At 50.3% G+C, this 57671-nt stretch carries 58 protein-coding genes and 4 pseudogenes (1 of these 62 running past the window's edge); 37 read left to right on the top strand and 25 right to left on the bottom strand.

Annotated features, from left to right (window positions below):
- From L3556_RS12460 to L3556_RS12470, 3 genes and pseudogenes are all read left to right on the top strand, one after another.
- The coding region (locus L3556_RS12460; protein WP_277867664.1) for an IS3 family transposase at positions 1-699 on the top strand (699 nt) is incomplete at its 5' end.
- Positions 680-1021, top strand: coding sequence for a transposase (locus tag L3556_RS12465; protein WP_277867665.1), 342 nt, complete (start codon positions 680-682; stop codon positions 1019-1021). The genes L3556_RS12460 and L3556_RS12465, both read left to right, overlap by 20 nt.
- An 18-nt stretch (positions 1022-1039) precedes the next feature.
- Positions 1040-1726, top strand: a pseudogene (locus L3556_RS12470) (IS982 family transposase); the annotation flags it as partial.
- A gap of 22 nt (positions 1727-1748) precedes the next feature.
- Here the strand turns inward: L3556_RS12470 and queC are convergent.
- Positions 1749-2447, bottom strand: a complete 699-nt coding sequence (queC, locus tag L3556_RS12475; RefSeq protein ID WP_277867667.1) for a 7-cyano-7-deazaguanine synthase QueC — start codon at positions 2445-2447, stop codon at positions 1749-1751.
- Positions 2448-2635: 188 nt separating this feature from the next.
- Between queC and L3556_RS12480 the strand changes: the two genes are divergently transcribed.
- From L3556_RS12480 to L3556_RS12490, 3 genes are all read left to right on the top strand, one after another.
- Positions 2636-3742 (top strand): Gfo/Idh/MocA family protein, encoded by a 1107-nt coding sequence (locus L3556_RS12480; RefSeq protein ID WP_277867668.1) that lies wholly within the window; start codon positions 2636-2638, stop codon positions 3740-3742.
- Between the two features lie 93 nt (positions 3743-3835).
- Entirely contained in the window at positions 3836-5563 is a 1728-nt protein-coding gene (locus L3556_RS12485) for a succinate dehydrogenase/fumarate reductase flavoprotein subunit (protein ID WP_277867669.1), read from the top strand.
- 172 nt (positions 5564-5735) lie between these two features.
- Positions 5736-6482: a DUF1350 family protein gene (locus L3556_RS12490; protein WP_277867670.1), complete on the top strand. Its 747-nt coding sequence runs from the start codon at positions 5736-5738 to the stop codon at positions 6480-6482.
- Positions 6483-6503: 21 nt separating this feature from the next.
- Here the strand turns inward: L3556_RS12490 and rsmA are convergent, their stop codons facing one another.
- From rsmA to L3556_RS12515, 5 genes are all read right to left on the bottom strand, one after another.
- Positions 6504-7298, bottom strand: coding sequence for a 16S rRNA (adenine(1518)-N(6)/adenine(1519)-N(6))-dimethyltransferase RsmA (rsmA, locus tag L3556_RS12495; RefSeq protein ID WP_277867848.1), 795 nt, complete (start codon positions 7296-7298; stop codon positions 6504-6506).
- A 17-nt stretch (positions 7299-7315) separates the two neighbouring features.
- The gene (gene eno, locus L3556_RS12500) at positions 7316-8596 is read right to left on the bottom strand and encodes a phosphopyruvate hydratase (protein WP_277867671.1); all 1281 of its coding nucleotides are present in this window, start codon (positions 8594-8596) and stop codon (positions 7316-7318) included.
- Between the two features lie 131 nt (positions 8597-8727).
- Entirely contained in the window at positions 8728-9042 is a 315-nt protein-coding gene (locus tag L3556_RS12505) for a DUF6439 family protein (RefSeq protein WP_277867672.1), read from the bottom strand.
- A gap of 59 nt (positions 9043-9101) precedes the next feature.
- Positions 9102-9938: a 1,4-dihydroxy-2-naphthoyl-CoA synthase gene (menB, locus tag L3556_RS12510; protein WP_277867673.1), complete on the bottom strand. Its 837-nt coding sequence runs from the start codon at positions 9936-9938 to the stop codon at positions 9102-9104.
- On the bottom strand, positions 9935-11521 hold the full coding sequence (locus L3556_RS12515; protein WP_277867674.1) for a hypothetical protein: 1587 nt from the start codon (positions 11519-11521) through the stop codon (positions 9935-9937). The genes menB and L3556_RS12515 overlap by 4 nt, the downstream gene beginning before the upstream one ends.
- 345 nt (positions 11522-11866) lie before the next feature.
- Between L3556_RS12515 and psaA the strand changes: the two are divergent.
- Both psaA and psaB read left to right on the top strand, forming a co-directional pair.
- Positions 11867-14135, top strand: a pseudogene (gene psaA, locus L3556_RS12520) (photosystem I core protein PsaA).
- Between the two features lie 24 nt (positions 14136-14159).
- On the top strand, positions 14160-16385 hold the full coding sequence (psaB, locus tag L3556_RS12525; RefSeq protein ID WP_277867675.1) for a photosystem I core protein PsaB: 2226 nt from the start codon (positions 14160-14162) through the stop codon (positions 16383-16385).
- A 141-nt stretch (positions 16386-16526) separates the two neighbouring features.
- Here the strand turns inward: psaB and L3556_RS12530 are convergent, their stop codons facing one another.
- The gene (locus L3556_RS12530) at positions 16527-17360 is read right to left on the bottom strand and encodes an IS630 family transposase (RefSeq protein ID WP_277867676.1); all 834 of its coding nucleotides are present in this window, start codon (positions 17358-17360) and stop codon (positions 16527-16529) included.
- Positions 17361-17419: 59 nt separating this feature from the next.
- A pseudogene (locus L3556_RS12535) lies at positions 17420-18298 on the bottom strand (IS982 family transposase).
- A gap of 134 nt (positions 18299-18432) precedes the next feature.
- Between L3556_RS12535 and L3556_RS12540 the strand changes: the two are divergent.
- Together L3556_RS12540 and tadA are read left to right on the top strand one after the other, a co-directional pair.
- Positions 18433-18846, top strand: a pseudogene (locus tag L3556_RS12540) (transposase); the annotation flags it as partial.
- A complete protein-coding gene (gene tadA / locus L3556_RS12545) occupies positions 18821-19375 on the top strand; it encodes a tRNA adenosine(34) deaminase TadA (protein ID WP_277867677.1) in 555 nt (184 codons plus the stop codon). The pseudogene L3556_RS12540 and the gene tadA, both read left to right, overlap by 26 nt.
- On the opposite strand, the gene folK is transcribed toward tadA, so the two are convergent.
- Positions 19293-19838, bottom strand: a complete 546-nt coding sequence (gene folK / locus L3556_RS12550; protein WP_277867678.1) for a 2-amino-4-hydroxy-6-hydroxymethyldihydropteridine diphosphokinase — start codon at positions 19836-19838, stop codon at positions 19293-19295. The genes tadA and folK overlap by 83 nt on opposite strands.
- Before the next feature lie 201 nt (positions 19839-20039).
- On the opposite strand from folK, the gene btpA reads away from it, so the two are divergent.
- The 6 genes from btpA to L3556_RS12580 all read left to right on the top strand — a co-directional run bounded on the left by btpA (position 20040) and on the right by L3556_RS12580 (position 27508).
- Positions 20040-20969, top strand: a complete 930-nt coding sequence (gene btpA / locus L3556_RS12555; protein ID WP_277867679.1) for a photosystem I biogenesis protein BtpA — start codon at positions 20040-20042, stop codon at positions 20967-20969.
- Positions 20970-21143: 174 nt separating this feature from the next.
- On the top strand, positions 21144-21965 hold the full coding sequence (gene psbO, locus L3556_RS12560; protein WP_277867680.1) for a photosystem II manganese-stabilizing polypeptide: 822 nt from the start codon (positions 21144-21146) through the stop codon (positions 21963-21965).
- 19 nt (positions 21966-21984) lie between these two features.
- Positions 21985-23640 (top strand): dipeptide ABC transporter ATP-binding protein, encoded by a 1656-nt coding sequence (locus L3556_RS12565; protein ID WP_277867681.1) that lies wholly within the window; start codon positions 21985-21987, stop codon positions 23638-23640.
- 99 nt (positions 23641-23739) lie between these two features.
- A complete protein-coding gene (locus L3556_RS12570) occupies positions 23740-24960 on the top strand; it encodes a GNAT family N-acetyltransferase (RefSeq protein WP_277867682.1) in 1221 nt (406 codons plus the stop codon).
- 49 nt (positions 24961-25009) lie between these two features.
- Complete coding sequence (gene lepB / locus L3556_RS12575) at positions 25010-25684, top strand: signal peptidase I (RefSeq protein ID WP_277867683.1); 675 nt, start codon at positions 25010-25012, stop codon at positions 25682-25684.
- A gap of 3 nt (positions 25685-25687) precedes the next feature.
- Positions 25688-27508, top strand: a complete 1821-nt coding sequence (locus L3556_RS12580) for an FAD-dependent oxidoreductase (RefSeq protein WP_277867684.1) — start codon at positions 25688-25690, stop codon at positions 27506-27508.
- A gap of 3 nt (positions 27509-27511) precedes the next feature.
- Here L3556_RS12580 and L3556_RS12585 read toward each other — a convergent pair whose 3' ends face one another.
- A complete protein-coding gene (locus L3556_RS12585) occupies positions 27512-27676 on the bottom strand; it encodes a metallothionein (protein ID WP_277867685.1) in 165 nt (54 codons plus the stop codon).
- Between the two features lie 84 nt (positions 27677-27760).
- Here L3556_RS12585 and L3556_RS12590 point away from each other — a divergent pair, with 84 nt between their 5' ends.
- Positions 27761-28162 (top strand): ArsR/SmtB family transcription factor, encoded by a 402-nt coding sequence (locus L3556_RS12590; protein ID WP_277867686.1) that lies wholly within the window; start codon positions 27761-27763, stop codon positions 28160-28162.
- 20 nt (positions 28163-28182) lie between these two features.
- Here L3556_RS12590 and L3556_RS12595 read toward each other — a convergent pair whose 3' ends face one another.
- The gene (locus L3556_RS12595) at positions 28183-28488 is read right to left on the bottom strand and encodes a hypothetical protein (protein ID WP_277867687.1); all 306 of its coding nucleotides are present in this window, start codon (positions 28486-28488) and stop codon (positions 28183-28185) included.
- Between the two features lie 44 nt (positions 28489-28532).
- Between L3556_RS12595 and ggt the strand changes: the two genes are divergently transcribed.
- Positions 28533-30347, top strand: coding sequence for a gamma-glutamyltransferase (ggt, locus tag L3556_RS12600; RefSeq protein WP_277867688.1), 1815 nt, complete (start codon positions 28533-28535; stop codon positions 30345-30347).
- Between the two features lie 73 nt (positions 30348-30420).
- On the opposite strand, the gene L3556_RS12605 is transcribed toward ggt, so the two are convergent.
- The 10 genes from L3556_RS12605 to L3556_RS12650 all read right to left on the bottom strand — a co-directional run bounded on the left by L3556_RS12605 (position 30421) and on the right by L3556_RS12650 (position 39818).
- The gene (locus tag L3556_RS12605) at positions 30421-31005 is read right to left on the bottom strand and encodes a J domain-containing protein (protein WP_277867689.1); all 585 of its coding nucleotides are present in this window, start codon (positions 31003-31005) and stop codon (positions 30421-30423) included.
- Positions 31006-31140: 135 nt separating this feature from the next.
- Positions 31141-31917, bottom strand: a complete 777-nt coding sequence (gene fabI, locus L3556_RS12610; RefSeq protein WP_277867690.1) for an enoyl-ACP reductase FabI — start codon at positions 31915-31917, stop codon at positions 31141-31143.
- Between the two features lie 341 nt (positions 31918-32258).
- Positions 32259-34901, bottom strand: a complete 2643-nt coding sequence (locus tag L3556_RS12615; protein WP_277867691.1) for a restriction endonuclease — start codon at positions 34899-34901, stop codon at positions 32259-32261.
- Entirely contained in the window at positions 34898-35242 is a 345-nt protein-coding gene (locus L3556_RS12620) for a HepT-like ribonuclease domain-containing protein (RefSeq protein ID WP_277867692.1), read from the bottom strand. Before L3556_RS12620 ends, L3556_RS12615 begins: the two co-directional genes overlap by 4 nt.
- Entirely contained in the window at positions 35229-35564 is a 336-nt protein-coding gene (locus tag L3556_RS12625) for a nucleotidyltransferase family protein (RefSeq protein ID WP_277867693.1), read from the bottom strand. Before L3556_RS12625 ends, L3556_RS12620 begins: the two co-directional genes overlap by 14 nt.
- Positions 35565-35566: 2 nt before the next feature.
- Positions 35567-37444, bottom strand: a complete 1878-nt coding sequence (locus tag L3556_RS12630; protein ID WP_277867694.1) for a site-specific DNA-methyltransferase — start codon at positions 37442-37444, stop codon at positions 35567-35569.
- 176 nt (positions 37445-37620) lie between these two features.
- Positions 37621-38361, bottom strand: coding sequence for a TPM domain-containing protein (locus tag L3556_RS12635; protein ID WP_338405743.1), 741 nt, complete (start codon positions 38359-38361; stop codon positions 37621-37623).
- A 207-nt stretch (positions 38362-38568) separates the two neighbouring features.
- Positions 38569-39219, bottom strand: a complete 651-nt coding sequence (locus L3556_RS12640; protein WP_277867696.1) for an energy-coupling factor ABC transporter ATP-binding protein — start codon at positions 39217-39219, stop codon at positions 38569-38571.
- Positions 39220-39244: 25 nt separating this feature from the next.
- On the bottom strand, positions 39245-39526 hold the full coding sequence (locus L3556_RS12645) for a UPF0367 protein family (protein ID WP_277867697.1): 282 nt from the start codon (positions 39524-39526) through the stop codon (positions 39245-39247).
- A gap of 4 nt (positions 39527-39530) precedes the next feature.
- The gene (locus L3556_RS12650) at positions 39531-39818 is read right to left on the bottom strand and encodes a Nif11-like leader peptide family natural product precursor (RefSeq protein WP_277867698.1); all 288 of its coding nucleotides are present in this window, start codon (positions 39816-39818) and stop codon (positions 39531-39533) included.
- Positions 39819-40089: 271 nt separating this feature from the next.
- Between L3556_RS12650 and L3556_RS12655 the strand changes: the two genes are divergently transcribed.
- From L3556_RS12655 to mutL, 6 genes are all read left to right on the top strand, one after another.
- Positions 40090-40272 carry a hypothetical protein gene (locus tag L3556_RS12655; RefSeq protein ID WP_277867699.1) on the top strand — a complete coding sequence of 61 codons (183 nt, stop codon included), beginning with the start codon at positions 40090-40092 and terminating at the stop codon, positions 40270-40272.
- Positions 40273-40481: 209 nt separating this feature from the next.
- Entirely contained in the window at positions 40482-40697 is a 216-nt protein-coding gene (gene isiD / locus L3556_RS12660) for a protein IsiD (protein ID WP_277867700.1), read from the top strand.
- A gap of 43 nt (positions 40698-40740) precedes the next feature.
- Positions 40741-41919 carry a bifunctional phosphopantothenoylcysteine decarboxylase/phosphopantothenate--cysteine ligase CoaBC gene (coaBC, locus tag L3556_RS12665; protein ID WP_277867849.1) on the top strand — a complete coding sequence of 393 codons (1179 nt, stop codon included), beginning with the start codon at positions 40741-40743 and terminating at the stop codon, positions 41917-41919.
- 53 nt (positions 41920-41972) lie between these two features.
- Positions 41973-42266, top strand: a complete 294-nt coding sequence (locus L3556_RS12670) for a nucleotidyltransferase family protein (protein ID WP_277867701.1) — start codon at positions 41973-41975, stop codon at positions 42264-42266.
- A complete protein-coding gene (locus tag L3556_RS12675; RefSeq protein WP_277867702.1) occupies positions 42256-42408 on the top strand; it encodes a ribonuclease HepT family protein in 153 nt (50 codons plus the stop codon). The genes L3556_RS12670 and L3556_RS12675 overlap by 11 nt, the downstream gene beginning before the upstream one ends.
- A 92-nt stretch (positions 42409-42500) precedes the next feature.
- Positions 42501-44186 carry a DNA mismatch repair endonuclease MutL gene (gene mutL / locus L3556_RS12680; protein WP_277867703.1) on the top strand — a complete coding sequence of 562 codons (1686 nt, stop codon included), beginning with the start codon at positions 42501-42503 and terminating at the stop codon, positions 44184-44186.
- Here the strand turns inward: mutL and dnaG are convergent.
- Complete coding sequence (gene dnaG / locus L3556_RS12685; protein ID WP_277867704.1) at positions 44183-46237, bottom strand: DNA primase; 2055 nt, start codon at positions 46235-46237, stop codon at positions 44183-44185. The two genes, mutL and dnaG, sit on opposite strands and share 4 nt — an antisense overlap.
- Before the next feature lie 25 nt (positions 46238-46262).
- On the opposite strand from dnaG, the gene L3556_RS12690 reads away from it, so the two are divergent.
- The 3 genes from L3556_RS12690 to arsB all read left to right on the top strand — a co-directional run bounded on the left by L3556_RS12690 (position 46263) and on the right by arsB (position 48598).
- Positions 46263-46679 (top strand): sll0565 family protein, encoded by a 417-nt coding sequence (locus L3556_RS12690; RefSeq protein ID WP_277867705.1) that lies wholly within the window; start codon positions 46263-46265, stop codon positions 46677-46679.
- Between the two features lie 97 nt (positions 46680-46776).
- A complete protein-coding gene (locus tag L3556_RS12695; RefSeq protein WP_277867706.1) occupies positions 46777-47358 on the top strand; it encodes a thioredoxin family protein in 582 nt (193 codons plus the stop codon).
- Positions 47359-47440: 82 nt separating this feature from the next.
- Entirely contained in the window at positions 47441-48598 is a 1158-nt protein-coding gene (gene arsB, locus L3556_RS12700; RefSeq protein WP_277867707.1) for an ACR3 family arsenite efflux transporter, read from the top strand.
- Between the two features lie 10 nt (positions 48599-48608).
- Here arsB and L3556_RS12705 read toward each other — a convergent pair whose 3' ends face one another.
- Both L3556_RS12705 and L3556_RS12710 read right to left on the bottom strand, forming a co-directional pair.
- Positions 48609-49037, bottom strand: coding sequence for a nuclear transport factor 2 family protein (locus tag L3556_RS12705; protein ID WP_277867708.1), 429 nt, complete (start codon positions 49035-49037; stop codon positions 48609-48611).
- 112 nt (positions 49038-49149) lie between these two features.
- Positions 49150-49647, bottom strand: a complete 498-nt coding sequence (locus L3556_RS12710; RefSeq protein WP_277867709.1) for an orange carotenoid protein N-terminal domain-containing protein — start codon at positions 49645-49647, stop codon at positions 49150-49152.
- 208 nt (positions 49648-49855) lie between these two features.
- Here L3556_RS12710 and L3556_RS16350 point away from each other — a divergent pair, with 208 nt between their 5' ends.
- The 10 genes from L3556_RS16350 (at position 49856) to L3556_RS12750 (ending at position 57306) form a co-directional block, all read left to right on the top strand.
- Complete coding sequence (locus L3556_RS16350; protein ID WP_479682449.1) at positions 49856-50089, top strand: DUF3800 domain-containing protein; 234 nt, start codon at positions 49856-49858, stop codon at positions 50087-50089.
- A 264-nt stretch (positions 50090-50353) separates the two neighbouring features.
- Entirely contained in the window at positions 50354-50572 is a 219-nt protein-coding gene (locus tag L3556_RS12715) for a type II toxin-antitoxin system HicA family toxin (protein ID WP_277867710.1), read from the top strand.
- Positions 50559-50780, top strand: a complete 222-nt coding sequence (locus L3556_RS12720; protein ID WP_277867711.1) for a type II toxin-antitoxin system HicB family antitoxin — start codon at positions 50559-50561, stop codon at positions 50778-50780. The genes L3556_RS12715 and L3556_RS12720 overlap by 14 nt, the downstream gene beginning before the upstream one ends.
- Before the next feature lie 8 nt (positions 50781-50788).
- The gene (locus L3556_RS12725) at positions 50789-51106 is read left to right on the top strand and encodes a hypothetical protein (protein ID WP_277867712.1); all 318 of its coding nucleotides are present in this window, start codon (positions 50789-50791) and stop codon (positions 51104-51106) included.
- Between the two features lie 27 nt (positions 51107-51133).
- Entirely contained in the window at positions 51134-53824 is a 2691-nt protein-coding gene (locus L3556_RS12730; protein WP_277867713.1) for a PAS domain-containing protein, read from the top strand.
- Between the two features lie 12 nt (positions 53825-53836).
- Positions 53837-55087 (top strand): EAL domain-containing response regulator, encoded by a 1251-nt coding sequence (locus L3556_RS12735; RefSeq protein ID WP_277867714.1) that lies wholly within the window; start codon positions 53837-53839, stop codon positions 55085-55087.
- A gap of 86 nt (positions 55088-55173) precedes the next feature.
- Entirely contained in the window at positions 55174-55374 is a 201-nt protein-coding gene (locus tag L3556_RS12740) for a hypothetical protein (protein ID WP_277867715.1), read from the top strand.
- A complete protein-coding gene (locus L3556_RS16355) occupies positions 55374-55652 on the top strand; it encodes a ParE family toxin-like protein (RefSeq protein WP_422110786.1) in 279 nt (92 codons plus the stop codon). Before L3556_RS12740 ends, L3556_RS16355 begins: the two co-directional genes overlap by 1 nt.
- A 111-nt stretch (positions 55653-55763) precedes the next feature.
- A complete protein-coding gene (locus tag L3556_RS12745; protein WP_277867716.1) occupies positions 55764-55961 on the top strand; it encodes an EAL domain-containing protein in 198 nt (65 codons plus the stop codon).
- 10 nt (positions 55962-55971) lie between these two features.
- Complete coding sequence (locus tag L3556_RS12750) at positions 55972-57306, top strand: hemolysin family protein (RefSeq protein ID WP_277867717.1); 1335 nt, start codon at positions 55972-55974, stop codon at positions 57304-57306.
- Positions 57307-57346: 40 nt separating this feature from the next.
- On the opposite strand, the gene L3556_RS12755 is transcribed toward L3556_RS12750, so the two are convergent.
- On the bottom strand, positions 57347-57671 hold the 3' portion of the coding sequence (locus L3556_RS12755) for an EF-hand domain-containing protein (protein ID WP_277867718.1). 278 nt of this gene lie beyond the right edge of the window; 325 of the gene's 603 nt are visible here — the last part of the coding sequence; its start codon lies off the right edge, out of view — the gene reads right to left on this strand; the stop codon is at positions 57347-57349.

The raw sequence follows: 57671 nt of genomic DNA on the forward strand, positions 1-57671 counted from the left end.
AAAAAAAGCCGCAGCCTTCTTTGCACGGGAAAGTTCAGACCCTATGAGCTAATCGATGCCCAGAAGGCACATTTTCCCATCAGCCTGATGTGCCAGGTCTTAAAGCAATCGAGAAGTGGCTATTATGCCTGGTGCAACCGACCATTATCACCCCGAGGTAAGGAGAATGAGACATTGAGCCAAATGATTCAACAGATTCAGCAAGAGAGCCGTCAAACCTATGGCTCACCGAGGATACAAGCAGCCTTAGCTGCTCAAGGCTTCCCGATCAGCCGTCAACGGGTGATCCGATTAATGGCAAACTTGGGGATCAATGCCCATCTGCGACGGAAATTTAAGGGAACAACGGATTCAAATCATCGGCTACCGATAGCAGAGAATACCTTAGATCGTTGCTTTAAGACAGATGCCTCAGACCAAGTGTGGGTGGCCGATATCACCTATATCTGGACAGCCGAAGGATGGGTCTATCTAGCGGTCATTCTCGACCTATTCTCTCGTAGGGTGGTGGGATGGTCTATTGCCGAGCATTTGCGCACCGAACTGGTTTTGACCGCGTTGTCTGCCGCCTTGGGACACCGGAAACCGTCAAGCGCTGGTTTATTATTTCACCCAGACCGGGGGGCACAATATGCCAGTCACGACTATCAACAGGCACTATCGCACCCAACGCATCAGTATGATTGCAGGTTGGTGTGATCGCCAAATACTAGCCCCGATGACCTTTGAGGGATATTGCAACAGTGACCTATTCGAGAACTGGGTAGAGCAGTTTTTAGTGCCTGAACTGAACGCAGGTCAACTCGTTGTCCTTGACAATGCGAGCTTTCATCAATCGCAGCGGACTCAAGAGTTAATTGAACAGGGTGCATCCAGCCTGTTATTTTTGCCGCCTTACTCCCCTGACTTGAACAAGATAGAGAAATTTTGGGCACGGTTAAAGCAGTATTTGGGTCAGACCCTGAATCGGTTTGATCTCTTGTGGGATGCCGTCGATGAAGCTTTCAGATATATGTCCTAACTATCACTTCATTTGCAATACTACACCAAGCACGTTTGTCGCTACTGGCACAAGGCATTCCCGAATTTGGTGAGCTATCCCCGCTTTATCAGTTGGTTGCCTTCGCTGTTATTGCCATTGTCTGCCTACCTGCGGTCTTGCTTTGGGCAATGCAGTGGGATTAGCTTCATGGACTCAACCAGCCTGAAGGTTTGCCACAATCACTGCATCAAGCAGCACAAAGTGTTTGATTTGTTCGCCGAGCGGGGCAAGACTTCGGTGGACTGGTTCTTCGGTTTCAAACTCCATTTAGTTGTGAATGACAAAGGGGAATTGCTCAACTTTACCCTGACTCCTGGCAACACCGATGATCGGACTCCTGTCCCCAAGCTGCTGCAACGGCTCTTCGGCAAGGTATTCGCCGACAAAGGCTACGTCTCGCAAACGTTGGCAAAACAACTCTTGCAGCAGACCGGGGTGCAGTTCATCACCAAGTTTCGGCGCAATATGAAGAATCGCTTCCTCAAGCTCAATGACCGTTTGCTGTTGCGAAAGCAAGCCATTATCGAGATCATTATCGACCAGTTAAAGAACATTTCCCAGGTCGAGCACTCCCGGCATCGCTCCCCGGTTAACTTCCTGGTCAACCTTGTTGGGGGATTAATTGCCTACTGCCACCAGCCGAAAAAGCCCTCGATTGCACTTGACTCAAACTTGCTCCCCTAGGCTTATCCGTAACTGACGTTAACTAAGCTAGGGCGTAGGGTAGGGGATCCTTGAGTCCCAACGCAGCAAAGGCAGCTAAACGCAATTGACAGGAATCACAAACCCCACAGGCCCGCACCGGATTTTCTCCTACCCCCTGGCTATAGCAGGACCAGGTTTTTTCCCAGGGAACCCCTAGCTCATTGCCCAGTTGAATAATATCCCCCTTGGAGCGATCGATCAGGGGGGTAATAATTTGAATGGGTCGCCCTTCCCGTCCCTGTTTTGTCCCCAGCTCATAGACCCGTTGCATTGCTTCAATGTAGTCGCCCCGGCAGTCAGGATAGCCAGAATAGTCCAGGGCATTCACGCCAATATGAACCTCCGTCGCGGCGATCGCCTCCGCGTAGCCTAGGGCAAAACTTAAGAAAATCGTATTGCGGGCAGGTACATAGGTGACGGGAATCCCTTGGCCCATGGTTTCCAAACTGCGGTGTTCCGGTAGAGCAATGGCTAAATCCGTTAGGGCTGAACCACCCCATGCCCCCAAGTCAAAGCGAACCACCTGATGCTCAACCACCGACCCTAACTGGGCGATCTCCTGGGCTGCCATTAATTCACGGCGATGACGCTGGCCATAATCAAAGGAAAGAGCATAACACGAATAACCCGCCGCAATGGCCCGAAATAATACCGTTGTTGAGTCTAGTCCACCGGAAAGAAGAATGACCGCTTTTTTCATAGCGAAATGCCCCCCTGATCTGGGAGGCTGAAAATTTCATTGTTCATAAAAAACTTCACAATACTCAATGCTGTGGTAACATCTCCTTGAACAATACTTCCGTGATGTTCGTCAAGGGAAGGATTGAAAACTAAAGCCATTGGCATCATCCGTTAGAGTCAGTATTGCGCGTTAGGGGAAACAGAGGAGTGACAAATCAGACGACTTCCCTGGGTTCAGGGGGACATCGGAGCCAACCGGAACCGCTTCGGATTGGTGTCATTGGTGTCGGCAACATGGGCCAGCACCATACTAGGGTACTGAGCCTACTCAAAGATGTCGAGTTAGTAGGTATTTCCGATCTTAACCTGGAACGGGGTATTGATACCGCCAGTAAATATCGAGTCAAATTCTTTGAAGACTACCACGATCTCCTTCCCCATGTGGATGCGGTATGTATTGCCGTTCCCACGCGCCAGCACCATGAGGTAGGGATTACCTGCCTGCGTCAAGGCATTCATGTGTTGGTAGAAAAACCTATTGCCGCCAGTATTGCCGAGGCAGAATCCTTAGTTAATACCGCCGCTGACTGCCAGTGTATTTTACAGGTGGGTCACATTGAGCGGTTTAATCCCGCCTTCCAAGAGCTAACCAAAGTTCTACGTACCGAAGAAATCTTGGCCCTAGAAGCCCACCGCATGAGTCCCTACTCCGGTCGTGCCAACGATGTGTCCGTGGTATTGGATTTGATGATCCATGACATTGATTTACTCTTAGAACTGACCAATTCCACCGTCGTTCGTTTAACCGCAGCGGGCAGTCGCGCCCCCCAGTCCAACTACCTGGATTACGTCACCGCAACCCTCGGATTTGCCAATGGGGTCATTGCCACCCTCACCGCCAGCAAGGTCACCCATCGGAAATTACGGCGGATTGCCGCCCACTGTAAAACATCCCTGACGGAGGCAGACTTTCTCAAAAATGAGATATTAATTCATCGGCAAATGAGTGCCAGTTGCATGGCGGATCACGGCCAGGTTCTCTATCGTCAGGATGGCTTAATTGAGAAGGTGTATACCAGTAATATTGAACCCCTTCATGCCGAACTAGAGCATTTTGTGAACTGTGTCCGGGGTGGAAAGCCGCCCTCTGTGGGGGGTGAGCAAGCTCTGAAAGCCCTGCGCCTAGCTAGTTTAATTGAGCAAATTGCCCTAGATGGCCATGCCTGGAATTCGGAGATCATCCAGGGTGTGGAGCATGGCCTCCTCTATCCGGATGCCCTTGGCGATCGCCCCAGCTATCCAACTACAGCCTAGAGGGGGGGAGGTAGCCATCTCTTTCCCTGTTCTTTCAGGAACTCCGCCGATAAGATAATGATCAACTAAGATTCGTGGGGTTTCTGGTTATCGATGATTGATCATGATGTTGTCATTGTTGGCGGTGGCTTGGCCGGATGTCGAGCCGCCCTAGAGATTTGTCGGCTGGCCCCTGATCTGACCATTGCCCTCATTGCCAAGACCCACCCCATTCGCTCCCATTCCGTTGCTGCCCAAGGGGGAATTGCCGCTACCTTAAAAAATGTCGATGATCAAGATTCCTGGGAGAGTCACGCCTTTGATACGGTCAAGGGATCGGATTTTTTAGCGGATCAGGATGCCGTGGCCATTTTGACCCAAGAGGCCCCGGATGTGGTGATCGATCTGGAGCATTTGGGGGTTTTATTTTCCCGTTTAGAGGATGGTCGCATTGCCCAGCGGCCCTTTGGCGGCCATAGTCACAATCGCACCTGCTATGCGGCGGACAAAACGGGCCATGCCATTCTCCATGAGTTGTATTGCAATTTATTGAAGTATGGGGTGAATTTCTACGAGGAGTGGTATGTTCTCCGCCTCATCCTCGAAGATCAGCAGGCCAAGGGAGTGGTGCTGTACCACATTGAAACCGGGGAAATTGCCGTGATCCGGGCCCGGGCTGTCATGTTTGCCACCGGCGGGTATGGTCGGGTGTTTAATACCACCTCCAATGATTTTGCTTCAACCGGGGATGGTTTAGCGATGACCGCCTTGGCGGGCCTACCCCTAGAAGATATGGAATTTGTCCAGTTTCACCCAACGGGACTGTATCCGGCCGGGGTCTTAATTTCCGAAGCGGTGCGGGGCGAAGGTGCCTACTTAGTCAATGCCGTCGGCAATCGCTTTATGGTCAACTATGCCCCCAGTCGGATGGAGCTTGCCCCTAGGGATATTGTGTCCCGGGCCATCACCACAGAAATTCGTCAGGGACGGGGGATTCACCTGGATGGCAGTGGCGGCGGCCCCTTTGTCCATTTAGACCTACGGCACATGGGTCGGGAAAAAATCATGAGTCGGGTTCCCTTTTGCTGGGAAGAAGCCCATCGCTTGGCCGGTGTAGATGCGGTGGTGGAACCCATTCCAGTGCGGCCCACCGGGCATTACTCCATGGGTGGGATTCCGGTGACCACATCGGGTCAGGTGCGATTGAACCAGGATCAGGTGGTGACGGGTTTTTTTGCAGCGGGTGAAACAGCCTGTGTGTCGGTGCATGGGGCAAACCGCCTAGGCAGCAATTCCCTGCTCGAATGTGTGGTCTATGGCCGCCGCACTGGTGCAGCGATCGCCCAGGATGTGCGTCAACGAAAATTTCCCCAGATTAATTACAGTCGCTACGTTCAGGAAGCCCAGGAACAGATCCAGCAGCTTTTGGATCAACCGGGAACGCTGCGGATTGCCGAACTCCGTAATCAAGTACAAGACTGTATGACCGATCACTGTGGCGTTTTTCGCACCGCAGAGCTATTGACCGAGGGGGTAAACCAGTTAGAGTCTCTACAACAACAGTATGGAAACATTCGCCTAGATGATCACAGCAAGGTCTGGAATAGTGAACTCATTGAAGCCCTAGAATTGCGGAGTCTGCTGGTGGTAGCAACGGTCATTCTCAGTAGTGCCCTGAATCGCCAGGAAAGCCGGGGGGCCCACTACCGTGAAGATTATCCCCAACGGGACGATCAGCGATTCCTACAACACACCTTTGCCAGCTACTCGCCCACGGGGATGGATATTCGCTATGTTCCGGTCACCATCAATCTTTTTGAACCGGAAGAGCGACGCTACTAGTACGCTACTAGGGGGTTTGGTGCTACCTTAAAATTACTTTATAGCTATGTTGCTTAGTTTAGGACGGGGTGCAGGGGTGGAACCCCTGACTGGGGGCGAGAGCCAACACACCCCCCTTATCCGAATTGTCCTAAGAAAATAGGAATCATTCTTTCACGATGGAGTAACCCCTTTGGACTGGCAAGAGGTGCGGGGAAACTGGCTACTCATTCCGCCGCGATCGCGGGGGATCATTCATTTTTTGGGTGGAGCATTTTTAGCTGCCGCTCCCCAAGTGTCCTATCGTCGTCTTTTGGAATTTTTAGCCGAGCATCGCTATGCCATTGTCGCCACCCCCTTTGTCAATACCTTTGATCACCTGGCGATCGCCCGGGATGTGTTGACTAAGTTTGAGTATGGCCTCGACTGGCTAGAGCAACGTTCCCGCTGCCGGCCCGGCCTACCGATCTATGGACTTGGCCATAGTATGGGGTGCAAACTACAACTCTTGATTGGCAGCACCTATGAGGTGGAGCGGGCGGGTAATATTTTTCTAGCATTTAATAATTATGCCGCCAACCAGTCCATTCCCTTTATGGAAAACGTGAATGTCTCCGGTATGGAGTTTATCCCCAGTCCCCGCGCCACGGAACGCCTCATTGAACAGGCCTACCCCATTCGCCGCAACCTCCTGATTCGCTTCCAAAACGATGATATTGATCAAACCGGACGGCTCAGTCGAATTCTCAAGGAGCGGTTTGATCACATGGTGACCACCTTGCAGTTACCGGGCAATCACCTCACCCCCCTTGGACAAACCCTCAGTTGGCAACCGGGGGCAGAGTTTTCCCCCCTAGATGCGGTGGGGCAATGGTTACGCCAGGGCCTATTTCCCGAATTAACCCAACTGGAACAGACCCTTATAAAGTGGTTGATTTGATGTACTCATTCGAGGTATTTCCTAGTTTGGCTCTAGGACATCACTCAGTTGAATCCATTGGTCTAAATTGAGATCTTCGCCCCGACATTTAATGGAAATCCCTAAGCTCTCTAGGCAATGACGAACCAGATCGGGGTTTAGGATCGGTTTGAGGGCGGTTGCTAACATTTTGCGACGGGTGGAAAATCCCTGTTTAATGAGGTGATCTAACCAACGGGGATCTTTGACAGTGGGCAGGGTGGCATGGGGCCGCAGGCGAATCACCGCAGATGCCACCTTCGGCACGGGATGGAAGGCGGTGGCGGGTACGGGGCAAATCAATTCACAGGTGGCTAAATATTGCACCCGCAGGGAAAGGGCACCAAAGGCGCGGCTGCTAGGTTGGGCGGTGAGGCGATCGGCTACTTCCCGCTGAACCAAGAGAATTAAACGTTCAAAGGGCGGACGGCGGGGGGCATCCATGGTACCCAGGAGCTTCATTAAAATCGGCCCGGTAATGTTGTAGGGAATATTTGCCACCACCTTATCGGGACAACCCCGCGGCAGGGTGTCTAAATCTAGCTCTAAAATATCCCCTTGAATCAGGTGCAGGTTGGGTTGGGTTAGGGTTTTTGTCAATGTGCCATAGGCACGAGGATCTAGCTCAACACTCACTACTTCCTGGGCTTGGGCTAAAAGAGGCTTGGTTAATACGCCAGTGCCGGGGCCAATTTCCAGAATGCGATCGCCCCCGCTCAGGTCGGCTGCCCCTAGAATCTCTCCTAAGACCCTAGGACTTCTCAGCCAATGCTGGCCAAGCTGTTTACGGGGACGAATCATTTAGGACAGGTCAATTAACGCGGGCCTAAGCCAACCATACCTGCATAAACCGCCTGATCCCCAAGTTCATCTTCAATGCGTAGCAGACGATTATATTTGGCCACCCGCTCACTACGGCAAAGGGATCCCGTTTTAATTTGCCCCGCCCGGGTCGCCACTGCCAGATCCGCAATGGTTGTGTCCTCCGTTTCCCCAGAACGGTGACTAATGACGCAACGATAGCTATGGCGAGTTGCTAGGGCAATGGTTTCCAGGGTTTCGGTGAGGGAACCAATTTGATTGAGCTTAATGAGAATGGCATTGGCAGATCCGTTCTCGATACCCTTTTGCAGGCGATCGCGATTGGTGACAAACAAATCATCCCCCACCAACTGCACCTTACTGCCTAGCTGAGCGGTCAGGGCCTGCCAACTCTCCCAGTCATCTTCGTAGAGGCCATCCTCAATGGAAACAATCGGGTAGCTGGCAACCAATTCCCCTAGGTAGGTGATGAAGTCTGCCGGACTCTGGGGTTTGCCATCATAAACATATTGACTATCTTTATAAAATTCATTGGCGGCCACATCTAGGGCAAGGGCCACCTGTTCCCCTGGTTTGTAACCTGCTAATTCAATGGATTTCATTAGAATATCTAGGGCCGCCTGATTCGAGGGTAAATTGGGGGCAAATCCACCTTCATCCCCCACCCCCGTCAGTAAGCCCTGATCCTTGAGAACCTGACTCAATGCCGCAAAAATTTCCGCACCCCAACGCAGGGCCTCTTGGAACGTACTGGCACCAACGGGCATGACCATAAACTCTTGAAAATCGATATTGTTGGCCGCGTGGGCACCACCATTAATCACATTCATCATCGGCACTGGCAAGACATTGGCTAAGGGGCCCCCCAAGTAACGATAGAGGGGCAAACCCAGGGCCTCAGCGCAGGCCTTTGCAGCGGCCAAGGACACGGCCAGGATTGCATTTGCCCCGAGAACAGATTTATTAGCGGAGCCATCCAATTCGATCATGATCTGATCCAGGGCAATCTGGTCATAGGAATTAAAATCTAAAAGCTGTTGGGCAATTAGGGTATTGATATTGTCCACAGCTTTTAAGACCCCCTTACCGCCGTAGCGACTGGGATCCCCATCCCGGAGTTCATGGGCTTCAAAACTGCCGGTGGAGGCCCCACTAGGAACTTGGGCTAACCCCACGATGCCGCAATCTAGTTCTACTTCTGCTTCCACGGTGGGACGACCGCGAGAGTCTAGAATTTCCCGGGCCCGAATGGCAGCGATCGCCGTATCCATCATTCACGTTTCCTATCTATTCTCAAGATGCAGCCCAATTCTACTGTGATTCGGGAGCCAGCAATAGTAGTCTAGCCATCAGTGAACCCAGGTTTTAGGTTTACTTAACCTTTGGGGAGTTTGAGGTGGTGGGTTTAATCTGGGGCCACCTCATGATGGCCGTGGCTGGGACAGGGGGGAGCCTTAATGGAGCGATCCAGCCAGCCCGTAGCCTGTTCTAACCGCAGCAGAGCTTCCTCCGGTTGATCCTTCAGAAGGTAAACTAGGGCGGCTGCCGTTTGTTCTAGGGCCCGGGCCCGCCGATTCCCCTTGAGACGGTGCCAATCCTGGGAATCAATGGTGAGGGCATTCATCAGGGCGATCGCCAGTTCTTCGGGAGTGGTGGATGATGAAGCAGGTAAGGATGATGGAGTAGGTACTGAAATGGGTATAGAAGGGGGGACAGTCATAGGGGTACTCGTAAATACTCTCTTGCTGATACGCTGAATTTTTTGAACCCCTAAACGCCCTAGGGCAGCCAGGGAAATTGCTGAAAATTGGGGGGACGCTTTTCCAGAAAGGCCTGTTTGCCCTCGGCACTTTCCTGGGTTAAATAATAAAGGAGTGTGGCATTTCCTGCTAATTCTTGTAGCCCCGCTTGACCGTCGCAGTCCGCATTAAAGGCAGATTTCAGACAACGAATGGCTAAGGGACTTTTTTGGAGAATCTCTTCGGCCCAGCGCACCCCCTCCGCCTCTAGGTTTTCTACTGGGACAACACAATTTACTAATCCCATGGATAAGGCTTCATTGGCAGGATACTGGCGACAGAGAAACCAAATTTCCCGCGCTTTTTTCTGCCCCACAATTCGAGCCAGGTAACTCGCCCCAAACCCACCATCAAAACTACCCACCTGGGGCCCCGTCTGGCCAAAGATGGCATTTTCGGCGGCAATGGTGAGATCACAGACTAGGTGCAATACATGGCCGCCACCAATGGCATAGCCCGCCACTAGGGCAATCACCACCTTGGGAATTGTGCGAATTAAACGTTGCAGGTCTAACACATTCAAACGGGGAACCCCGGCCCCATCCACATAGCCGCCGACCCCACGCACGGTCTGATCTCCGCCAGAGCAAAAGGCATACTTACCATCGGTGTGGGGGCCGGCCCCCGTGAATAGGATCACGCCAATTTTCGGATCATCCCGGGCATCCAAAAACGCCTGGCATAGTTCCATCACCGTTTCGGGACGAAAGGCATTCCGTTTATGGGGCCGATTAATGGTAATTTTGGCGATTCCCCCAGCCTTGTGATAAAGAATATCTTGATAATCCTGCTGGGGGTTCCAGACAATGGCGGTCATAGCCCCTCTCTCGTTGGTTCAGGAGATTCGGGTTCTGGCGTTGACCCAGGGATTTGCTCCGACGAATTCTGACCCGATTGATTCTTAAAGTAACGACTGGGAATTCCTGTATTTAGAAGGGGCCCATCCGTCTCTGGTTCAGGAGTATGGGATGTCCCTGACTCATCCGACTTGGGCGTTGCCTCAGACCCAAACGTTTTAGAACTAGAGGCTTTAGGCCCATGTGTTGATGTTCTCTCCATGCCTAGGGGCACTTCTGGGGACTGATCCCCAGGCTTTAGAGCTTTGGGGGACGGCGTAGGTTTGGGAAAAGCCGTAATTTCAGGGGTTTGCTCAATCTCTACTGAGTCAGGGGGAGTAGGGGATCCGTCCTTCTGGAAAAAGCGTAAAAAATTCCGTCCTCTGGTGTTTTTTCCAGAAGATTCTGCCCCAGGTTTAAGGGGTGCAGGGGCGATCTCGGTTTCCATCGAAGGAATAGGAGGGGAAGATTCAGCCCCAAGAGCGCCATTTGTTTCTATGTCTTGTTCTACTTTTGGTTCTGCTAGCTTTGCTGGCGTTGGCTCTGTTGGGATGGGTGCAGGGGTTGGCTCGGCAGGAATTGCCGGTGCTTCTTTAACTGGAGGCAACTGGGCCGGAAAATTTCGACTTAAAAGACTCTGGACATTTTTTGCGGTTAACTCCCCTCGAAATAGCCGCGATCGGGTGTCATTTCCCTCTGGCTGATAATCTACGACCTGGGTCACCGTATTAAAGGCATTATCAATGGGTCGGCCCTGGCCATCCAGAAGCTCTAGGCGTACCCAGTTGGTCCCTGGCTTCATGCCAGTTAAATAAATCGACTGCCAACGATCCAGGTTAAAGCTTTGACCATTGACCGTCACCCGAATCTGCCAGGCTCGATTACCCTCCATGGACTGGGGATCAATTATTGTCTGTAGGGGAGCATTGGTTAAATAAAAGTCTAAAAGTACCGACTCACTCCCATAGGCCCCCTGGGGTTGGTTATAGGTGATCAGGGGTAGGCTTGCTATCGGATTATTTTCATCGCTGGGCGTTAAAACATTAAACGTCACCTGGTCGAAGGCTCCCGCATTCTTGAAGCTTTCATCCCAGGGATACAGAGCAAAGGCTCGCAGGGTATGGGTTCCAGGGGCTAGATGTTCAAAATGAATCGGCTCCCTTAGATCGTAAATGTCTTGGGAGGCTTGATTATCCAAAATTAAATGGAGGTGGGGCCCCAGCCCTGTTTTTTTATCCTGGAAAATCTCTAGGTTATCTACGGACAGTTCCACATCTAGGGCCGTTTCCCCTAGGGTTTGGTTGGGGCGAGGGCTAAGGATATTTACTTGGGGTTGGTAGCGATCCAGCCAGGCCTTCAAGTCATCTAGGGCGATCGGAGGAGACACCTCTTGCAAATTTGCCCCTAAGGGCGTTGCCCTCTGGACACCCGTTAAATTATTACCTGCGGGGCGATCGCTCCGGTCTTGTGACCCTTGACTGCTACAGGCAACTAATCCCCACAGCAAAATAATACCAAGAGCAAGGGATACAACTTTTTGAAATAAACGATTCCAGATCTTCATTGCCCCCTCGTGTGCCAACTTTTACCAATTTACAATTGTCTTGGCGGGGCGGATGACTATAAAGTTTTGTTAAATATCTGATCATGGCTGTAATAACCTATCTCAGGAAAGGCGGGATTCCATTCCCATAAACCCGTCAACAATTCAAGCATCTTAAATAATGTTAATTATCGGCAAAGCCTGAGGAAGCCTTCTATAATGCTGAATTGAGCATTGCTCGCCCTGAGGGGACTTAATTGTTCCTAGCCTGTTATAAGCATTGAGGATCCTTTACTCTTTGCAACATAATCATCAGGGTAGAGAATGTACTCGTTCCTTCCTTGCCTAAGAGAGAGGAGAGACTCGATGACCATCAGTCCACCGGAGCGAGAGCAAAAAGTCAGAGTTGTGGTCGATAATGACCCGGTTCCTACCTCTTTTGAGAAATGGGCCAAGCCGGGACACTTTGATCGAACTCTAGCGAGAGGTCCCCAAACCACAACTTGGATTTGGAATCTCCACGCTCTTGCCCATGATTTCGATACACATACAAGCGACCTCGAAGATATTTCCCGTAAAATCTTCAGTGCCCACTTCGGCCACCTGGCCGTCGTGTTCATCTGGCTCAGCGGGATGTACTTCCATGGTGCGAAATTTTCTAACTATGAAGCTTGGCTAGCGAACCCAACTGGGATCAAGCCAAGTGCTCAGGTTGTCTGGCCCATCGTTGGTCAAGGCATTCTCAACGGTGATGTCGGTGGTGGTTTCCACGGCATCCAAATTACCTCTGGTCTGTTCCAACTGTGGCGGGCCTCTGGAATCACCAACGAGTTTCAGCTATACTGCACCGCCATCGGTGGTTTGGTTATGGCTGGCTTAATGCTTTTTGCAGGTTGGTTCCGACTACCACAAGCGTGCCCCCAAGCTGGAATGGTTCCAAAACGTAGAATCCATGCTGAACCACCATCTGGCTGGTTTGCTGGGTCTAGGTTCCTTGGGTTGGGCAGGGCATCAAATCCATGTTTCCCTCCCAATCAATAAACTTCTAGATGCGGGTGTCGCAGCTAAAGATATTCCCTTGCCCCATGAGTTCATTCTGAATCCAAGCCTCATGGCTGAACTCTATCCAAAGGTTGATTGGGGTGTCTTTAGCGGTGTTATTCCCTTCTTTACCTTCAATTGGGGTGCTTACTCTGATTTCCTCACCTTTAAGGGTGGACTGAACCCGGTAACTGGTGGTCTATGGCTATCTGATACGGCTCATCACCATGTGGCGATCGCCGTGTTGTTTATCATTGCCGGTCACATGTACCGCACCAACTGGGGAATCGGTCACAGCATCAAGGAAATCCTAGAAGCCCACAAAGGGCCCTTCACCGGCACAGGTCATAAAGGCTTGTACGAAGTGTTAACCACCTCTTGGCATGCCCAATTGGCGATTAACCTGGCGATGGTGGGTTCTTTGAGCATCATTGTGGCGCAGCATATGTACGCCATGCCCCCCTATCCCTACTTGGCAACAGACTATCCGACCCAGTTGTCACTGTTTACCCACCACATGTGGCTCGGCGGTTTCTTCATTGTCGGTGGTGCTGCCCACGGGGCTATCTTCTTCGTGCGCGACTATGATCCAGTCGTCAATCAAAACAACGTTCTGGATCGGGTATTGCGTCATCGGGATGCCATTATTTCCCATCTCAACTGGGTCTGTATTTTCCTTGGCTTCCATAGCTTTGGTCTATATGTTCACAACGATACGATGCGGGCCTTTGGTCGTCCCCAGGATATGTTCTCGGATACGGGCATTCAATTGCAGCCCGTGTTTGCCCAATGGATTCAGCATCTGCACACCCTAGCCCCCGGTGGAACGGCCCCCCATGCGGCCGCTACCGCTAGTGTTGCCTTTGGTGGTGATGTTGTTGCCGTGGGTGGCAAGGTCGCCATGATGCCGATCGCCCTAGGCACGGCAGACTTCATGGTGCATCACATCCATGCCTTCACGATCCATGTGACGGTCTTAATTCTGCTCAAGGGCGTGCTCTTTGCCCGCAGTTCTCGCTTGATTCCTGACAAAGCCAATCTCGGTTTCCGGTTCCCCTGCGATGGGCCCGGTCGGGGTGGTACCTGTCAAGTATCCGGTTGGGATCACGTCTTCCTGGGCTTGTTCTGGATGTATAACAGCATCTCGGTGGTTATTTTCCACTTCAGTTGGAAGATGCAATCGGATGTTTGGGGTGCAGTGTCTCCCGATGGCACCGTATCCCACATTACGGGCGGTAATTTTGCCCAAAGTGCCATCACCATTAATGGTTGGCTGCGTGACTTTCTATGGGCGCAGGCTTCTCAGGTGATTGGTTCCTATGGTTCAGCCCTATCTGCTTACGGTTTACTCTTCCTCGGTGCCCACTTTGTCTGGGCCTTTAGCCTCATGTTCCTCTTTAGTGGACGGGGTTACTGGCAAGAGTTAATCGAGTCGATTGTTTGGGCCCACAACAAGCTAAAAGTAGCTCCGGCTATTCAGCCCCGCGCTCTGAGTATTATTCAGGGTCGGGCCGTGGGTGTGGCTCACTACCTCCTGGGAGGAATCGCTACTACTTGGGCGTTCTTCCTGGCTCGAATTATTTCTGTAGGATAGGGGCGAGGAGGACTTTACCTAACTATGGCAACTAAATTTCCTAAGTTCAGCCAAGACCTCGCACAGGATCCGACCACACGGCGGATTTGGTACGCCATTGCGACTGCACACGACTTTGAAAGCCATGATGGCATGACCGAAGAGAATCTTTACCAAAAGATTTTTGCTTCTCACTTTGGTCATCTGGCAATCATTTTCCTGTGGGTTTCTGGCAGCCTTTTCCACGTAGCCTGGCAAGGCAACTTTGAGCAATGGATTCAAGATCCGCTCAATGTTCGTCCCATCGCCCATGCGATTTGGGATCCCCAATTTGGTAAGGCAGCGGTCGATGCCTTTACCCAGGCGGGTGCTTCTAACCCCGTCGATATTGCCTATTCCGGTGTTTATCACTGGTGGTACACCACAGGTATGCGTACCAATGGTGATCTCTACCAAGGCGCAATCTTCCTGTTAGTGTTGGCCTCCCTCGCTCTCTTTGCGGGCTGGCTCCACTTGCAACCTAAATTCCGTCCCAGTCTGTCCTGGTTCAAGAATGCCGAATCTCGCCTTAACCACCACTTAGCGGGTTTGTTTGGCGTGAGTTCCTTAGCTTGGGCCGGACACTTGATCCACGTTGCCATTCCCGAATCTCGGGGACAGCATGTGGGTTGGGACAACTTCCTGAGTACGATGCCTCACCCAGCGGGTCTTTTACCCTTCTTTACGGGTAATTGGGGTGTCTATGCTCAAAATCCTGATACCGCTAGTCATCTTTTTGGTACGTCTCAAGGTTCGGGAACTGCGATTCTCACCTTCTTGGGTGGGTTTCATCCCCAAACTGAGTCCCTGTGGCTGACGGATATGGCTCACCACCACTTGGCGATCGCCGTGATCTTCATTGTTGCAGGTCACATGTATCGCACCCAGTTTGGCTTGGGCCATAGCATCAAAGAAATGATGGATGCCAAGGACTTCTTTGGTAGCAAGGTGGAAGGGCCCTTCAATATGCCCCACCAAGGGATCTATGAAACCTATAACAACTCACTGCACTTCCAATTGGGATGGCACCTGGCTTGTTTAGGGGTGATTACCTCTCTAGTGGCCCAGCATATGTATTCCCTGCCGCCCTACGCCTTTATTGCCCAAGATCACACCACAATGGCGGCCCTGTATACCCACCACCAGTACATTGCTGGATTTATTATGGTGGGGGCCTTTGCCCACGGTGCCATTTTCTTGGTGCGGGACTACGATCCTGTGCAAAATAAAGGCAACGTCTTGGATCGGGTGCTGCAACACAAAGAGGCGATTATCTCCCACTTAAGCTGGGTGTCCCTCTTCTTGGGTTTCCACACCTTAGGTCTGTACGTTCACAATGACGTGGTGGTTGCCTTTGGTACCCCCGAAAAACAAATCTTGATTGAGCCGGTCTTTGCCCAGTTCATTCAGGCAGCCCACGGTAAGCTGCTCTACGGTTTTGATACATTGTTGTCAAATCCCGATAGTATTGCTGCCACCGCTTGGCCCAACTACGGTAATGTTTGGCTCTCTGGTTGGTTAGATGCCATCAACAGTGGCAAGAACTCCTTGTTCCTCACCATTGGCCCTGGCGACTTCCTAGTTCACCATGCCATTGCCTTGGGTCTGCACACCACTACCTTGATTTTGGTCAAAGGTGCCCTGGATGCCCGTGGTTCCAAGCTCATGCCCGACAAAAAAGATTTCGGCTATGCCTTCCCCTGTGATGGCCCCGGCCGTGGCGGTACCTGCGACATCTCTGCATGGGATTCCTTCTACCTCGCCATGTTCTGGATGCTGAATACCATTGGTTGGGTTACGTTCTACTGGCACTGGAAGCATCTAGGTGTTTGGGAAGGAAATGTGGCTCAGTTCAATGAGTCGTCTACCTACTTGATGGGTTGGTTCCGAGATTACCTCTGGCTCAATTCGTCCCAGTTAATTAATGGGTATAACCCCTTTGGAACCAATAACCTGTCGGTTTGGGCCTGGATGTTCCTCTTTGGACACCTGGTTTGGGCAACGGGCTTCATGTTCCTGATTAGCTGGCGTGGGTATTGGCAAGAGTTGATTGAAACCCTTGTCTGGGCCCATGAGCGCACTCCGTTGGCTAACTTGGTGCGTTGGAAAGATAAGCCCGTGGCACTTTCTATCGTTCAAGCTCGTTTGGTTGGCTTAGCTCACTTCAGTGTGGGGTATGTCTTGACTTACGCAGCCTTCTTGATTGCTTCAACGTCGTCGAAGTTTGGTTAACTAAGCTAGTTGATTAGACGTTAAGTTACATCCCCTGCCAGTATTGGTGGGGGATTTTTTGTGCTATAGAAAAATTCGATTCTGTTATTGCAAATGAAGTGATAGTTAGGACATATGCCTGAAAGCTTCATCGACGGCATCCTACAAGAGATCAAACCGATTCAGGGTCTGACCCAAATACTGCTTTAACCGTGCCCAAAATTTCTCTATCTTGTTCAAGTCAGGGGAGTAAGGCGGCAAAAATAACAGGCTGGATGCACCCTGTTCAATTAACTCTTGAGTCCGCTGCGATTGATGAAAGCTCGCATTGTCAAGGACAACGAGTTGACCTGCGTTCAGTTCAGGCACTAAAAACTGCTCTACCCAGTTCTCGAATAGGTCACTGTTGCAATATCCCTCAAAGGTCATCGGGGCTAGTATTTGGCGATCACACCAACCTGCAATCATACTGATGCGTTGGGTGCGATGTCCTAGCCTCAGAGCATGAAAGCGTTCAGACTGATGGCAATACCCGTAAGGATAGTCTATGGTATTGTCCACTCCAGCTTCATCGAGATAAACAATCTCGGCTGGGTCATAATGAGCCAGTTGCGTCAAGAAGGCTTGGCGGCGATCTTCATTGCGCTCGCGGTAGCCGTAAGTTTTTTTACGGGTGAATTGAATGCGTTTCAAGGCTTTACCGATGGTACGATTACTGATCGCTTCCGGCCAACGCTCGGCCATTTGCTGTTGGGTGAGATGACCGTGTTCTTGGGCAAAGGTGCCAAAGGCATCTAAGTCATTAACTTTGGGGGCAGGACCTCGACGATAGTGGGTGTTTGGGGCGACACTACCGGTCTGCTGACGACGCTTGAGCCACAAATCAAGGGTGTTGCGACTGATATTGAACAGGCGACAGACCTGTGTTTTTTTCTCTCCTTGGTCGATGGCACGCAAGGCTTTGTGACGGAGGTCGAGGCTATAGGGTAAAGGCATAGGGGTGAGAAGACATCTGGGGTTCGATTTTATTTTGTCCTAATCAACGTGAGTTCGGTTTAAGCAACTGTGAGCAAATGGTGATCAATGGCAATGGAGGGCTTCTTCGGTTGGTGAGTATAGGCAATTAGCCCACAGACAATGTTCACTAAGCAATTGATCGGGGAACGGTGACGAGAGTGTTCAATTTGAGAAATGTTCTTCAACTGATCAATTACTGTCTCGATAATGGCCCGTTTTCTCAGCATCAAGCGATCGCTCAATCCCAACAAACGATTCTTCATGTTGCGTCGTAGCTTCGTGATCAGTTGTATCCCCGTTGCCTCCATCAACTATTTTGCCAATTTCTGGGAGATATAGCCCTTGTCTGCAAACACCTTGCCAAAGAGGTGTTTCAGCAGTTGAGGGACAGGTGTACGGTCATCTGTGTTACCTGGTGTGAAGGTGAAGTTGAGCAACCCTCCTTTGTCGTTGATCACCAGATGCAGCTTGAAGCCAAAGAACCAATCCACAGAAGTTTTACCGCATGCCGCCAAGTTTTTAAACACTTTGTGCTGAGGGATGCGACGGTTGTGACAAACTTTGAGACTGGTGGCATCAAGAAAACTGATGCCTGTACAGTGGCCGAAGCAAGAACGGAGATAGGCACACAAGGGCAGCAGGGTGCTGGGTATTCACTCAACAAAACGCCCGTAGCTAACCAAGCCTGGAAAGGCAGAGCACCAGTGAGCGTGTACCTTCTCGGTGTAGTAAGCTTTGAAATTGCGATAGGAAGACTGGTGGAAGCCGATGAGAATCGTCATAATTTCGCTCAGACACAAACTGCGCCTTCGACTACGATGAGCGAGTCCATTGCCTAGCAACTGTTGCTGCCACATCGGTTCAAACTGTTGGCAGAAATCATCGACGTAGCAAAATAACTCTTCTAGACTAAGCATAGGGCAAGCAGAGGGATGAGAATTGAGCACTTTCAGCCTATCTGTTCTGCCCCTCTCTTATCCCGAACTCACGTTAATTAGCGAGATTAAACGGAAATCGTTACCCGCCATTGCCAATGAAATTAACATTGCAAGTGCTCAAGGGTCGGTCGTTGATCCTACTCATTGATGAAACAGGAGATTGCAAAAAAGGGAAAGCTACTGATGATGTCAAGCGTCAATACATCGACAATGTGGGTAAGAAGGAAAACGAAATTGTTGCACTGACAGCTTATGATCTAGTCAACGGAATGATTCTACCCTTAACGTTTGAAGTCTACCAACTGAGCGAATGACTCAAGGATCAAGGGGGGCATCAAAGCAAACCACATATCACCGCATAGATGATTCGTCAATTGAAAGAGATAAAATTTCAATTTGAACTGGTTCTAGCCGATAGTCTATATGGCGAAAGCCAGGTCAACTTCGTCAACGTTCTAGATGAATTAAAATTGCCTGACATTCTGGCGATTCGGAGCAACCATGCCCTGTGGTTCCCCCAAGTCCAAAATGCATCGTGCCACTGATCATATCCATTGGATGGAGCAGGCGATCGCCCTGGCAACCCAAGCCGGTCAAGCCGATGAGGTTCCCGTGGGAGCCATTATCGTTGATGCCCAGAATACCATCATTGCCACAGGAGAAAACCGTCGTCAACGGGATCGGGATCCCACGGCCCATGCCGAAATAGTCGCCCTCAGAAAAGCGGGCCAGGTTTTGGGAACTTGGTATCTCACGGATTGTCGCCTCTACGTCACCCTAGAGCCCTGTCCCATGTGTGCCGGGGCCATTCTCCAGGGACGGATCCACACCTTAATCTACGGGGCCCCAGACCCGAAAGCCGGAGCGATCCAAACCGTGTTAGCAATTCCTACCAGTCCAGCAGCGTTCCATCGCCTCAACGTAATTTCTGGTATTTTAGAAACTCGCTGTCGAGAGCAACTGAAAACCTGGTTCAAAGAGCATCGACAGCGGCGGCAACCCTACCAGCCCGATTCACCCCCCGACAATCCACCTGATGGACTAATTGGGCAATAGACTGATTTAGAACCGGATGCCACCCCTCCGGGAAAATATCCGCAAGGGGGACTAGGACAAAGGCCCGTTCATGGAGGCGGGGATGGGGCAATTCTAGGTGGGGTGTTTCCATCACCCGATCGCCGTAGAGCAATAGATCTAGGTCAAGGGTACGTGGCCCCCAATGGAGCGATCGCTGTCGCCCAAACTGAGTTTCAATGTGACGGAGTGCCGCTAATAGGTCTTCCGGGCCAAGGGTAACAGATACTAAAACACAACCATTCCAATAGTCTGGCTGGGGCGGGCCAACGGCCTGGGTGGGATACCAAGGGGAGCAGCGTAGCACTTGTATCCCTGGGGTTTGCCCTAAGCAGCGAAGCGCCGCCCCTAAAATCTCTAGGGAGTGACCCTGATTACTGCCGAGGGAGATCGCCGCCAAAATAGAGGGAGATTCCCGCTGGGCCATAAACTGACGGTTGAGCATCACCACATTTGGTCAAGTTTGATCAAGTTTGAGTAAGTTTTAGAGAGCGGATATACTGGGGGAGGGTTAGGAGTCCTTTCTGTTCCCAAACAGTTCAAGCTTCGATTCAGAACACCTAATACCCTAATATCATTAAATGTCATCTAAAATAATGTCATTCAAAATATCATCCGACCTCTTAAACCCATTCATTAATACGTTGTGGATTTAACGCAATTATTTCATACCCCCTGCCCTGTCATTGGCGTAGTGCATCTGCTTCCCCTGCCCACATCTCCCCGTTGGGGCGGGAGTCTCAAGGCCGTCATTGATCGAGCAGAACAGGAAGCCACGGCCTTAGCGTCTGGTGGGGCCCAGGGAATTATTATTGAAAATTTTTTTGATGCCCCCTTCACCAAAGATCGGGTAGATGCGGCGGTGGTCAGTGCCATGACCCTGGTGATTCAACGGATTAAACATCTGGTCACCCTACCCATTGGCATCAATGTATTACGGAATGATGCCCGCAGTGGCCTAGCGATCGCCGCCTGTACGGGAGCCGAATTTATCCGAGTCAATGTGTTAACGGGGGTGATGGCCACGGATCAGGGCTTGATTGAAGGAGATGCCTACGGCCTACTGCGCTATCGCCGCGAATTGGGTCAAGACATTAAAATTTTTGCCGATGTCCTCGTTAAACACGCCCGTCCCCTCGGATCCCCCAATTTGACCACTGCGGTACGAGACACCCTGGAGCGAGGATTGGCCGATGCCGTCATTTTGTCAGGATGGGCCACGGGGCATCCCCCCAGCCAAGAAGACCTGGAGTTGGCCAAACAGGCCGCCAAGGGCAACCCCGTATTGATTGGCAGTGGAGCCAGTTGGGACAATATTGCAGATCTGGTTCCCTATGCCGATGGGGTGATTGTCGCCAGTTCCCTGAAGCGTCAAGGCCAGGTTGAATACGCCATTGATCCAATTCGGGTTGCCCGGTTCGTCGAAGCCCTGCACCAAGCCCAAAAGGATATGGCCCAGAGCCAAGAAAAAGAGGTGCATTCACGGCAGCATGGCGGTGACGGCCTGTCCAAACAGAATGGTTCCCATCCATCCTTGAGTTATAGATCGCCCACGTTGGACCCATCCCTGAAATAAAGATTCATTAAAAAGTCAACCGGATTTGGGAATAAATTTTTGAGGCGATCGCAAACCTCCGTATAATCATGGATTGAGAGGAGAGACAATTCTCTGCCCCTTCTGGACTCTTCCGGTGGGTACGATTTACCACCTTTGACTGCTTAAGAGATGCTTTGACTTCTGAGGTTAACCATGAAATATCGTGTTTTAATAGCGGCTGTACTGGCAGTCTGCCTGGGAATATTTTCCTGGACATCGCCTGCCCTCGCGGCCCAAACGGCTTTAACCTATGATGACATCGTGGGGACTGGCCTAGCGAATACCTGCCCAACCCTGGACGAGACGGCCCGTGGCCCCTTGCCACTTGATTCTAGCCAATCCTATGTAATGACGGCGTTATGCCTACAGCCCACCAGTTATCTGGTTAAGGAAGAACCCAAAAATAAGCGACAAAAGGCAGAATTTGTTCCCACGAAACTCGTCACCCGTGAGACCACCAGCCTGGATCAAATTCAAGGACAACTAAAAATTAATAGTGACGGCAGTCTCACCTTTATTGAAGAAGATGGGATTGACTTCCAGCCGATTACGGTGCAAATGCCGGGTGGGGAACGGATTCCTTTTCTATTCTCTGTTAAAAACTTGGTAGCAACCACGGGCCCCAATATCACGAGTGTAACCACCTCCACGGATTTTGAGGGGGAGTATAGCGTTCCCTCCTACCGCACCTCCAACTTCTTGGATCCAAAGGGCCGGGGCTTGACCTCTGGCTATAGCAGTGCGGTGGCCTTGCCCCAAGCCAATGAAAATGAACTGGCCCAGGCTAATGTGAAGCGATTTTCCTTAAGCAAGGGAAATATTTCCATGAAAATTGCTAAGGTAGATGGCCGCACCGGTGAAATTGCTGGCACCTTTGAAAGTGAACAACTCTCCGACGATGACATGGGGGCCCATGAAGCCCACGAAGTCAAAATCCAAGGGGTCTTTTACTCCCGCATTGAACCCGCTGTCTAACAACGGATAGGAGCTAAACATGACGGCGACTCTGCTAGATATTCAGGATCTCAGGGTCGCTTACCCGATTCAACACGGTCTGGCCATCAATTGGGTGGTCGATCGTGTTTCTCTGTCCCTAGGGGCCGGCGATCGCCTCGGTTTAGTCGGGGAATCAGGCTGTGGTAAGTCCACCCTAGGTCGGGCCATTCTCCGGCTATTACCCCCCGGTAGTCAGGTGGAGGGGGAGATTCGGGTGGATCAAACCTCCGTCTTGGATTTGCCGCCCCCCGCATTGCAAAAATTTCGCGGTGAAACCATTGGCCTCGTCTTCCAAGACCCAATGACCCGCCTGAATCCCCTAATGACGGTTAAGCAGCATTGCTTAGATGTCCTGAATGCCCACTGGCCAAAAACGCCGCGATCGCAAAAAGAGAGCAAAATTCGCGAGACCCTGGCAGCCGTCAAAATCCCCCAGGAACGATGTCAGCAATATCCCCATGAATTTAGCGGTGGGATGCGTCAGCGGGTGGCGATCGCCCTGGCCCTGTTATTAGACCCGCGCCTAATCATTGCCGATGAACCGACGACCAGTTTAGATGTCACCATTGCCGCCCAGATTCTGACGGAGTTAACCCGCCTTTGCCAAGAGCGACAAATGGGCCTGTTGCTAATTTCCCATGACCTCGCCCTCATTGGCACCTACTGCGATCGCCTGGGGGTGATGTACCAGGGCAAAATTGTGGAAACGGGCCCGGCCCAAACCATCCTCGATCAGCCGCAACATCCCTACACCCAAAGCCTCCTTGGGGCCGCCCTCCATGTTGATGAGCAATCCCAACCCACCCACCCCCAAAGTCAAACAACGGATCTGAGACCCATCCTCAAACTAGAGCAACTTCAGCGACACTATACCCTTGATACCAACCCGATTCAGCAATGGTTAGGGGGACAACCCCAAGTCATTCGCGCCGTGGATGGGATTGATCTCACCCTGCGATCGGGGGAAACCCTCGGTCTGGTCGGGGAATCCGGTTGTGGTAAAAGTACGCTCTCCCGCTTAATTTTGCAATTAGTTCGCCCCACCGCCGGTCGGGTTGAATTTCTGGGCCAGGATCTCCGTCAATTGGCCCCTGGCCCGCTACGGGAACAACGTCGCCATCTGCAAATGGTGTTTCAGGATCCCCATGCCTGTCTCAATCCACGGATGACCGTGGGCCAAAATCTCCGGGAACCCCTACTCATTCATCGCCTGGCCACTCCCCAGGAGGCGGAGCAACGGGTTCTATCCATGTTGGAGCGGGTGGAGTTGGTTCCCGCCCCAGATTATGCGGCCCGCTATCCCAGGGCCCTATCCGGGGGACAACGGCAACGGGTGGCCATTGCCCGCGCCCTCATTACCCATCCCCAATTAGTGGTGTGTGATGAACCCGTGAGTATGCTAGATGCCCATATTCAAACCCAGATTTTGCAACTCATGCAGGACTTAAAAACCGAATTTGAGCTAACCTACCTGTTTATTACCCATGACTTAGCGGTGGCACGCTTCTTTTGCGATCGCATTGCGGTGATGTATGCCGGCAAGATTGTCGAAATGGGCCCCACCGAAGAAATTTATCGCCAACCCCAGCACAACTATACCCGCACTCTATTGGCAGCGGCTCCCTTACTACAGCGGCAGCAGCCCCGTCTTTGATAGTGAGGCCATGGTCTATCATTTTCTAGAGCATTGTCCAGATGGCAAAGCCTAAATCCCTGTGGCACACTAGGGGAGGCAATCCGAACCCCAGTAAGCATGACCGACTCGGTTAAATCTAGCTCCACACTGACCTTTTCCTGGGTGAAGCATATTGGCGATCTGCCGCAGTCCGACTGGGATGCCCTGGCCCTACCCCTGAAAACCCCCTTTCTGGAATGGGAATGGCTCCATCAGCTAGAGGTTTCCGGGAGTGCAATTCCCCAGGCGGGTTGGCTCCCCCAGCATTTAGTGGCCTGGCGGCAGGAGCGGGGTTCAAACCAAAAACGATTGGTGGCGGCAGCCCCCCTCTACGTTAAGGGCCATAGTCAAGGGGAATTTGTCTTTGATCATCAATGGGCAGAGTTGGCCCATCGCCTCGGTCTGCGCTACTATCCCAAACTGCTGGGCATGACTCCCTTTACCCCCGTGGAAGGCTATCGCTTCTTAATTGCCGAGGGGGAAGATGAGGCGGCCCTCACCCTGCAAATGCTCCAGGTGATTGATCAATTTTGCGATCGCCAGGGACTTTCCGGTTGTCATTTTCTCTACGTGGATCCCCAATGGCGGCCCCTAGCGGAGGCGGGGGGATATTTCCCGTGGCTGCACCATAGCTATATCTGGACGAATCAAAATTACCGCACCTTTGATGACTACTTGCAAGGATTTAATGCCAATCAACGCCGCAATATTAAACGGGAACGGAAGGCTGTGGCGAAGTCGGGTCTGGAGATGCGGGTTCACCAAGGAACTGAGATTAGCCATCACCTATTGAGCCAGATGTATCACTTCTATGGGGATACCTGCGATAAATTTGGTTGGTGGGGGAGTAAATATTTAACCCGTGGTTTTTTTGAGTCCCTTTACGGAGCTTACCGCGATCGCTTGGTGTTAGTGGCAGCCTATCCCCAGGGGGAAACCCATCGTCCCTACGGCATGTCTTTTTGCATTACCAAGGGCGATCGCCTTTATGGCCGCTATTGGGGCAGTTTACAGGAAATTGATTGCCTTCATTTTGAAGCCTGTTACTATCAACCCATTGAATGGGCCATTGACCAGGGAATTCAAGTCTTTGATCCAGGGGCCGGTGGTCGTCACAAAAAACGGCGCGGATTTCCAGCTACGCCCAACCATAGTTTGCACCGCCTCTACGACCCTCGGTTAAGCCAAATTCTCGATCACCATATTGATGATATAAATAGCCAGGAACAGATCATAATTGCGGCAATCAATGCCGATTTACCCTTTCGGCAAATTCCGCAAACAGCGGCGGATAAGTAAACCACGTTATGATTCAGTATGATTATTAGCCTTTGTTGGAATGTGTCCTATGTCTGATGGTGGTCTCAAGCCCAGTGAATCCCCGGAATCCACTCCCCTCAGTTCTCCACCGGCAGAGCACCAGGACGTATGGTGGCTGGAAATTCTCAAAACCCTGGGATTAGCTGCCATTTTAGCCTTTGGCATCCGCACCTTTATTGCAGAAGCCCGCTATATTCCCTCTGGCTCCATGGAACGTACCTTGGAAATTAACGATCGCCTGATTATTGAAAAAATTGGCTATCGCTTCAACCCTCCCCAGCGGGGGGATATTATTGTCTTTAATCCGACCCCGGCCCTGATGGAGGTGGGATTTCGAGATGCCTTTATTAAACGAGTAGTGGGATTACCCGGCGATCGGGTGGCCATTCGCGAAGGGCGGGTCTTTATTAATGATCAACCCCTAGATGAACCCTATTTAGACCCCGCCACCTTTACCGGCATTGATAGTTGCGCCGGAACCCAACCCTACCTGGATCGGCCCCAGACCATTCCTGAGGATAGCTACTTGGTGCTGGGGGATAACCGCAGTAATAGTTACGATGGTCGCTGCTGGGGAATTGTCCCCCGCAATTATATTATTGGCCGCGCCGCTATTCGATTTTGGCCCAACGATCGCTGGGGTTTGATTACCAATGAACTCCCCCATGAACTCCGTGAGTCCCATTCCCCTGAGGGCAATTAATCCTTGCCGGTTTCAACGATCACCACCATTAAAACCGATGTCCTCGTTGTTGGTGGCGGTACTGGGGGTGTGGCCGCAGCCCTACAGTCGGCCCAAATGGGGGCTAAAACCATCCTGGTGAGTGAATTTCCCTGGTTGGGGGGGATGCTAACCAGTGCCGGGGTCGCCGCTCCCGATGGCCATGAATTACGGGCCTGGCAAACGGGCCTGTGGGGGGAATTTTTACGGGCCCTAGAACGGGCCCAACCTGGGGGACTGGATCATTCCTGGGTGAGTTTTTTTAGTTATGATCCTGCTGTTGGTGCCCAAATCTTTGCCGACTGGGTACACAATGAGACCCATTTGCAATGGATCCCTGGCCAGATTCCCCGGCAGGTACTACGCCAGGGAGATCGCATTGGGGGGGTTGTCTTTGATGAGATTCAGATCCAAGCCCAGATTACCCTAGATGGCACGGAACTAGGGGATCTCCTAGCCTTGGCGGATATTCCCCATCGTTGGGGCTGGGAATGGCAATCAGCATTTCAGGAACCCAGTGCCCCCATTGGCCCCAATCACATCACCCAAACCTATCCCGTCCAGGCCCCCACCTGGGTGGTGATTCTCCAAGACTATAATTCCCAAAATGGGGGTTCTCAGGAAGTGGCACCGGAAATTCCACCGTCGCCCCTGTGGGATGAACAAAAATTTAAGGGGGCTTGGGATGCCTATGGCCCAGAACAGTTTATGAACTATGGTCGCTTGCCCGGCGATCGCTTTATGATCAATTGGCCCCACCAAGGCAATGACTACGGCCAGGATTTAGATCGCCTCGTGGAATCCCCGCAAAAACGTCGGGAATTTTTCCAAGAAGCCCGTTGGCATAGTCAGGATTTTGCCCGCTACATTCAAATCCAATTGGGGCAAACTCAACTGGGGCGACGCTATGGCTTGGCCACTGGGGTGTTTCCAACTGGCTCTGGGGATATTGGCGGCGGTGCCTTTGCCCTCCATCCCTATTTTCGGGAAAGTCGGCGGCTTATTGGTGTGACCACCCTGACGGAGTGGGATATTTTGCCCCAGGAGACGGGCCGCATTGCCCCCCTACCCAGGGATGAGATGGGTCAATACACGGGTGTGGCGATCGCCAACTACGCCAACGACCATCACTATCCAGGGTTTGATTTTAAGCTGGCCCCTAAATCCATTCGTTGGGGGGGACGCTGGACGGGAACCCCCTTTGTGATTCCCCATACCTGTTTAATTCCCGCCGGAATTGAAGGGTTTCTGGTGTGCGACAAAAATATTTCCGTATCCCACATTGCCAATGGAGCCACACGGCTGCAACCGGCGGTCTTAGGGATTGGCCAGGCTGCCGGCCTCTTGGCCGCAATAGCGGTGTTAAACAACCAGTCCGTCCATGACGTGCCAGTGCAGGCCCTGCAACGCCAACTAATCCAAACTTGCCAACAAACCATTTTTCCCTTTTTCAATCTCACCCCCAGTCATCCCCAGTGGCGATCGCAGCAGGAATTTTATCTGAATGGGTTTGCAAACCTAGAGATTCCCCTTTCCGGCGATATTCCCCTCCAGGAAGCGGATGAACCACCAGCCGATCCTTGCCTAGGTGAATTTTCCGGTCGATTTTGCCGCAAAGCGACCCAGGACTATTACCTGGAAACTGGGAACCTAGAAACAGAGAAACAACCATGGCAACTTGTTACTCTGCGACCGGATGTGGATATTGAGTTAAGTACCCTGAGAGATGGCAGGATGATCACCCTAAAGGGCATTGCCAATCCCTCAGGAAACTGGATCCGGGTTGAATTAATTTTGAAAAAATAACTATTAGCAGCAGCCACAACCTTGATGACCACAGGATTCTTTGTTGGGATGCCCTTTCCCACAGGCTTCAGAACAGTAGGCTTTGCCCTCTACCATCACCGCCTCTGAGATCGTGACAATGCAGAGACAATCGGGACAGGCACATTTCATTTGCGTTACGGTGGCCATGGGTTTAACCTCAATTTAACAGTGAATGATTTTGGGGAGTTACTCCCTTTGCTCTATTGTCATAATACTTGAACAACTATTCAGATGTCAATATCCAAACCTGTGCCCTCGTCACCCCCATCTCCTGAAAATCTTGATAATGATCTGAAGCACCCCCTAAATCCAGATGTCGGCCTGGGTCTTGGGGCTAATGTGTTACCCACAGAGAAAGCCCAGCGGATGGCTGAATTTTTTGGACTTTTAGCGGATCCCAATCGACTCCGCATTCTTTCGGTTTTGGCCCGCAATGAATTATGTGTGGGGGACTTAGCGATCGCCCTGGGTATGAGTGAGTCAGCGGTATCCCACCAACTCCGCACCCTGAAAAGTTTGCGCCTAGTAAATTACCGTCGCCAGGGCCGTCATATTTTCTATCAACTCCTAGACCACCACGTTCTCGCCCTCTACCAATCCGTAGCGGAACACCTAGATGAAATTGAGGAGTAGGGCGATCGCCGGCAAATCAATTACTCCTGATCTAAAAGCTCCTTCTTGGCCTCCGCTGGAGTAAGGAGTTGGCCATCCACTTCAATGAGCAACACATCCTCAGAATTATTGATGGTGTTTTCAATGGAGGGGTTGATGACATTGGCCTGATTTTGCTGATTAAAGCGCATTTGCTCCTGCAAGAGTTGATCACCGCGGCCAAATCCCATGCCACTGGTGGGTAGCACCGGGTTAAAAATGGGTGGAAATGGGGTAGCGATCGCCGTCAATGTTGCCGGGCCAGCAAACAACCCTAGGGCAATGGCCAGAGATGGAACAGCTTTCATAATAAATTCCGAACTCTATACTTACCATTGTAGGAGACGCAAATATGAATCAACTTACGGGGGAAAACGTTACACATAAGTTTATGGCAGCAAATTTATTTCGGGGTAGGGTTTACTCTTTCGGTTTGGGGATTGCCCTAGGGGTTCAATGTTTCAGTTTTTTGCCCGTTCCGGCGATCGCCCGTCCCCCGCAGCTAGAACCCACGGAAACCGAGGAGGTGATGGTGGCCGCATCCCACCCCTTGGCCACGGCGGCGGGGGTGAAAATTTTGGCCCAGGGGGGAAATGCCATTGATGGGGCGATCGCGACGGCCCTAGCTATTTCCGTTGTCCAACCCTATTCCGCTGGTCTGGGGGGTGGTGGCTTTGCCCTGGTATTTCTGAATCAGGAGCAACAGGTACGGGCCCTAGATTTTCGGGAACGGGCCCCTTTAGGGGCGGGGCCGGATATGTATCTGGATGATCACGGTGAGGTGATGCCCCGGGCCAGTTTGGATGGGTACCGAGCCGTGGCCACCCCCGGAACGATCGCTGGTTTGGCGGAACTACATCGTCAGTATGGTGAATTACCCTGGGCGGATCTGGTGCAACCGGCCCTTGACTATGCCCAGCAGGGATTTATCATCAATGAAACATTTCACCGCATGCTCCAGTGGCGATGGCCAGCTTTAAGGGCTAACCCTGAAGCCGCGGCCCTATTGAGCTACCAGGGACGACCGCTGACGGTGGGCGATCGCTTCCAGCAGCCAGATTTAGCCAAAACCCTAGGGGCGATCGCCGCGAATCCCCAGGTATTTTATCAGGGCTGGATTGGCGAAGCATTGGTAACGGATATGGCCCAACATCAGGGACTCATTACCCTCCGGGACTTGCAGGAGTATCGTCCGGTTTGGCGATCGCCCCTGTGTGGAACGTTTCTGGAACTAGAGGTTTGCTCCATGCCACCCCCCTCCTCCGGCGGAGTCGCCCTCATCCAAATGCTGAACCTATTGGCTAAATTAGATATTCAACAGAACCTTCAATATCAATCCGCCAGCGATCGCGGCCATGCCCTAGCTGCCGTCATGCAAATTGCCTACGGAGATCGGGCCGTTTACCTGGGGGATAGTGATTTTGTGCCCGTCCCCGTCACCGTTTTGACCAGCCTTGACTACGCCGCAGAGCGAGTCAAAGAAATTCCCCGCCGCCAAAGCCGTTCCCAGGCTCAGGTGAGGCCGGCCTCTCCCCAACTGATACAGTCCCTAGAGCAACGCCAGGAATCCACGAATACAAGCCACCTCACCGTAGTCGATCGCCACCGCAATGCCGTCAGTTTAACGTTTACCTTAAATGGCCCCTTTGGCTCTGGGGTTGTCGTGCCCGGTACTGGCATTTTCTTAAATAATGAAATGGATGATTTTGCCGCCGCTGCGGATAGCCCCAATCTGTTTGGTTTAGTGGGAACTACCCCATCTGCGGCCCAACCCCTGGCCAATGCCATCGCTCCCGGCAAGCGGCCCCTGTCCAGTATGTCTCCCACCATCGTCCGTGAAAAGGGAGAGCTACGTTATGCCCTCGGTTCCCCAGGGGGTAGTCGGATTATTAGCACCGTATTACAAATTTTACTCAGCCTAGAATTAGACCAAGCCAATGCCCTAGAGGCGGTGACAGCACCCCGCATTCACCATCAATGGCAGCCGGATACCCTTTTTGTGGAATCGGATATTTCCCAAGCCCAGATTCAGGACTGGTCGAAGTGGGGGTATTCGCTTCAGGAGCAGGGTCGTTGGGGGAATGCCAATGTGATTCGGGTTTTGCCCGATGGTCGTTTGCAAGGGGCTACGGATCCCCGGGGCAATGGAGCCGCCGCTGGTTTTTAATGTTTAGCAATGTCTAGGTAATTTCCAGGTAATGTAATGCCCAAGAACATGGATAGGTGCAACGTAGGTTGGCTTACCAGAGTTTGCGAGATTTCCCGGCCAGGCGATCGATGGTGCGAAAATCCTTTTCTGTTTCCACCCAGAGATTACGATTTTCCGGGTCTGCCCGTAGGGCCTGATTCAAAAAGTCGCGGGCATCATCAAACTGGCGATCGCGAATGAGTTGTTTTGCCCAACATTGATAGGTAACAGCTTGCCACTGCCGGATTTCTGGATCCTGGGGTAATCGCTCCACCAGACCCTCAATGAGACTAATGGCACGGGTATAGCAACGATATTTAAGGAGTTCCTGAAGTTGGCGATAGGTGACTTGCTTCAATTGCAAATCTAGGTTGCTGAGGTCAGGGGGGGGCGGGGGAGCAGGGGGAGCATCAACATTCACCTCTGGTTCAACCGATGTCGAGCGAAACGTGGGCAGTACCCGCACCAGTTGTTGGTAGGCCTGATTCAGACGGATAAACTTTTCATGGGCCGCGCGATCGCCAGGATTAATATCGGGATGATAGCGACGTGCTAGACGGCGATAGGACGACTTAACCTGTGCTAATGTTGCTCTTTCATCTAATTCTAATAATTGATAGCACTCAGAAAGATTCATAGGCAGCAGATCAATGGCAACGGATTAAGGGCAATCACTGTATGTACTATGGACTATTTTTAATCTGACCACCACCAATGCCGGAGTTTCACGCTCTATTCAATAGCTACCTAGGCTCGGCGATCGCCCCGTTCCCTACATCCCCATGATCGAATAGCCGGAATCCACGTAGATGATTTGCCCAGTAATACCACTGGATAGATCACTGGCTAAAAAAGCTGCGGTGTTACCCACTTCCGTTTGACTCACCGTGCGCCGCAGGGGGGCCGTTGCTTCTACGTGATGAATCATGTCCAAAATACCCCCCACAGCGGAGGAGGCTAAAGTCCGAATCGGCCCTGCCGAAATACCATTGACGCGAATATTTGCGGGGCCCATTTCTGCTGCCAAATAGCGAACATTCATTTCTAGGGCAGCCTTGGCAATTCCCATGACATTGTAGTTGGGAACTACGCGCACCCCTCCTAAATAGGTGAGTGTGACAATTGAACCACCATTGGTCATCAGCGGTTTGGCGGCAGCCCCCAGGCTCACCAACGAGTAGGCACTCACATCCAGGGCTAAGTTAAATCCCTCAAGGGATACTTGACTAAAATCCCCACTCAAATCATCCCGCTGGGCAAAGGCCAAGCAATGAATTAAGCAATCTAGACCACCCCACTTCTCCTGAATCGCTGCAAATCCTTCTTTAATCAGGTTGGGTTGTTGGACATCCAAAGGCAACAGGAGGGAGGGATTGAGGGGAGCGGTCAGATCTTCAACTTTTTGCTTGAGCTTGCCTTTTTCATCGGGTAAGTAGGTAATCGCCAGTTCAGCCCCCGCCTGATGGAGTTGTTGGGCAATGCCCCAGGCAATGGAGCGATTATTTGCAATGCCGGTAACGAGGGCGCGTTTACCCGTAAGGTTTAGCATAGATAATATTTCCAAGGATAATCTAGCCTTCCTATTCTACGTTGTCGTTGTTTCAGACCACTATGCTGGCGGCGAAACTGAGTTTTTAACTCCAGTGGTCTGAGTCCATAGTCCAAACATCAAACTTCCAGACATGAGCAACCCGCTGTGCTAGATGTCTTTGCCTATGCACTAAGTATCTGGATTTTATTACTCGGCCAAGATATTTTGAGTCAACCCGCACACGCTTTGCTGTTAAGCCTTTTTTTATTGGATATGTGTTTAGTTATTTATACTCCTACTCACGTTTCCTAACATTGCCTATCGTGGCTGTTACTGCTCAGTGATTGATCGCTACCCGCCTAAATTTCTGAAGCATTTGTAACCACATCAAAATCAACATCTAATACATCAAAGTGCTGCTGACCACAATAAATCTTTGCGCCTTCACCGACTCGTAACTCTAACTGTTCTTTCGTGCCTTTTGTTTCTCGAATGAGGTAAAGTTTTTGTTCATCTTCAGAGACTTGTTTGACGATCGCCCAATCAGGGTTGTAAGTGCCAAGCGGAGTTTGGACTTTAAACCAGGGTGGAAGTTTGATAAACAATTTAATGTCTTCTCGCCCATCTAAAATTTCAGCAAATTGCCGTTCTATATCAGATTGACACTCGATCGCGTCATAGATTGAGTGATTGACGGATAACATATTGTCAATAAAGCCTGAAATTTCCTTGTCTTCAAACAGACGCATCTCATACTCTTCTCCGGCAATGCGTTCATACTTGATACCGTTGACCATTAACTGCTGCATAGTAAAACGGATTGCACGGGTTGCGAGATCAAGAAATTGCTGGGGATTGATAAATATATCTGACAAGCGATCGGACTTTAGCAGAATGCTGGAAAGCGTTTCACGGGTTAACTCTGTTTCGCGTTGTAGATAGCTGATTAAATCAGGAATAGTAGAAATTGTAGATTCTGTTCTGCTACTGGTGACAGACAAAAGCTGTGAAGTAATTCCTGTTTTTTCGTAACCCAGTGCCACCTTTTCTAAACGGATCTGAGGAGCAGTAATGGCAGGCATTTGATTGATTTGTCTGGCTGCATCGCCAATCAATGTCTGAGTATCGTATTCCACAGAGTAACGGGTTTTATGCTTAATCCGTTCCCAAAGTTTTAGAAAATCAGTGTTTTCTCTCCATTTGGGAATGAGGTTAGCTGTTTGGCGATCGCGGTTGTTTTTAATCCGTCCTTCAAATTTCACACCACAATCTTCTTCAATTTCAGTTTGTAAGGCACGAGCGAAGTCAGCATAACTTTCATTGGCGATCACAGTTAAGCGATTAATGGTTGGGTCAAAGACACGGATTCCAGTTGTATCTACAGGTAAGCGTAATCCTCGACCGATCGTTTGTCGCCGCTCAACTTTTGATTGCACTTCTCGCAGCATACAAATTTGAAAAACATTGGGATTATCCCAGCCTTCTCGTAATGCTGAATGGCTGAAGATAAAACGCAGTGGCTCTGTGGGCGACAATAGCCGCTCTTTATCTTTCATGATTAGCTCATAGGCTGTATCATCTGCCACAGTTGAACCACTGGTGTCTTTAGCGTTGCCCTGCCGATCTTCGGCAAAGTAACCATTGTGAATCTCTTCAACCGCAGGGAGAGCGAGATTTTGGTAGCGGGGGAGTTGAGAAAGTTCCTGGTAAATTTCAATAAACCACTGACGAAGTTTGCCATCCGTTGCCGCATAATTCGCAACCCGATCAATGAAAAACAGCGATAAGACTTTTAACGGACGATCAGGAAGCTGCCGTTTAACTGCCAATTCTTTATCTAAATGTTCTTTGATAGTTTCTCTGATTTGAGCTTTCATCAAATCATCACCATAGTTGCCAATGGTTTCCCCGATGTTTAGGCTAACCCCATTCGTGAAAGAGATATATCCAAAACCTGCATCAATGCAGTCAACAACATAACGCCTGTAAAGTTCTCGACCACCGGATAACTCATAGAGGTCAACGCCATTTTTGCTAATGGATACAGTTTTACGAGTGGGAGAGTTTTGTTTTTGTATATCGATCGCGAGTTTCGCTGTAATCTTCGTTTTGGTGGCTTTAATGGATTCTAAATAAACGTAGGGCTGGTTAAAACTATTTTCCTCAAGGGCAGAGGTAACGGTAATTTGTTTCACCAATTTCATATCATAGGCTTTTACTGGATCAAGTCTATAGAGTAAGTTATATAAGTTTTTGTGGGTTGCAGAATAACGTAATGTGCAGAGTGGGTTCAGGCTGGCGATCGCTTCCTTCGCTTTGTCTGACTCCATGTTTTGCGGTTCATCCAAAATCACAATTGGATTTGTGGCTTGAATAAATTCAATGGGGCGATGTCCCGATAATCCATCGAGTTCTTTATGGATGACGCTAATATCTTTTTTATTAAAGGCATCAATGTTAATCACAAGAATCTGCAATTGATTCGAGTTAGCAAATTGCCGCAAATTAGAGACTCGCTTAGAATTGTAAACCCAGTAATCAAATGGCTGATTTCCATAGAGGTTTTGAAAATGCTCTTTGGTAATCTCTAGGTTTTTCAGCACCCCTTCCCGAATGGGCACACTGGGTACAACAATGATGAATTTAGTAAACCCATAACGGGCATTGAGTTCATGAATGGTTCGCAGGTAAACATAGGTTTTTCCTGTGCCTGTCTCCATTTCAATGGAGAAGTTCATCCCCTGTTGAAGCGGTATATCTACTCCGGGTTGTACAAGTGCAATCCCATGACGTTTTTGAACAGTTTGAACATTTGCCAGAATTTCGCCTAGTGATAGCTCTAGTTGGTTGCCAAACCCCATCTCGGTCATTGCGCCACTAAAACCGATGCCTAAACTGGTTTCAAATTGTCCCCCTGCCAAGGGTTGACCGTCAAACACATCAACGACTGCGTTAACGGCATCCAGTTGATATTGTTGTTGGCTGTCGAATTGGATTTTCATGGTTCTTCAGTAGCAGTGATAGTTTCTAACACGGTAATCAATTCTGGTAGAGCAAGCTGAATCGTATCCCAAATAATCTCAATGTCTAGGTCATCATATTCATGAATTAGACGGTTTCGCATTCCAATAACTTTAGACCAAGGAATAGTCGAAATTGAAGCTTGAGTTTCAGGAGAAATTCTTCGAGCAGCTTCTCCAATGATTTCAAATTGACGAGTAACCGCAGCTTGACGCATTAAATCAAGTTCAAATGTTTCCCAGTCAACTCCAGCAACAAAGTCTTGAGCCAACTTTGCAGCATTCAGCATATCTCTTAGATAATTTGGCTCACGCGGCAGCATAAATGACTTTGGCAGAGTTAAGAATGGCTTGACGGCGTAAATAGTTTTGACTGCGTTCAATTCCTCGACGGCTCACTAAATCAACCTTTCTTTGAAATATCTTTTGAATATCCTCTTCCATATCCACTAAATCAAACAGTGTCCAATGGGTATCATGGGCGAAGGAAACCAGCACATCAATATCACTGCTTTCTAGGCGAAAATCATCTCGCAGAATAGAACCAAATAAAGCAAACTCGGTAATTTTCCAATGCTGGCAGAACTCAGCAATTTTCTCGTAATCGATTGGAATTTGTGCTTTTACCGCTTGAATATTTTGCATAGCTACACCGTCCTGAACTTAATATCATGGTCACGCATTTGCAACTGGGTGTTGGTTTTTAGCTGGTCATTACCTCGAAATGAAGAATCCAGGCTAATGAATTGCTTGGGCTTGGGCTGATAGGTGAGGATTTGCCGAACAGTCTCTTCTAAAATCTCGTATTCTAGGCAGATAAATAGCTCCTGGTCTTCAATGGCGTAAATTTCCTGTCCGGCAATCTCTAGCTTTTCAACCTTGGCCGTTAATGGGAATCCAGCTTTAAGCAAAATCTCATACAGCATTCCTAGTTTTGTCGTACCTGGACGAATGTTTTCTGCAAACTCTTGAAGCAATATGCTTAATTGCTCAACATTCTGCGGTGCAGTACCATCCCAAATTTTGAAATTGCTTTCAGTCAGTGTGAAAACTTTGAAACCGCGATCGTGTTGCCCTACACCATTTAGATCTAGATCACCATTTCTTGTCTCATCAAGATTTGCGATCGCACTATGAATACGTGCCTTGCCAATATCTGCAATAGTTTTAAGCTTCGTTTCTGCTATTGGTAAATATTCAGGTAATTGAACACAGATAAATCGTCGGTTTCCACCATCTTCTTTGTTTTGTTTTAAGACAGCATGAGCGGTAGACGCACTCCCTGAAAAGAAATCTAGAACTAAATCATTCGCCAAGGGTGTTGTTGCTAACTGTAAAATTCGTTGAATTAAGCGCGTAGGCTTTACAGTATCCAAAACATTATCAGTGTTTTCAAATTGAACGAACTCAACAAGCTCTTTCTTTGCCTCTTGAGTATGTCCAACATCACTATATTTCCAAAGCGTTTGAGGTACAATCCCTTGTTTAACCTCTGAGAGAAAGCGTTTAAGCCGAGGCATACTATCACCGTCTTCTCCCCACCAGATACGTTTATCCTGCTCGAGTTCAAGAAACTTTTCATATCGAATTGCCCAATATCTCCCTCTCGGCGGCACAAAAGTTTTACCACTTGGGCTTCTTACTTCATACTGACCATCAGCGTAAAAATTTCTAGCTGTTAGATCACCCGAACTCCAAACGTCTCTTGGATCATTATCTGGGTTTGAGTATCGGGCGTTTGCTTCTTCAGTTCGAGCCAATAAATTAGGCAACCATACTTCTGAATTTCTGACATAAACGATAATGTAATCGTGATCCTCTGAAAAATGACGCGCAGAATTTTTAGGTGAAAATACTTTTTGCCAAATAACTGATGCTATGAAGTTTTCTTCCCCAAATATCTCGTTCATTAAGGCTCTTAAATTATGTACCTCATGATCGTCAATACTGACAAAAATCACTCCATCTTCCTTTAATAAGTTTCGAGCCAGAAACAGGCGAGGGTACATCATATTCAGCCACTTAGAATGAAACCGTCCATTGGTCTCCGTATTTGTGGTTAGCTTAATACCCTCACCATTTTTTTGTCCCGAATACCGCAGATAATCTTCTAACCCTTCCCGAAAATTATCAGGATAGATAAACTCCTTTCCGGTGTTGTAGGGCGGATCAATATAAATCATCTTGATCTGGTTGTGGTAGCTCTTTTGCAGCAGCTTCAACACCTCCAGATTGTCACCCTCAATAAAGATATTTTCCGTCGTCTCAAAATTAACCGACTCCTCCGGTACAGGAGTCAGCGTTCCCACACTTTGCGCTTGCAGATTCCGAATTGCCTCACTCTTGCCCGCCCAAGACAACCCATACCGCTCACGTCCCTCCTCAATCGACTCCCCTAAGGCCTGCTTTAGCCGCTCAAAATCAACCTTGCCCTCAGCAAATACCTCCGGGAAGAGTTCTCGCAGGGCCGCGATCTTGTCGTCCAGCATATTTTGGGATGTCAACGGTAGTCTGTCTTCAGTCATTGCCTTAGATAAAACACCTTGATAACTTTTGCAGTATACTTCGATTTTTTCTCAAAAACGATGACCGCCTTTATATTGGCTGGTTTGTGTCAACATGATCCCCATGCTCCCTGCAACAAACACCTAGCCTGTTAAAGTTCCAAAGGGAAAAAATTGATCGATAGGGAAATTAGGTTTCAGGTTTCCGAGGAGCTAGATTGACCTGGGGTAGGTGCTAAAAAGCCGATCATTGTCCCTAAAGTAAATCCAGCAATATTGCGAACTAGGGGGAGCCACTCGGCGGTGCGAATGACCACAGGGCCAATACCAAAGGCGAAGAATAGCATTCCCCAAAGGGGCGAAAAAAGCAAGGCCCACTTCCAGGATATCCATTGATCACTACGGCGGGGCCGGGCAGCAAAGCCAAAAATTAAACCACCAAAGATGGATGTCACCAAGGTTAAGACCCATTGCTCCTTCGGCAAACCGGGAACCGCTCGACATCCAGATCGCTCCAGACAGGTTTCGATCGCCGCTAATGATTGTAAAATTGCCTGATCTTCGCCATTGTCACGGACAAAATACTGATTGCCAAAGCGGGTCTGTAGCTCTACCCAAAAGGTGCGTTGCAGCACCCGATAGACCGCATCCCCCACGTTGAAATTTAGGATATTGCCTCCACGGGAATCGGCTACCAAAAGAACACTGCGATCATCCAGTTGCCAAAAGTCCTTGACCGCTAAACCAGGGGTGCGATCGTACTGGGTTAAGACCCGTAATTTCCAGCCCGTCTTCGCCTCAAAGGTGGTTAGTTCGGTTTCGAGGCGATCCTGTTGAATGGGGGTGAGAATTTTAGCCAGATCAACGATCGCCGTGGGTTGAGTTGGCAATAATTCCGGGTTATCAAAGGCGTGGGCAGAGGCAGGGGCGATCGCCATTATCGAGAAAATACAAACCCCAAGACAGAGTATTAATCCCAGGGATTTAAAATATTTCTGAGAAATTTTTTTAAGCATTTTTCTAAAATGAGGGGAAGTTTATCAGGTTTGTTTACTTATCTTAATATATAGGCCGGATATATTCTCTTCCATCGGCGAACTGCCGACAAATTTGCTACAGTCTGCTACAAATCTACAAAAACAAATCTACAAATATTGACGTACCTCCGCCGGGGTACCTTGGGCAACAATTTGTCCCTGATGCATAAGAATCGCACCATCGGCCTGATCCAGTTCTTCAAGGCGGTGAGTGACCCAAAGGGCCGTCATCCGTTCCTGATTCACCAGTTGGCGCACATAGGTCAAAAGCTCCTGCTGGCTATCGGGATCCAACAGGGCCGTAGGTTCATCTAAAAGTAAAACTTTGCACTGGCGGGCGATCGCCCCAGCAATGGCCACCCGTTGTTTTTGGCCGCCACTCAAGGCATAGATCGGTCGTCGTTCCAGACCTTGCAGATTCACGGCAGTTAGGGCCATGCCCACCCGTTGGCGTAACTCAGGATAGGATAACTTCTCCGTAGCTAAACCAAAGGCAATATCCGACCCCACACTGGGCATCACCAACTGATGATCGGGGTTTTGGAAGACAAAGCCAATGGGCTGGGCCACCTCAATCGTGCCTGATTCTGGTTCCAGCAACCCGGAGAGGAGCCGCACTAGGGTTGATTTGCCACTGCCATTGGCCCCTAAGAGCATCCATAGCTGCCCCTGGGGAATGGAGAGCGATAGATCCCGCAATAGAGACTGCTGGGGAGACCAGCCAAAGGTGAGATGATTCAACGCAATGGCGGCCGGCATTCAAGGTTTTCCTACTAAATTCGTTCTAGCTACTGGTCTGTTGAACCAATTGGGCAAAAAATCCGCCCCGACTTGTCACCGTATCACCCGCATCCTTATCGGTGAGTTGCACCGCAATGATTTCTTTCGTCGAGATTGCAACCTTTTTATCGGTTTGGCGATCGCAGGTTAATTCCATGACCTGGGGAGAACCCGCTTTCATGGCATCCATAAGTTGTTGGTACAAGGCTTGGGCCGCCTCCGCCTCTTTTCGATCAACCCCCAAGGGTAGAGGCACATTTTTTAAGACAATATCAATGGTAAACATAACCTTAGGATTTAGAAATATCTCCACTAAAGGGTTGGGCCCCCACGGACGGAAAATGATCGGAACTGGGACTAAACAATTCTAAAATTCCTTGGGCAAGGAAAGCAAATCCACTGGGCTTGGCCTTGATTTCGGCGATCGCTGTAGTTACATGATCTTCGTCAAACTCGTGGCCATGTTCTTTCCCTAAATTCACAAGATCCCCAGGGGAACTCACGTTTTTTAGCTGGTCTTGCAACGGCTCTTTTTCGGAAGCCAGCCGCAAAAAGCCAATAAAGTTTTCCTTAGACATAAATTAATGCCCCATGACTGAAACCAACTGCAAAACCACCCTTAGACCAATGGCTAAAAATCGACCGGAGTCTAGAGGTACTCCCGTACTGAGTGGTTCACACTGATAAAGGTTATGCGTATACTGAAAATCCTATCACAACAAAGGTATAGGGCAGATGGAACTAATGGGGGAATTGCCACGTCATGGAAGAGTGACACTATTGAGTAATCATGGAATGGTATAAACGATGACCATGAACAGAACTCTACAACAGTTAAGGATGACTTACATGACACACCTTGCCCTCCCTATTTTGGCCGGACTTGTTGCCCTAGGTACCATGGCATTTTGGTTCATTGCCCAGCCAAGGATAACCACAACCCTGGACGACCAAAACCCGAACCCCACAGAAACACTGATTGCCGATGCCCCACCCCCAGAAAACGAAGGTACTCCGCCCTTCCGCAGCTAAGGATGGAGACAACATCTCAGCAGGCAATTTATATGTGTGGCTGAGTATTGAGTTTTATTGAGAAGATTCAGGGTTTTGTTACATCTATTGTGCCAGAGCAAAAAATAAACCTGCCACCCAGTAAACTAAAGAGAGAAAGTAACTGATTAGGGTTTTCAGCCCTAGTCCCTACCTTTGGCCTCAATTTTTGAACGTATTCGGGAGGGGATATGCCAACCCTACATGCAACCATTCATAGGGATGTCGATCATCTGACGGCAACCGATGTGGCGGCCTTGGCTGAACGGCTCGATGAAGACGATTATGATACCCCCTTTGCCGCCCTCGATGATTGGCATTTATTGCGATCGCTGGCGTTTCAACGTCCAGAATTAGCCGCACCCTACCTCCATCTCCTTGACTTGGAAGCCTTTGACGAAGCCTAGGGACATACCCATTGCTTCATCGTTGCCCCAATCCACTATTCTCATGGGAATTGGCGGGGGTATTGCCGCCTATAAGGTGTGTCAGGTCATCTCTAGTCTGGCCAAGGAGGGGCATCAGGTTCAGAGTATTTTAACCAAGACCGCCCAGGCCTTTATCACCCCTTTAACGATTTCCACCCTCTGTCGTCGGCCCGTTCTCACCGATGAGGACTTCTGGCAACCCCAAGCAGCCCGGCCCCTCCATATTCAGTTAGGGGAAGAGGCCCAAATCATCGTGATTGCCCCCCTCACGGCCCATACCCTTGGCAAACTCGTCCAGGGCCTAGCGGACGACCTGCTCACCAGTACGGTTCTAGCCTCCACCTGTCCAATTTTAGTGGCTCCGGCCATGAATACGGTCATGTGGCAGCAGGCAATTATCCAGGAAAACTGGCAGAAGCTCCAGAAAAATTCGCGGTACTCTGCCTTAAATCCAGAATCAGGCCGCCTCGCCTGCGATACGGTGGGGGTGGGCCGGATGGCAGAGCCGGAGGACATTCTAGCTTATATTGACTCTCTCCTTTACACCAAGGGACAGCGGGATTTATCATGCCACCGAATCCTGATTACGGCGGGGGGAACACGGGAATATTTGGATCCAGCACGGTTTATCGGTAATCCAGCCAGTGGCAAAATGGGGATTGCCTTAGCTCAAGCTGCCCACCATCGAGGGGCCGAAGTGCGACTCATCCATGGGCCGTTGCAGATTCCTTTGCCCAGTGGAATTGAGGCGATCGCTGTGACATCGGGGCAAGAGATGTATGATGCGGTTCTAGACCATTGGCCAGAGAGTGACGTACTAGTGATGGCGGCGGCGGTGGGGGATGTGCAGCCGGAAAACTATTCATCCACAAAAGTGCCGAAACAAATGTTACCCCAATCTTTGCCGTTGAAAGCCGTACCGGATATTTTGCAGAGGGTGAGTCAATGCCGGCAATGGGATCAAAAAATTATTGGTTTTGCGGCGCAAACGGGGAATATTATCACAGCGGCCAAGGAAAAACTCATCCAAAAAAATCTTGATATGATTGTGGCCAACCCCATTGATCAACCGGGAATTGGCTTTGGTGCGAGGGATAATGAAGCGGTGTTGATGGATCAGTCGGGCCGCTGTCAGGAGGTGAGCCGTTGTTCTAAGTTGCATTTAGCCCATCAGATTTTTGATTTTTTCCGTGCTACCTGACGGTCTTACTTCCAGAACCGGGCAAATCATCCAAGCCCAAACTCCTAGAAATCATGACAAAACAACAAATAGTAGAATTCCTCACCGAGCAGTTCACCGAAATCCGAGATTGCTTTGGTGTTCAACGGCTCGCCTTATTTGGCTCAACCGTCCGCGACGAAGCTCAACCCGGTAGCGACATAGACATCTTAGTAGAATTTGAAGGTAAGGCCGACTCCAGCCGTTATTTTGGTCTACTCTTCTACTTAGAAGACAAACTAGGTTGCCCACTCGATCTAGTGACCGACAAAGCTCTGCGCCCTGAACTTCGCCCCTTTATAGAAAAAGATGCTATCTATGTCCCGTGAGTGGCGTTTTTACCTGAATGATATGATTGATTTTGCCCAACGGGTGCTGGAATACACAGACGGCTACACCCAAGCAGAATTCGAGCAAAATCGCCACACCTATATTCCACAGTTACTTGATGACCTGCGGCAGTTAAAATGACCTAATCCCAAAGTAATATCATCCTCCTCCAGACACCGACCCTAGCGGGTGCGATACTGTGCCTTTATACCTCATATCCATGATTCCCGCCCGTGCCTGCGATTCAACCTTTACCCGAAACTGTACAACGAGCGATCGCCGCTGGAGAAGTGATTAGCTCCCTGGGAGCAGCGGTTCAAGAACTGGTGGAAAATGCCCTAGATGCCCAGGCCCAACGCATTCAACTCAATATCTGTCCCCAAACCTGGTCTGTGGAAATCACCGATAATGGCTGCGGGATGGCGAAGCAGGATTTGCAGCGGGCGGCCTTGCCCTACACCACCAGCAAAATTCATGGGGCTGAGGATCTATACGCAGTAACTACCCTGGGTTTTCGCGGTGAAGCTCTCCATAGTCTGGCCCAAGTTGGCCAATTGGTGATTTGCAGTCGTACACAGGCCTCTGAGAATGGTTGGCGAGGGGTCTATAATTCCCAGGGGGAGGTGGTGGAGTTGATCCCCCAGGCCATGGCCGTGGGAACCCATGTCACGGTTCATCATCTTTTTCGGGACTGGCCCCATCGTCGTCAAAAGGATGTCAAGGGATTACACACCCTGATCCAAACCCTAACCCTCTTTCATCCCCAAGTTACCTGGCAAATTCAACGGTGTGGCCGGCCGTGGCTGAATCTGCCCCCTAGTCACCACCTGGGCGATCGCCTACTGCAACTGTTACCCCGTCTCTATCCTGAAGATATTGCTCATGGCTGCTACGGGGGGTTAGACCTGGTGGTTGGTTTGCCCGATCGCTACCATCGCCATCGCCCTGATTGGCTATTTGTGGGTATCAATGGTCGCCCGATTCGCCTACTGGGAGAAGCTTCCGAAGATTTTCAGCACACGTTTATCCAAGCCTTTGCCCAAACTTTACCCCGCCATCGCTATCCCCTAGGGGTGGCCCATTTCCGCTTGCCACCGGAACAGTTGGATTGGCACTGTCACCCCAATAAACGGGAGGTGTATGTGGAATCCCCCGGGCAATTAAAAGAGAACTTGACCCAGGCAATTCGGGCCCTCTTGCAGGAAGAGCCTGGCTCCCTCCGTCCTTGGAATTCCCATGAATCCCAGTTAACTTCTACCTCCGGCAGTCAGGCTTCCCAGGCATACCAACTCTTAAAAGTTGCTGAATCCGGCGATCGCTACCGTACCATTGCCGATTCCACCGATGCCCGTTCCCCCTCGGGCCGTCCCCGCCCGGAAACTCCAGTGAAGGCTCTAGCCCAAGTCCATCAAACCTATATTTTGGCGGAACATCCCCAGGGATTATGGCTGGTGGAGCAGCATATTGCCCATGAGCGGGTTCTCTATGAAGAAATTGAGGCGGATTGGCAAACCGTCCCCCTAGACCCGCCGATCATGCTGGAGCAGTTGACCACCTCCCAACTGGCTCAACTTCAGGCCTTGGATTTAGTCGTGGAACCCTTTGGTTCTCAGGTTTGGGTGGTTCGCAGTGCCCCGGCTCTTTTAGCTCAACGGGATGATGTGGCGGCAGCGTTGCTGGAATTAAGTCTGGCGGGAAACCTGACGGCGGCAAAGGTGGCGATCGCCTGTCGCAGTGCCATTCGCAATGGAACACCCCTCACCATCCAGGAGATGCAACGGCTATTGGATCAATGGCGATCCACCCAACATCCCCGCACCTGTCCCCACGGCCGGCCCATTTGTCTACGCCTAGAAGAATCCTCCCTGTCCCGATTTTTCCGACGGCATTGGGTGATTGGCAAAAGCCATGGGATTTAAGGTTCTCCTTGGGAGAGGGTCTGAAGATTGGGACAGCGTTGGTGATCCAGTTGGTGGAGATATTGGCGATGTTGATAATAGTCTTGGCGCAGTTGCTCCAGGGTATGTAGGCGATCGCTATTTACCCCCGGAAAATCCATCATCCCATCGGATTCATTGGCAATTAAATACTCTAAATACTGACGGAGAGCTTCCCCGGCCAAGGATTCCTGGAGCAGTAATTCTATGGTTTCTTGCCATGCCTGGAGAAAATAGCGACACCGTTTCTCTACGGCAATTCGCTCAAGGGCTGCCGCCGCCGCTTGAATGGTTAAACTGGGGCGTTGAATATCTAGACTGGTTTTTTCATCCAATTGAAGTAAGGGATAAACCTGCTCCATTTCCTCGCCAAACTCGGTACAGAGATCCTGCAAGGGGGGAATTAAATCTAACTCGGTATTGTTGGGAAACCACTCGGCACAGTAGGGATCATCGGGGGCAGGTAAACCTGCATAGGCCTCCTCTTCGATCGCGAGAATCTGCCGCCAGAGAAAGCGATGGTGGGAAAAACTAAACTCAATATCCCGTTGTTGCAATGTGGAGCGAATCAGCGGCCGTTGTTGGGGGCAGTGGAGATAGACTTGGAGCAGTTGCACTTCTGCCGCTTGGCGTAGGCTATAGTCCGCCGGCCGCTGCCACTTTTGCGATCGCCCCTGCCACCGCTGGCCCCGTACCTGTTGGCGGAGAGATTCTTCTAGGCGTAAAATTAAGCGACTATCCCCCCGGCCCAAAAGCTCTGCACAGCGATGGATATAGTGACTTCGCAGGGAGGCATTGGGTAATTTTCCCAAAAGAGCGGTGATCCCTTGAATGGCCTGCTGGAATTGATCACTTTGGTCGAGGTCTTGCCCCGCCAACACTAACTGAATTTGCCAATCGACCCACAGGGGAGCCGTATCGACTAACGTTAGATACTCTGCCGGGGAATGGTCTAGGAGAAACTCATCGGCATCTTTACCATTGGGAATGGTTAAAATCCGCAGTTGGACTTCGCCCCGATAGGCCAGATCCGCCACTTCGCCAATGGCCCGTTCCGCGGCCCGTTGCCCCGCCCGATCGGCATCAAAGTTAAAAACAATTTGCTTAGACTCGCTATAACGGAGCAGTTGCTTCACCTGATCCTGACTCAGGGCAGTGCCTAAACTGGCCACGCCATGATCAATACCCGCTTGATGGAGGGCAATGACATCAAAATAGCCTTCCACGACAATGGCCCGATCCTGGCTGACAATGGCTTTGCGGGCCTTATCTAAACCGTAGAGCAGCTTCCCTTTACTAAATAACAGCGTTTCTGGGGAGTTTAAGTACTTCGGTTCTTCGTTGGTGAGGGTGCGACTGCCAAAACCGACCACCCGCCCTTGGGGATCACAAATGGGAATCATCAGGCGATCGCGGAACCGATCATAGTAACCATCCCCCTGACGACGAGGCACAATTAAACCCGCCTGCTCCACTAAATCAGCGGCATATCCCTTTTGCCCCACCAAGTAGTCATAGATGGGTTGCCACCCCGCTGGCGCGTATCCGATTTGAAAGGTTTGGATCGTTGCTTCCTGAAGCTGACGCGTAGAGCGGGCATAGTCGTAGCAATGTTTGCCCAAGGGTTGACGCAGGGCGTGTTCATAGAAACTGGTGGCAACTGCCAAAATTTCATAGAGTTTTTCCCGGAGCGAAAGCTGGGCCTGGAATTCCTGCCGTTGGGCCGTATCTATTGTGCGTACCGGGATCTGCTGCCGCTGGGCTAGATCCAACACCACATCGGCAAAGGAGCGTTTTTGCACCTCCATTAAAAACTTGACGGCATTGCCGCCGGCCCCACAGCCAAAGCAGTAGTAAAACCCCTTGGCTGGACTCACGGTAAAACTGGGCGTTTTTTCCTCATGGAAAGGACAACAACCCACATATTCCCGCCCCCGCTTCCGCAGCACCACATGCTCTGACACGACTTCTACAATGTCAGTACTTTGACGAACCTGTTCAATGGTGTCCGGGTGTAGCCGTGGATGATCCATAATCCCTGGGTGATCTAACCTTGAAATGCTTATCTTCCAAGATATAGAGTTTAACAAATTCCCCTTTATCGAGACCCCCTCCGCCATGACCAATTCCCCCTCGTCCCCGGCTGGCCCAGACACTCCCGATGAGGTGGAGCAGGCGTTTCAGGAAACCCAAACCCGGATCAGCGAACTGCGGCAGCACTACCAGCGCATTCGTCAGGCCCAGGATCACCTTGGCCAGGCCCAGGAGCGATCGCTGGCGACAGAAGTCGAACGACTCCGCCAACAGATCCAAGAACTAGAACTGGATTTGGGCCTCACCCTACTCTTTAGCCTGGGAGATGCGGCCCGGGAGCGCTGGCAAACCATTTTGGAGCAGGAGAGTTTTTGGCAGTTTGTTCGCTTTGCCGGCCTGGGGTTTATTTTAGGCTTGGTAGTAAAATCCTGCACAGGCTAAGATGGACTAGGGCATTGTCTTTTGGGCCCCAGCTAGCGCATTTTTCGTATTTATTTCGATACCCTTTTATTTCGTTGCACTATTTTGAGGATGTTTTATGGCGCGGACAGAATCGACCATGTTGGCTCTTGGCACCGCTGCTCCTGATTTTCAATTACCGGATGTGGTAACGGGCCAAACCATTTCCCTGGGTACCTTTGCCCATGAAAAAGCACTCCTGGTGATGTTTATTTGCCGCCACTGCCCCTACGTCAAGCACGTTGAACAAGAACTCGCCCAGATTGGCCGGGATTACCAAGGCAAGGGCCTAGGCATGGTTGCCATTAGTGCCAATGATGCCGCAGCCTACCCCGATGATTCCCCCGAATCCCTGAAGGAAATGGCGACGGAACTCGGTTTTGTTTTTCCCCTTTGCTACGATGAAACCCAAGAGGTGGCAAAATCCTACACCGCTGCCTGTACCCCTGACTTTTTCCTGTTTGATCAAAACCAAAAATTAGCCTATCGGGGTCAGCTAGACGATAGTCGCCCCCGCAATGATGAGCCGATCACGGGCAAAGATTTACGGGCAGCCATTGATCAAGTCCTATCGGATCAGGTGCCCCCGGAACCCCAAAAGCCCAGCCTGGGATGCAACATCAAGTGGAAGCCAGACAATGCCCCAGCCTATTACGGCTAAGCTATTAAGCCATTACGACAAGCTATTACGACTGAGGGGGCTAACTTTGTACCCCTGATCGCCATTTTGGAACCATCTTTTTATGACTGATTCGCCGCACTCCACCACAGCCGTTGCCGCTGGCGGGAGTCTCAGCTTTTTTGAGCGATATTTAACGGTGTGGGTACTCCTCTGTATTGGGGCTGGAATTCTCCTGGGGCGTACCTTTCCGGGAGTTGCGGTGGCCCTGGATTCCATGAGTATTTATCAGGTGTCCATTCCCATTGCCATCTGCCTATTTTTCATGATGTACCCGATCATGGTCAAAATTGACTTTGGTCAGGCGAAGCAGGCGGTACGGGCCCCAAAACCTGTGATTCTTACCCTGGTGATGAACTGGTGTATCAAGCCATTTACGATGGTGATTTTTGCCCAGATTTTTTTGGGCTGGCTATTTGCACCATTTTTACAGGGAACGGAAATCATTCAGGGAACGGTGATCAGCCTGGGGCAAAGTTACATTGCTGGTGTGATTCTATTGGGCATTGCCCCCTGTACGGCGATGGTTTTGCTCTGGGGCTACCTCTCCTATGGCAATCAGGGCCATACTCTGGTGATGGTGGCGGTGAATTCCCTGGCGATGCTGTTTCTCTACGCGCCCTTGGGTCGCTGGTTGTTAGCGGCCAATGATCTGACGGTGCCCTGGCAGACGATCGCCCTGTCGGTGTTGATTTATGTGGGGTTGCCCCTGGTTACGGGAATATATACCCGCCATTGGATTTTTAAGCATCGGGGCCGGGCTTGGTTTGAGCGGACATTTTTGCAATATTTAACGCCGGTGGCGATCGCCGCCCTGCTAATTACCCTGATTCTGCTATTTGCCTTCAAAGGGGATTTAATTATTCAGTCTCCCCTGCATATTGTGATGATTGCCGTTCCCCTCTTTATCCAAACCAATTTTATTTTTCTGATCACCTATGTCGCTGCCCAAAAACTCAATATTGCCTATGAAGATGCGGCCCCGGCGGCCCTGATTGGGGCCAGTAATCACTTTGAGGTGGCGATCGCCACGGCCGTCACCCTATTTGGCTTAAATTCTGGAGCTGCCCTAGCAACGGTTGTGGGTGTTCTTATTGAAGTACCCGTGATGCTAATGCTAGTGGCTGTGTGTAAACGCACGGCCTTTTGGTTTCCCCGCCATCCAGAGAAAGCCACGCTGCCGGATCCCCGCTGTTTTGTGGTTCCCCTAGAAGATAAATAAAACCTTCAGCCTAGCGACGATATTGGATCAGCTCCTCTAAGGTCGCCAATAAATCGACGGTCACGGCAAGAATCTCATCTTCAGGATTTAGCCGAAACTGCCAGGCCACATTCACACTAAAAAGGGGCAGTTGGACGCGGCCACGGATTTGATAGGTGCGATCGCCTGCCTCGGTAGTCTCCAGTAAGGCTCCCTTTGCCGGATAGGCCCGCATTCCCAACGCTTCGGCTTTTAAGTAATGGGCAATGGCCTGCCGCCCAATCAAGGGATCATCAAAGGGGGGCTGTAGCACACCAGCTTCGCTAAAAAGTTCCACCAAGGCATCATAGTTTTCGTCATTGAGGGCATCAAAATAGGCACCAATAACGGGTTGATCAATCCCTTCAATCTGTCCTTGGGCAAACATCGTTTGGGGAGCCGTTTGCAGTTGGGTTGTCATGGATATCACCTTTGAAACGGATAGCAATTCATCTGAGCAGTTCATCTGAGGAAGGGTAAAAAAAGGGCCAGATCGGCCCCCTTTTACTTTTGTATAGGATGTTTTCCGGGAATTAGTCCTGAAAGGGATCCACACCCATGGCGATCACCGCATTCCGTAGCACGGTGATTTGCTGACCAAAGTCTAGGGACTGGATCGCCGAAAAGACCCGATCCGCATCCCGAGAGAGGGTGTAGCCTGGGGGCACAGGTACGACAAAGCCCTGTTTCATGAGTTCAGCCAATTGATACCAGAAGGCCAGTTTCGTATTGGGGCTAAACACACCGTAGGCGCGGGTGAAGGGTGTATTTACATTGGCAACTAAGTCCCGCATCATTTGCAATTGGGTATCAAAGTTCATGCCCTTGATCTCGTTGAGGAGACCTTCGGCTAATTGCAGCCGGGCTGTTCCCGGAGCCGCCGCCGTAATCGAGCGACCGGTTTCCGTGTAGATCACCCAAAGTAGACCTAATTGGTCATCAACACTCAGGCAATTGAATAGGGTGGTCACCTCTTGAACGGCTGTTCCAATTTGGGAACCATTGAAGCGTACATCTGTCGTAAAAGTCATAAGCATTTCAGAGATGGGTAACTGGGCAACACTCGTTTGTATCGAGCGGTAGTTATCTCTGCCTCCATAGTCAACAGTATGCAACATTTCTTTACATTTTGCAACCTAGCGTTACAAATCTCCTATCCCGTCCCCTAGATATAACGTATGCCGCCAAGTGAGCGGAGCCTGAGACGAAGTAGGCTATGGGTGGAGAAAGTGATATACCCTGTATGTAGATGAGTCTGGTAACACCCACGACCCAAATCAGCATTATTTTGTGTTGGCTGATTTTTGTGCGTTTGAGCGACAAGGGTACTGGATTGCTAACCAGCTTGACCAAATTGCAGCTAAGTTTGATCCTGTTGATCCAGCAGCAGTTGAGTTACATGGTAGCCCAATGTTCGATCGCTGCCGTCATATTTGCGTTTGCACCGTTGTGGCTAAACCTCCGAGGTCTTAGGCAAACGCGCAAGTCTTGTTAACGCGAAATGAAACGTTGCCACTTGCCCCACCTGAGAAATGCCACAATATTCGCAGCGATCATTGGCTCTTTGAATCACCGATCGACGCAGAGACGCTTGAATCGTTGCCATCTAGCCTTGCTGCATCACTCGTGTTGAATGCAACCGCAACAAGGATAGAAATTCTGCCAGCTTCCCTTTGAGATTTATAAATTCAAAGAATAGGAGTGTGATAGCCATGAAATTTCAAGGAATGCAGGATAATGCCAAAGAAAATTCGGGAATTAAAGCAGTTATTACGAAAGGCGGGGTTTGAAGAACTGACTGGAAAAGGGAGTCATACCAACTGGATACATCCACTTTATCTAGGCAAAATAACGGTTTCTGGTAAAGACGGTGCAGATGCAAAACCCTATCAAGAAAAAGAGATTTTAGGAGCCATTCAACAAGTAGAGGACAACCAAGATAATGAGCAACCTTAAGTATCAAATGGTAATCCAGTGGTCAGACGAAGACAATTGTTTTCTGGTCGGTTTTCCTGATTTTCCGGAGCAGCAGTGGCGTACCCACGGCGAAACCTATGAGGAAGCAGTCAACCAGGGCATTGAAGCCCTTGAGTCTCTGGTTATGGCATACGAAGCGTCTGGAGAACCATTGCCTGAACCCAGTACTGTTTGTGCTGTTGCCTGATTATTAAGATGGAACTCAAGGACTACCAAAAACACTGCATTAATGAGATCAAGGTTTACCTTGAGCACTTGGCAGAATTCCGCGCCAAGTATGAAAAGATTTTGGCTATCGATCCAGAGATGGCAGGCGACTTTACACGAAAAGCCTGGGAAAAAGCGAAAGGCGGAACAACGTTCCAGGGAGCGATTTACCACGATAAGAAAAATGGATTAAGGGAACCCCTCCCAAATTTCTGCATCAAGGTTCCCACCGGAGGGGGCAAAACCCTACTATTTAGATATAGAGTAAGCGATCGCCCAAAAATTACCATAAGGTTTTGGGCTTGAGGATGAATTTACCGAGAATAACAAGCAATGGCATCCCTAGACTCACCGACGGGAGTAGTTCAGGATAGGTCTCTGCGGCGGCCCTATTGGCGGGCGGCTATGTTTTATAAGGCCTTAGCTCTCGTGGGTTTGGTTAGTATTTTTATTGCGGATACCTCTACCCCCCTTGGTTTTGCCCACGGCACACTCTATCCCTTAATCATTTTGATTGTGGCCCTATCGGAACGGCCCTGGTGGATTGTCGCCATGACGATCGCCGGAATCCTGTTTACAGGGTTGGGATTTTGGCTGTCGCTGCCGGCTCCTCCGGACTTTCCCCTCATTTACGTTCTCGCTAACCGTCTTTTATCCATGGTGGCGATCGCCATTACCGGCGGATTGACCCTCGTGGCGATCAAGACCCTCCACCAAATCCAAAGATCCCAGGCCCTTTTAGTGGCAACCCATCAATCCCTCACGGAGAAACAGCAACTCCTGGAAATCGCCAGTCGAGCCGGTCAACTGGGGGGCTGGAAAATCCACTTACTGGAACCACGGCTTGAGTGGTCCGATGAAGTGGCCCATATTCATGGGGTTGAGCCAGGTTTTTCCCCCACCCTAGAGCAAGCTTTTAACTTCTATGCCCCTAAATACCAAAAACTCATTCGGGATAGCTTTCGCGCCTGCGCCGAAGAGGGTCTTCCCTTTGATGAAGAACTACAAATTATCACAACCCAAGGTTGTTCCCTGTGGGTACGGGCCATTGGTCAGCCGGTTCACGATCAAACGGGCCGGATCATTGCCGTACAGGGGGCCTTTCAAGACATTAATCGTCGAAAAATGGCGGAAACCTCTCTGGTTGCCAGTGAACAGCGGTTTCGTCAATTGAGTGATGCCATGCCCCTGATTGTTTGGACCGCCGAACCGGATGGCACCGTTGATTACGCCAGCCAAGTTCTCAGGGACTATACCGGGATTCAGGAACCGGCCCCCCATCCCAGTCAATATTGGCTCAGCCTACTCCATCCCGACGATCGGGAGCCCTGCATAAAGGTGTGGCTCCACTGCGTTCAAACCGAGAGCAACTACTCCTTTGAGTTTCGTCTACGGCGATATGACCAGACCTATCACTGGCATTTGGTTCAGGCGGTGCCAATTCGAGATGAGCAAGGGGCGATCGTCAAATGGTATGGAACTGCCATCGATATCCATGACCAGAAGCAGAACCAGCAGAAAACCGAGGGACTGGCCAATCGCCTCAACACGATCCTGGAGAGTATTACCGATGCCTTCCTCGCCTTCGATCGCCAGTGGAATATTACCTTTATCAATCGTCAAGGGGAACACCTGTTGCAGTGCCAACGCCAGGATGTGATTGGCAAGAATGTCTGGGAGGTCTTTCCGGAAGCGGTCGGTAGTATCTTCCAGGAGCAATACGAAAAAGCCTTTAGCACCCAGGAATCGGTTCATTTTCAAGCATTATACCCACCCCTGGATTGTTGGTTTGATATCCATGCCTACCCCTCCAGTGAAGGTTTAGCCATTTATTTTCAAGACATTAGCGATCGCCGCGCCCTAGAAGAACAACTGCGCCAATCCCAGCGACTAGAATCCATTGGCCAACTCACCGGCGGCGTTGCCCACGATTTTAATAATCTACTCACGGTAATTTTGGGAAATGCCGAACTCATTACCGATACCCTAGGGGCGGATCACCAACTGTATCCCCTAGCGGAAATGATCACTGCTGCGGCCCTACGCGGAGCCGAACTCACCCAGCGACTACTGGCCTTTGCCCGCCGTCAGGTTCTAGAACCTAAGCCCGTTAACGTGAATGAATTAGTCAACCAAATGAAGGCCTTACTCCAACGAACCCTAGGGGAGCATATTCACATTGAATGCCTGGCGGAATCAGATCTATGGATTGCCCTCATAGATCCAACTCAGTTGGAAAATGCCCTACTCAACCTCTGCCTCAATGCCCGTGATGCCATGGCCTACAGGGGGCAATTAACCATTGAGACGGGAAATATCATTTTGGGTCAGGACTATATTGCCAATAATGCCAATGCCGAAGTCCCCCCCGGCGAATACATCATGATTGCCGTATCCGATATCGGTACGGGGATTGATCCGGCCAATCTTAATCGCGTCTTTGAACCCTTTTTTACGACTAAAGCTAGAGGTAAGGGAACGGGCTTGGGCCTAAGTATGGTCTATGGCTTTATTAAACAATCCCAGGGGCATATTAAGATTTATTCAGAACCGGGGGAAGGAACTACCGTAAAAATGTACTTGCCCCGCTACCGCCAAGAGTTGGTAGATGCAGCAGATAGTGAGAGTGACCCCATGGGACACATCTTGGGTCATCAAGAACGTATTCTTGTGGTAGAAGACGATCCCCTCGTTCTCCGCTATGCTAAAGAACAATTGGAGCATTTAGGCTATCAAGTGATTACTGCTAACAATGGCCCTGAAGCCCTCCGGCTCTTGCAAAAACAGGTAGCCGAGATTGATTTGCTCTTTACCGATGTCATTATGGCCGGCGGTATGAGTGGTCGGGATGTGGTGGAAGCAGCCCAACAACTGCGACCTGATTTGAAAATTCTCTATACGTCTGGCTATACCGAAAACGCCATTATGCACCATGGCCGCCTGGATCCGGGGGTGCAGTTACTCAGTAAGCCCTATGGACGCAAGGAATTAGCTGAGAAAGTCCATCAAGTACTAAGCGGTTGAGAAGGAAAAAAGATGACCGCCAAACGCCTGTTGATTCTTGATGATGACCCGATGACGGGGCAAACAATTCAACGAATCGCTGAATTTGCGGGCGTAGATGTGCGGTTCACCTTGGAGCCAGGAGAATTTTTCAAGTTGTTTGATACCTGGCAACCCACCCACATTGCCCTTGATCTGGTCATGCCAGAGATGGACGGGGTTCAGGTGATGGGTCGTTTAGCCGGCCTCAATTGCCAGGCAAAAATTATTATTACCAGTGGGGTGGGAGGACGGATTTTAGATGCGGCGGGGCGATCGGCGGCGGAACATGGCCTCAATATTGTCGGTGTTTTAGCCAAACCCTTTTCCCCGGCAAACCTAAGGGAGCTTCTCATTGATGATTCTGATTCTCCCCAGCCCTCACCCCAACCTCCAGGCCCATCACCACGACTCCCGTTTCAACCCGCTCCCCTAACCGCCGAAGATATTGAACTGGCCCTACTACAGCAGGAATTTCAGGTGGTTTATCAACCTAAGGTGGCCTGTAAAAATGGTGCATTGGCTGGCTTTGAAGCCCTAGTGCGATGGCACCACCCCAGCCGAGGCATTATTTCACCGATGGATTTTATTCCCCTCGCTGAACGCTTAGGCTTTATTGATGACATCACGGAACAGGTGATTAACCATGCCCTGGGATTGATGGCCATTCTGGGTCTGGGGGAAGGGTTTTGTTCTGGGGTGGAGTTGCCCCCTGATATTCGTTCTGACCTTAAGTTAGCCATCAATATTTCAGCCAAGACAATTAGTAACGTCAGCCTCTTTGATCACATCGCTCAAAATTGCGGGGATTTTGGAATTGACCCGCACCAGTTTATTTTTGAACTCACGGAAACCAGTGCCATGGATGATCCGGTGGCCTCCTTAGATTTGCTGACTCGGCTGCGGATTCAGGGATTTCATCTCTCCATTGATGATTTTGGCACAGGGTTTTCATCCATGCTGCAATTAGTGCGGCTTCCCTTTTCAGAAATCAAAGTGGATAAATCCTTTGTCATGACTGCCATGCAATCCCAGGAGTCCCGTACCGTGGTTAAATTCATTGTCGATTTGGGCCACAGTTTGGGGCTGACCTGCACCGCTGAAGGGGTTGAAGATGCCAAAACCCTCCTGTATCTGAAGGAAGTGGGCTGTGATCTGGCCCAGGGGTATCATATTGCTCGGCCCATGACGGTGGAGGCCATTAAGACCTGGGTTGCCCAACAGAATTTTAGGGAATCGTTGTAGGGGTTGGGTTATGGCGGCGATTGTCTCGGAAATCTCAATTATTTATCTACCATAATTTCCTTAAGGGCAGAGAGGTACAACTCGCTATGTCAAACCTTGACCAAATTGAAGCAGCAATTCTTTCATTGCCATCCAATGAGTTTGAGCAGTTAAGGCTGTGGTTCCTTGATTTAGACTACAAACGTTGGGATAAAGAGCTAGAGCAAGATATTGAAGACGGTAAGCTAGAGGCATTTGCTCAGGAAGCGATCGCTGAGTATGAATCGGGTCATTGCCGAGAAATTTGATGCACTATGCAACAAGGCGGTTCTGGCAATGCTACAATGGCTTACCTGAAGGTGTGCAGCGAATAGCAGATGAGTGCTACGGGTTGCTCAAGCGTGATCCTTCCCATCCGTCCTTACATTTCAAGACATTGGGGCATTTCAAGAAATTGGGCAGGAAGTATTGGTCAGTTCGGGTAGGGTTAAGGTATCGAGCTTTGGGTGTTGAAGTCGAGAATGGTATTTCCTGGTTCTGGATTGGAACCCATGCAGAATATGATAAGTTGATTGGCAAACTATAGCATGACATAACCATGTACTCCTTTCCCTGTCAAAGATAAAGGTACGAGTGAAAAGATATTGTTGAGTTTTTGGGCAGGGCCATTTCATTGCAATCTTAGGAGTCCCGTACCGTGGTTAAATTCATTGTCGATTTGGGCCACAGTTTGGGGCTAACCTGCACCGCTGAAGGGGTTGAGGATGCAAAAACCCTCCTGTATCTGAAGGAGGTGGGCTGTGATCTGGCCCAGGGGTATCATATTGCTCGGCCCATGACGGTGGAGGCCATTAAGACCTGGGTTGCCCAACAGAATTTTAGGGAATCGTTGTAGGGGTTGAGCTATGGCGGCTATTTTTACGGAAATTTCAATTATTTTACTGTTGATTTTAGTGAATGGTATTTTCGCCAGTTCGGAAATGGCCATTGTCTCCTCCCGGAAGGTGCGCCTAGAGCATTTGGCTAACCAGGGAAAGGGTGCGGCCCGAACGGCCCTGAAACTGGCTAAATCCCCCAATAATTTTTTATCTACGGTTCAGATTGGCATTACCCTCATTGGTATTTTGAATGGGGCGGTGGCGGGGGCGACCATTGTTGAGCGACTGAATTCGTGGTTAGGTGCCATTCCCTTTCTCCATAGCCGTAGTCATAGTCTGAGTGTCATCCTTGTGGTGGGAGGTATTACCTATGTCACGTTAGTTTTGGGGGAATTGGTTCCAAAACGGATTGCCCTCCACAGTCCTGAGCGTATTGCCTGTGCGATCGCCCCCCCGATGCGTTTTTTAGCGAAGTTAACGGCTCCAGTCGTGCATCTTTTAAGTGTGTCTACGGAACTGCTGTTACGACTGTTGGGTATTCAAGAATCGCAGGAACCCACGGTTACGGAGGAAGAAATCAAGGTGATGATTCGCCAAGGGACGCAGTTAGGGGTTTTTGAGACATCTGAGCAGGAAATGGTGGAGCGGGTGTTTCGTCTCGGCGATCGCTCAATTAAGTCATTGATGACCCCCCGGACTGAAATTACCTGGCTGAATACGGAATCCACGACGGAGGAAAATATTGCCATTGTCACCTCTAGTCCAAATTCGCGGTTTCCGGTGGGCCGTGAAAGTTTAGAGCATTGCTTAGGCATTGTGCGGGGGAGTCATGTACTGGCGGCCTGTTTAGCCAATGCGGATTTTAAGTTAGAGTCCTTAATTCAACCTCCCCTCTATATCAGTGAGAGTACCCGGGCCCTGCGGGTTTTAGAGCAGTTCCAAACGACCGGGATGCACATCGCCCTAATCACCAATGAATATGGGGCGATCGAGGGATTAGTCACCCTCAATGATTTGATGGAGGGGATTGTTGGGGACTTGCCCTCGGCAGAGTCCCAGGATGAACCCATGGTGGTGGAGCGATCCGATGGTTCATGGTTATTGGATGGATTACTGGCGATCGAGGAATTGCAGGCCCTCCTCCAACTCGGGCCCTTACCCCTAGATCATGTAGGGGAATATCACACCTTGGGCGGTTTTATCATGTATTCCCTGGGCTGTGTTCCCCAAACGGGGGATATGTTTCAGTGGAGTGGCTTCCAGTTTGAAGTGGTGGACATGGATGGAACTCGGGTGGATAAGGTGCTAACGACCCGATTGCCAGGGACTGAATTGGAGAATGGAGTGGAGAGTGAAAATTAGTATCTTTAGTCAGAAATCTAGGATACGTCATAAAATCTACTCACCAATTTGTTTCTGCGGCCCGACCAAACAATCGACTTCCAGGCAGGCTTTCGTCTGGCTCAAACCAAAATTGACGGACAAGTTCTAAAAACTGGGATTTAGACATTCCTCGGTCGATCATCTCGTCTGAGGCATTTTCTGGTAGCCCTTCAGCGATTAAAGACCTAAAATTAGCGGCTACCCAGTCCCCACCTTTTTCATAGGCATTGGCGTAGTCTTGGACATCTTCAAGGGAAAGATAGCCATCCCCATCGAGATCTAAAACATCAAAAAAGCCTCCCGCTGCTTTAGCGATAAATTCAATACCTTGGGTGGGTGATGCT

The organism is Candidatus Synechococcus calcipolaris G9 (assembly GCF_029582805.1).
Classification (GTDB): domain Bacteria; phylum Cyanobacteriota; class Cyanobacteriia; order Thermosynechococcales; family Thermosynechococcaceae; genus Synechococcus_F; species Synechococcus_F calcipolaris.

Bases quoted from the DNA above. Each gene is read 5' to 3' on its own strand.
- L3556_RS12465 (WP_277867665.1), top strand. From the start codon at position 680: ATGATTGCAGGTTGGTGTGATCGCCAAATACTAGCCCCGATGACCTTT.
- queC (WP_277867667.1), bottom strand. From the start codon at position 2,447: ATGAAAAAAGCGGTCATTCTTCTTTCCGGTGGACTAGACTCAACAACG.
- L3556_RS12485 (WP_277867669.1), top strand. From the start codon at position 3,836: ATGATTGATCATGATGTTGTCATTGTTGGCGGTGGCTTGGCCGGATGT.
- eno (WP_277867671.1), bottom strand. From the start codon at position 8,596: ATGATGGATACGGCGATCGCTGCCATTCGGGCCCGGGAAATTCTAGAC.
- L3556_RS12505 (WP_277867672.1), bottom strand. From the start codon at position 9,042: ATGACTGTCCCCCCTTCTATACCCATTTCAGTACCTACTCCATCATCC.
- menB (WP_277867673.1), bottom strand. From the start codon at position 9,938: ATGACCGCCATTGTCTGGAACCCCCAGCAGGATTATCAAGATATTCTT.
- L3556_RS12515 (WP_277867674.1), bottom strand. From the start codon at position 11,521: ATGAAGATCTGGAATCGTTTATTTCAAAAAGTTGTATCCCTTGCTCTT.
- psaB (WP_277867675.1), top strand. From the start codon at position 14,160: ATGGCAACTAAATTTCCTAAGTTCAGCCAAGACCTCGCACAGGATCCG.
- L3556_RS12530 (WP_277867676.1), bottom strand. From the start codon at position 17,360: ATGCCTTTACCCTATAGCCTCGACCTCCGTCACAAAGCCTTGCGTGCC.
- tadA (WP_277867677.1), top strand. From the start codon at position 18,821: ATGCCCTGTGGTTCCCCCAAGTCCAAAATGCATCGTGCCACTGATCAT.
- folK (WP_277867678.1), bottom strand. From the start codon at position 19,838: ATGCTCAACCGTCAGTTTATGGCCCAGCGGGAATCTCCCTCTATTTTG.
- psbO (WP_277867680.1), top strand. From the start codon at position 21,144: ATGAAATATCGTGTTTTAATAGCGGCTGTACTGGCAGTCTGCCTGGGA.
- L3556_RS12565 (WP_277867681.1), top strand. From the start codon at position 21,985: ATGACGGCGACTCTGCTAGATATTCAGGATCTCAGGGTCGCTTACCCG.
- L3556_RS12570 (WP_277867682.1), top strand. From the start codon at position 23,740: ATGACCGACTCGGTTAAATCTAGCTCCACACTGACCTTTTCCTGGGTG.
- lepB (WP_277867683.1), top strand. From the start codon at position 25,010: ATGTCTGATGGTGGTCTCAAGCCCAGTGAATCCCCGGAATCCACTCCC.
- L3556_RS12585 (WP_277867685.1), bottom strand. From the start codon at position 27,676: ATGGCCACCGTAACGCAAATGAAATGTGCCTGTCCCGATTGTCTCTGC.
- L3556_RS12590 (WP_277867686.1), top strand. From the start codon at position 27,761: ATGTCAATATCCAAACCTGTGCCCTCGTCACCCCCATCTCCTGAAAAT.
- L3556_RS12595 (WP_277867687.1), bottom strand. From the start codon at position 28,488: ATGAAAGCTGTTCCATCTCTGGCCATTGCCCTAGGGTTGTTTGCTGGC.
- ggt (WP_277867688.1), top strand. From the start codon at position 28,533: ATGAATCAACTTACGGGGGAAAACGTTACACATAAGTTTATGGCAGCA.
- L3556_RS12605 (WP_277867689.1), bottom strand. From the start codon at position 31,005: ATGAATCTTTCTGAGTGCTATCAATTATTAGAATTAGATGAAAGAGCA.
- fabI (WP_277867690.1), bottom strand. From the start codon at position 31,917: ATGCTAAACCTTACGGGTAAACGCGCCCTCGTTACCGGCATTGCAAAT.
- L3556_RS12615 (WP_277867691.1), bottom strand. From the start codon at position 34,901: ATGAAAATCCAATTCGACAGCCAACAACAATATCAACTGGATGCCGTT.
- L3556_RS12620 (WP_277867692.1), bottom strand. From the start codon at position 35,242: ATGCTGCCGCGTGAGCCAAATTATCTAAGAGATATGCTGAATGCTGCA.
- L3556_RS12625 (WP_277867693.1), bottom strand. From the start codon at position 35,564: ATGCAAAATATTCAAGCGGTAAAAGCACAAATTCCAATCGATTACGAG.
- L3556_RS12630 (WP_277867694.1), bottom strand. From the start codon at position 37,444: ATGACTGAAGACAGACTACCGTTGACATCCCAAAATATGCTGGACGAC.
- L3556_RS12635 (WP_338405743.1), bottom strand. From the start codon at position 38,361: ATGGCGATCGCCCCTGCCTCTGCCCACGCCTTTGATAACCCGGAATTA.
- L3556_RS12640 (WP_277867696.1), bottom strand. From the start codon at position 39,219: ATGCCGGCCGCCATTGCGTTGAATCATCTCACCTTTGGCTGGTCTCCC.
- L3556_RS12645 (WP_277867697.1), bottom strand. From the start codon at position 39,526: ATGTTTACCATTGATATTGTCTTAAAAAATGTGCCTCTACCCTTGGGG.
- L3556_RS12650 (WP_277867698.1), bottom strand. From the start codon at position 39,818: ATGTCTAAGGAAAACTTTATTGGCTTTTTGCGGCTGGCTTCCGAAAAA.
- L3556_RS12655 (WP_277867699.1), top strand. From the start codon at position 40,090: ATGACACACCTTGCCCTCCCTATTTTGGCCGGACTTGTTGCCCTAGGT.
- isiD (WP_277867700.1), top strand. From the start codon at position 40,482: ATGCCAACCCTACATGCAACCATTCATAGGGATGTCGATCATCTGACG.
- coaBC (WP_277867849.1), top strand. From the start codon at position 40,741: ATGGGAATTGGCGGGGGTATTGCCGCCTATAAGGTGTGTCAGGTCATC.
- L3556_RS12670 (WP_277867701.1), top strand. From the start codon at position 41,973: ATGACAAAACAACAAATAGTAGAATTCCTCACCGAGCAGTTCACCGAA.
- L3556_RS12675 (WP_277867702.1), top strand. From the start codon at position 42,256: ATGTCCCGTGAGTGGCGTTTTTACCTGAATGATATGATTGATTTTGCC.
- dnaG (WP_277867704.1), bottom strand. From the start codon at position 46,237: ATGGATCATCCACGGCTACACCCGGACACCATTGAACAGGTTCGTCAA.
- L3556_RS12690 (WP_277867705.1), top strand. From the start codon at position 46,263: ATGCTTATCTTCCAAGATATAGAGTTTAACAAATTCCCCTTTATCGAG.
- L3556_RS12695 (WP_277867706.1), top strand. From the start codon at position 46,777: ATGGCGCGGACAGAATCGACCATGTTGGCTCTTGGCACCGCTGCTCCT.
- arsB (WP_277867707.1), top strand. From the start codon at position 47,441: ATGACTGATTCGCCGCACTCCACCACAGCCGTTGCCGCTGGCGGGAGT.
- L3556_RS12705 (WP_277867708.1), bottom strand. From the start codon at position 49,037: ATGACAACCCAACTGCAAACGGCTCCCCAAACGATGTTTGCCCAAGGA.
- L3556_RS12710 (WP_277867709.1), bottom strand. From the start codon at position 49,647: ATGACTTTTACGACAGATGTACGCTTCAATGGTTCCCAAATTGGAACA.
- L3556_RS12715 (WP_277867710.1), top strand. From the start codon at position 50,354: ATGCCAAAGAAAATTCGGGAATTAAAGCAGTTATTACGAAAGGCGGGG.
- L3556_RS12720 (WP_277867711.1), top strand. From the start codon at position 50,559: ATGAGCAACCTTAAGTATCAAATGGTAATCCAGTGGTCAGACGAAGAC.
- L3556_RS12725 (WP_277867712.1), top strand. From the start codon at position 50,789: ATGGAACTCAAGGACTACCAAAAACACTGCATTAATGAGATCAAGGTT.
- L3556_RS12730 (WP_277867713.1), top strand. From the start codon at position 51,134: ATGGCATCCCTAGACTCACCGACGGGAGTAGTTCAGGATAGGTCTCTG.
- L3556_RS12735 (WP_277867714.1), top strand. From the start codon at position 53,837: ATGACCGCCAAACGCCTGTTGATTCTTGATGATGACCCGATGACGGGG.
- L3556_RS12740 (WP_277867715.1), top strand. From the start codon at position 55,174: ATGTCAAACCTTGACCAAATTGAAGCAGCAATTCTTTCATTGCCATCC.
- L3556_RS16355 (WP_422110786.1), top strand. From the start codon at position 55,374: ATGCACTATGCAACAAGGCGGTTCTGGCAATGCTACAATGGCTTACCT.
- L3556_RS12750 (WP_277867717.1), top strand. From the start codon at position 55,972: ATGGCGGCTATTTTTACGGAAATTTCAATTATTTTACTGTTGATTTTA.